Origin of the sequence: uncultured Lactobacillus sp. (assembly GCF_902491705.1) — a bacterium.
GTDB lineage: Bacteria > Bacillota > Bacilli > Lactobacillales > Lactobacillaceae > Lactobacillus.
In genome coordinates, this window is the sequence record NZ_CABUIW010000008.1 from 1 (window position 1) to 53,797 (window position 53,797).

General features: G+C 36.5%; 54 protein-coding genes and 1 riboswitch. Of the genes, 4 read left to right on the forward strand and 50 right to left on the reverse strand.

Features of this window, described 5'->3' with window-relative positions; genetic code table 11:
* Positions 1–490 precede the first annotated feature (490 nt).
* The 25 genes from RDN22_RS02765 to RDN22_RS02885 form a co-directional block, all read right to left on the reverse strand.
* Positions 491–1,495 (reverse strand): aldo/keto reductase, encoded by a 1,005-nt coding sequence (locus tag RDN22_RS02765; protein WP_308555682.1) that lies wholly within the window; start codon positions 1,493–1,495, stop codon positions 491–493.
* Positions 1,496–1,597: 102 nt separating this feature from the next.
* A complete protein-coding gene (locus tag RDN22_RS02770; RefSeq protein ID WP_308555684.1) occupies positions 1,598–2,389 on the reverse strand; it encodes an alpha/beta hydrolase-fold protein in 792 nt (263 codons plus the stop codon).
* Between the two features lie 82 nt (positions 2,390–2,471).
* On the reverse strand, positions 2,472–3,107 hold the full coding sequence (locus tag RDN22_RS02775) for an NAD(P)H-binding protein (RefSeq protein ID WP_308555686.1): 636 nt from the start codon (positions 3,105–3,107) through the stop codon (positions 2,472–2,474).
* A gap of 29 nt (positions 3,108–3,136) precedes the next feature.
* The gene (locus RDN22_RS02780) at positions 3,137–3,865 is read right to left on the reverse strand and encodes an SDR family oxidoreductase (RefSeq protein ID WP_308555688.1); all 729 of its coding nucleotides are present in this window, start codon (positions 3,863–3,865) and stop codon (positions 3,137–3,139) included.
* Between the two features lie 11 nt (positions 3,866–3,876).
* Entirely contained in the window at positions 3,877–4,875 is a 999-nt protein-coding gene (locus tag RDN22_RS02785) for an aldo/keto reductase (RefSeq protein WP_308555690.1), read from the reverse strand.
* A gap of 26 nt (positions 4,876–4,901) precedes the next feature.
* Entirely contained in the window at positions 4,902–5,228 is a 327-nt protein-coding gene (locus RDN22_RS02790; protein WP_308555692.1) for a putative quinol monooxygenase, read from the reverse strand.
* Positions 5,229–5,239: 11 nt separating this feature from the next.
* Complete coding sequence (locus RDN22_RS02795) at positions 5,240–5,893, reverse strand: nitroreductase (RefSeq protein ID WP_308555694.1); 654 nt, start codon at positions 5,891–5,893, stop codon at positions 5,240–5,242.
* A 23-nt stretch (positions 5,894–5,916) separates the two neighbouring features.
* Positions 5,917–6,714: an aldo/keto reductase gene (locus RDN22_RS02800; RefSeq protein WP_308555696.1), complete on the reverse strand. Its 798-nt coding sequence runs from the start codon at positions 6,712–6,714 to the stop codon at positions 5,917–5,919.
* A 17-nt stretch (positions 6,715–6,731) separates the two neighbouring features.
* Positions 6,732–7,103, reverse strand: a complete 372-nt coding sequence (locus RDN22_RS02805; protein ID WP_308555698.1) for a DUF2255 family protein — start codon at positions 7,101–7,103, stop codon at positions 6,732–6,734.
* Between the two features lie 12 nt (positions 7,104–7,115).
* Positions 7,116–7,523: a MerR family transcriptional regulator gene (locus RDN22_RS02810; RefSeq protein WP_308555700.1), complete on the reverse strand. Its 408-nt coding sequence runs from the start codon at positions 7,521–7,523 to the stop codon at positions 7,116–7,118.
* Positions 7,524–7,537: 14 nt separating this feature from the next.
* A complete protein-coding gene (locus tag RDN22_RS02815) occupies positions 7,538–8,473 on the reverse strand; it encodes an aldo/keto reductase (RefSeq protein ID WP_308555702.1) in 936 nt (311 codons plus the stop codon).
* Positions 8,474–8,632: 159 nt separating this feature from the next.
* Positions 8,633–9,496: an alpha/beta hydrolase gene (locus tag RDN22_RS02820; protein WP_308555704.1), complete on the reverse strand. Its 864-nt coding sequence runs from the start codon at positions 9,494–9,496 to the stop codon at positions 8,633–8,635.
* On the reverse strand, positions 9,483–10,745 hold the full coding sequence (locus RDN22_RS02825) for a PTS transporter subunit EIIC (protein WP_308555783.1): 1,263 nt from the start codon (positions 10,743–10,745) through the stop codon (positions 9,483–9,485). The genes RDN22_RS02820 and RDN22_RS02825 overlap by 14 nt, the downstream gene beginning before the upstream one ends.
* Positions 10,746–10,852: 107 nt before the next feature.
* On the reverse strand, positions 10,853–11,749 hold the full coding sequence (locus RDN22_RS02830; protein WP_308555706.1) for an aldose 1-epimerase family protein: 897 nt from the start codon (positions 11,747–11,749) through the stop codon (positions 10,853–10,855).
* Between the two features lie 141 nt (positions 11,750–11,890).
* Positions 11,891–13,288: an ATP-dependent protease ATPase subunit HslU gene (gene hslU, locus RDN22_RS02835; protein WP_308555708.1), complete on the reverse strand. Its 1,398-nt coding sequence runs from the start codon at positions 13,286–13,288 to the stop codon at positions 11,891–11,893.
* A gap of 11 nt (positions 13,289–13,299) precedes the next feature.
* Positions 13,300–13,824, reverse strand: coding sequence for an HslVU peptidase proteolytic subunit (gene hslV, locus RDN22_RS02840; RefSeq protein WP_308555710.1), 525 nt, complete (start codon positions 13,822–13,824; stop codon positions 13,300–13,302).
* Positions 13,825–13,833: 9 nt separating this feature from the next.
* Positions 13,834–14,742 carry a tyrosine recombinase XerC gene (gene xerC / locus RDN22_RS02845; protein WP_308555712.1) on the reverse strand — a complete coding sequence of 303 codons (909 nt, stop codon included), beginning with the start codon at positions 14,740–14,742 and terminating at the stop codon, positions 13,834–13,836.
* Positions 14,742–16,058: a methylenetetrahydrofolate--tRNA-(uracil(54)-C(5))-methyltransferase (FADH(2)-oxidizing) TrmFO gene (gene trmFO / locus RDN22_RS02850; protein ID WP_308555714.1), complete on the reverse strand. Its 1,317-nt coding sequence runs from the start codon at positions 16,056–16,058 to the stop codon at positions 14,742–14,744. Before trmFO ends, xerC begins: the two co-directional genes overlap by 1 nt.
* A 31-nt stretch (positions 16,059–16,089) precedes the next feature.
* A complete protein-coding gene (gene topA, locus RDN22_RS02855; protein WP_308555716.1) occupies positions 16,090–18,207 on the reverse strand; it encodes a type I DNA topoisomerase in 2,118 nt (705 codons plus the stop codon).
* Positions 18,208–18,277: 70 nt separating this feature from the next.
* On the reverse strand, positions 18,278–19,126 hold the full coding sequence (gene dprA / locus RDN22_RS02860) for a DNA-processing protein DprA (RefSeq protein ID WP_308555718.1): 849 nt from the start codon (positions 19,124–19,126) through the stop codon (positions 18,278–18,280).
* 52 nt (positions 19,127–19,178) lie between these two features.
* Complete coding sequence (locus RDN22_RS02865; RefSeq protein WP_308555720.1) at positions 19,179–19,937, reverse strand: ribonuclease HII; 759 nt, start codon at positions 19,935–19,937, stop codon at positions 19,179–19,181.
* Positions 19,934–20,773, reverse strand: a complete 840-nt coding sequence (gene ylqF, locus RDN22_RS02870; RefSeq protein WP_308555722.1) for a ribosome biogenesis GTPase YlqF — start codon at positions 20,771–20,773, stop codon at positions 19,934–19,936. Before ylqF ends, RDN22_RS02865 begins: the two co-directional genes overlap by 4 nt.
* Before the next feature lie 23 nt (positions 20,774–20,796).
* Complete coding sequence (locus RDN22_RS02875) at positions 20,797–22,395, reverse strand: sodium:proton antiporter (RefSeq protein WP_308555724.1); 1,599 nt, start codon at positions 22,393–22,395, stop codon at positions 20,797–20,799.
* A gap of 51 nt (positions 22,396–22,446) precedes the next feature.
* Positions 22,447–22,677: a YozE family protein gene (locus RDN22_RS02880; RefSeq protein ID WP_308555726.1), complete on the reverse strand. Its 231-nt coding sequence runs from the start codon at positions 22,675–22,677 to the stop codon at positions 22,447–22,449.
* A gap of 3 nt (positions 22,678–22,680) precedes the next feature.
* Positions 22,681–23,532: a DegV family protein gene (locus RDN22_RS02885; protein WP_308555728.1), complete on the reverse strand. Its 852-nt coding sequence runs from the start codon at positions 23,530–23,532 to the stop codon at positions 22,681–22,683.
* A 117-nt stretch (positions 23,533–23,649) separates the two neighbouring features.
* On the opposite strand from RDN22_RS02885, the gene RDN22_RS02890 reads away from it, so the two are divergent.
* Positions 23,650–24,315: a hemolysin III family protein gene (locus RDN22_RS02890; protein ID WP_308555730.1), complete on the forward strand. Its 666-nt coding sequence runs from the start codon at positions 23,650–23,652 to the stop codon at positions 24,313–24,315.
* A gap of 35 nt (positions 24,316–24,350) precedes the next feature.
* On the opposite strand, the gene RDN22_RS02895 is transcribed toward RDN22_RS02890, so the two are convergent.
* Entirely contained in the window at positions 24,351–25,550 is a 1,200-nt protein-coding gene (locus tag RDN22_RS02895; protein WP_308555732.1) for a CCA tRNA nucleotidyltransferase, read from the reverse strand.
* 79 nt (positions 25,551–25,629) lie between these two features.
* On the opposite strand from RDN22_RS02895, the gene RDN22_RS02900 reads away from it, so the two are divergent.
* A complete protein-coding gene (locus RDN22_RS02900) occupies positions 25,630–26,517 on the forward strand; it encodes a YitT family protein (protein WP_308555734.1) in 888 nt (295 codons plus the stop codon).
* Between the two features lie 29 nt (positions 26,518–26,546).
* Here the strand turns inward: RDN22_RS02900 and RDN22_RS02905 are convergent, their stop codons facing one another.
* From RDN22_RS02905 to RDN22_RS02980, 16 genes are all read right to left on the reverse strand, one after another.
* Positions 26,547–27,794 (reverse strand): tetratricopeptide repeat protein, encoded by a 1,248-nt coding sequence (locus RDN22_RS02905; RefSeq protein WP_308555736.1) that lies wholly within the window; start codon positions 27,792–27,794, stop codon positions 26,547–26,549.
* A gap of 87 nt (positions 27,795–27,881) precedes the next feature.
* The gene (locus RDN22_RS02910; protein ID WP_003547110.1) at positions 27,882–28,157 is read right to left on the reverse strand and encodes an HU family DNA-binding protein; all 276 of its coding nucleotides are present in this window, start codon (positions 28,155–28,157) and stop codon (positions 27,882–27,884) included.
* 168 nt (positions 28,158–28,325) lie between these two features.
* A complete protein-coding gene (gene der / locus RDN22_RS02915; RefSeq protein ID WP_308555739.1) occupies positions 28,326–29,633 on the reverse strand; it encodes a ribosome biogenesis GTPase Der in 1,308 nt (435 codons plus the stop codon).
* A 68-nt stretch (positions 29,634–29,701) separates the two neighbouring features.
* Positions 29,702–30,913: a 30S ribosomal protein S1 gene (gene rpsA, locus RDN22_RS02920; protein ID WP_308555741.1), complete on the reverse strand. Its 1,212-nt coding sequence runs from the start codon at positions 30,911–30,913 to the stop codon at positions 29,702–29,704.
* Positions 30,914–30,983: 70 nt separating this feature from the next.
* Positions 30,984–31,658 (reverse strand): (d)CMP kinase, encoded by a 675-nt coding sequence (gene cmk, locus RDN22_RS02925; RefSeq protein ID WP_308555743.1) that lies wholly within the window; start codon positions 31,656–31,658, stop codon positions 30,984–30,986.
* Positions 31,659–31,708: 50 nt separating this feature from the next.
* A complete protein-coding gene (locus RDN22_RS02930) occupies positions 31,709–32,176 on the reverse strand; it encodes an SAG1386/EF1546 family surface-associated protein (protein ID WP_308555745.1) in 468 nt (155 codons plus the stop codon).
* A gap of 103 nt (positions 32,177–32,279) precedes the next feature.
* Complete coding sequence (locus RDN22_RS02935) at positions 32,280–32,969, reverse strand: ECF transporter S component (RefSeq protein WP_308555746.1); 690 nt, start codon at positions 32,967–32,969, stop codon at positions 32,280–32,282.
* A 78-nt stretch (positions 32,970–33,047) separates the two neighbouring features.
* Positions 33,048–33,163, reverse strand: a riboswitch (FMN riboswitch).
* Positions 33,164–33,191: 28 nt separating this feature from the next.
* On the reverse strand, positions 33,192–33,908 hold the full coding sequence (locus RDN22_RS02940; protein ID WP_308555748.1) for a pseudouridine synthase: 717 nt from the start codon (positions 33,906–33,908) through the stop codon (positions 33,192–33,194).
* On the reverse strand, positions 33,908–34,498 hold the full coding sequence (gene scpB, locus RDN22_RS02945) for an SMC-Scp complex subunit ScpB (RefSeq protein ID WP_308555750.1): 591 nt from the start codon (positions 34,496–34,498) through the stop codon (positions 33,908–33,910). The genes RDN22_RS02940 and scpB overlap by 1 nt, the downstream gene beginning before the upstream one ends.
* Positions 34,488–35,228 carry a segregation/condensation protein A gene (locus tag RDN22_RS02950; RefSeq protein ID WP_308555752.1) on the reverse strand — a complete coding sequence of 247 codons (741 nt, stop codon included), beginning with the start codon at positions 35,226–35,228 and terminating at the stop codon, positions 34,488–34,490. Before RDN22_RS02950 ends, scpB begins: the two co-directional genes overlap by 11 nt.
* A complete protein-coding gene (locus tag RDN22_RS02955; protein ID WP_308555754.1) occupies positions 35,221–35,574 on the reverse strand; it encodes a reductase in 354 nt (117 codons plus the stop codon). Before RDN22_RS02955 ends, RDN22_RS02950 begins: the two co-directional genes overlap by 8 nt.
* Positions 35,575–35,582: 8 nt before the next feature.
* Positions 35,583–36,488, reverse strand: coding sequence for a site-specific tyrosine recombinase XerD (xerD, locus tag RDN22_RS02960; RefSeq protein ID WP_308555756.1), 906 nt, complete (start codon positions 36,486–36,488; stop codon positions 35,583–35,585).
* A complete protein-coding gene (locus RDN22_RS02965) occupies positions 36,478–37,368 on the reverse strand; it encodes a S1-like domain-containing RNA-binding protein (protein WP_308555758.1) in 891 nt (296 codons plus the stop codon). Before RDN22_RS02965 ends, xerD begins: the two co-directional genes overlap by 11 nt.
* Positions 37,369–37,499: 131 nt before the next feature.
* Positions 37,500–39,269: a pyruvate kinase gene (gene pyk, locus RDN22_RS02970; protein ID WP_308555760.1), complete on the reverse strand. Its 1,770-nt coding sequence runs from the start codon at positions 39,267–39,269 to the stop codon at positions 37,500–37,502.
* A gap of 33 nt (positions 39,270–39,302) precedes the next feature.
* The gene (gene pfkA / locus RDN22_RS02975; RefSeq protein ID WP_308555762.1) at positions 39,303–40,265 is read right to left on the reverse strand and encodes a 6-phosphofructokinase; all 963 of its coding nucleotides are present in this window, start codon (positions 40,263–40,265) and stop codon (positions 39,303–39,305) included.
* A gap of 166 nt (positions 40,266–40,431) precedes the next feature.
* Positions 40,432–43,539 carry a DNA polymerase III subunit alpha gene (locus RDN22_RS02980; protein WP_308555764.1) on the reverse strand — a complete coding sequence of 1,036 codons (3,108 nt, stop codon included), beginning with the start codon at positions 43,537–43,539 and terminating at the stop codon, positions 40,432–40,434.
* Positions 43,540–43,652: 113 nt separating this feature from the next.
* On the opposite strand from RDN22_RS02980, the gene RDN22_RS02985 reads away from it, so the two are divergent.
* Positions 43,653–43,871 (forward strand): YjzD family protein, encoded by a 219-nt coding sequence (locus RDN22_RS02985; RefSeq protein WP_308555765.1) that lies wholly within the window; start codon positions 43,653–43,655, stop codon positions 43,869–43,871.
* Between the two features lie 64 nt (positions 43,872–43,935).
* Here the strand turns inward: RDN22_RS02985 and RDN22_RS02990 are convergent, their stop codons facing one another.
* From RDN22_RS02990 to uvrC, 8 genes are all read right to left on the reverse strand, one after another.
* Positions 43,936–45,492, reverse strand: a complete 1,557-nt coding sequence (locus tag RDN22_RS02990; protein ID WP_308555766.1) for a bifunctional UDP-sugar hydrolase/5'-nucleotidase — start codon at positions 45,490–45,492, stop codon at positions 43,936–43,938.
* A 59-nt stretch (positions 45,493–45,551) separates the two neighbouring features.
* Positions 45,552–45,740 (reverse strand): 50S ribosomal protein L32, encoded by a 189-nt coding sequence (gene rpmF / locus RDN22_RS02995; RefSeq protein WP_003547064.1) that lies wholly within the window; start codon positions 45,738–45,740, stop codon positions 45,552–45,554.
* A gap of 102 nt (positions 45,741–45,842) precedes the next feature.
* Complete coding sequence (locus RDN22_RS03000; RefSeq protein WP_308555769.1) at positions 45,843–46,094, reverse strand: lipopolysaccharide assembly protein LapA domain-containing protein; 252 nt, start codon at positions 46,092–46,094, stop codon at positions 45,843–45,845.
* Positions 46,095–46,099: 5 nt separating this feature from the next.
* The gene (locus RDN22_RS03005; RefSeq protein ID WP_308555771.1) at positions 46,100–46,894 is read right to left on the reverse strand and encodes an SDR family oxidoreductase; all 795 of its coding nucleotides are present in this window, start codon (positions 46,892–46,894) and stop codon (positions 46,100–46,102) included.
* Positions 46,894–47,829, reverse strand: a complete 936-nt coding sequence (gene rnz / locus RDN22_RS03010; RefSeq protein WP_308555773.1) for a ribonuclease Z — start codon at positions 47,827–47,829, stop codon at positions 46,894–46,896. Before rnz ends, RDN22_RS03005 begins: the two co-directional genes overlap by 1 nt.
* Before the next feature lie 16 nt (positions 47,830–47,845).
* Positions 47,846–49,765, reverse strand: coding sequence for an acyltransferase family protein (locus RDN22_RS03015; protein ID WP_308555775.1), 1,920 nt, complete (start codon positions 49,763–49,765; stop codon positions 47,846–47,848).
* Between the two features lie 23 nt (positions 49,766–49,788).
* Positions 49,789–51,093 (reverse strand): GTPase ObgE, encoded by a 1,305-nt coding sequence (obgE, locus tag RDN22_RS03020; RefSeq protein ID WP_308555777.1) that lies wholly within the window; start codon positions 51,091–51,093, stop codon positions 49,789–49,791.
* 73 nt (positions 51,094–51,166) lie between these two features.
* A complete protein-coding gene (gene uvrC, locus RDN22_RS03025) occupies positions 51,167–52,969 on the reverse strand; it encodes an excinuclease ABC subunit UvrC (protein WP_308555779.1) in 1,803 nt (600 codons plus the stop codon).
* 138 nt (positions 52,970–53,107) lie between these two features.
* Here uvrC and RDN22_RS03030 point away from each other — a divergent pair, with 138 nt between their 5' ends.
* The gene (locus tag RDN22_RS03030; protein ID WP_308555781.1) at positions 53,108–53,722 is read left to right on the forward strand and encodes a DedA family protein; all 615 of its coding nucleotides are present in this window, start codon (positions 53,108–53,110) and stop codon (positions 53,720–53,722) included.
* Positions 53,723–53,797: the final 75 nt, after the last annotated feature.

Consider the following 53,797-nt stretch of genomic DNA (forward strand, 5'->3'; position numbering starts at 1 on the left):
TTGTTCTTTATTAAATTTAGTCATAATAAAAGACCCAAAAGTGTCTAACTTTTGGGTCTCACTTCAAATCTATTAATTTATTTGCATTACTTTATTTTATTTGGATTGAGTCTTATCACTGTATCCTTAAAATTTATCGGCGAAGCTACTGCAAATCATAACTTTGCTGTTTCATGCTTATATTTAGGCATCCTACTCTTTTATTTAGGAATCATTTTTGCCAGTCATTACAACAAGCTAAAAGTTCAGTTCTCTAAGCGACTCAATCTTTTAGTATTAGCCATTTCAATAGTTATTGCATACTTTATCTGTATTCAATCCACATCACTAATGGTAATTACATTAACAACTACAGTATTTTCATTCTTAAATACTGTAATGATGATCAGATTGTATTATAAATTTATGCGTGCAGAATAACAGAGACTAAAAAAGCTTGGTATCTTGGATTTGTAAATCCTTGATATCAAGCCTTTTTTAATATTTATAGCTATTTAGCACTCTTAGGTAGCATCCCTTCTGGGTTATTATCTAAAGCACCAACAACTTCATGAGCAGTATAAGGTTCATCTAAATATTTAACTTCATCCGGTGACAACTCTACGTCAACGGCTTTAGCAGCATCATCTAGATATCTCTCTTTAGTTGCGCCAACAATTGGAGCTGTGATACCTTTTGCCCATTGCCAAGCTAATGCAATTTGGGACATCTTAACATTATGCTTATCTGCAAGTTCAGCCACACGCTCAACAATTGGCATATCTTGCTCTTTAGCATGATCATATTTAGCACGCTCTGAAGTATCTGTCTCACTTCTCTTGGACTTTCCTTCCCAAGTTGGACGAGCCAAGTGACCACTAGCAAGTGGACTATATGGCATTAACATTACTCCATCTTGCTTGCAAATTGGGATCAGTTCTCGTTCATCTTCACGATAAAGAAGATTGTAGTGGTTTTCCATTGCTACGAATTGATGCCATCCATTCTTTTCTGCAACATGTTGCATATTCTGGAATTGATAGCCGTACATAGCTGAAGCACCAATTGCTCTCACTTTACCAACCTTAATTAATCCATCCAAAGCTTCCATTGTTTCTTCAATTGGATGATCATAGTCGAATCTATGAATGATGTACAAGTCTAGATAATCTGTTTCTAATCTCTCTAAACTTTTATCAATTTCACGATTGATTGCTTCTTTAGATAAGCGACCATCATTGAAGTAAATTTTGCTGGCAAGTACGACTTGATCACGAGGAATTTTATGTTTCTTTAGTGAATTACCAATATATTCTTCACTTGTTCCCATACCATAGACGTTAGCTGTATCAAAGAAATTGATCCCTAAACTTAAGGCATGTTGGACCATTTCATCGGTTTGATCTTCATCTAAAGTCCACCGGTAAGTTTTTATATCCGTCTTACCGAAACTCATACCGCCAACTGCTAACTTTGAAATTTTAATATCTGTTTGTGGAATTTTACTATATTTCATAACTTTCGCTCCTTTGATTTTATTATGGAGTATCAAGCTATCAATGTTAAATGCTTATATTAAATGTCTGGCTATTAGTTTTATGCATTGATATCTTATACTTTATTTAAAAAGTTGATCTGCATAATGTTCAAATACACGAGCGACAGTTGGAGCATCATGTCTTCCACTAACTGTGTAGTATTGCGTATTTTGTTTATCAAATTGTGGCAATCTTCTTAATGAGTCAATCTGCGATTCTATCAAATAAGTTGTTCCATCTCCTGAACCGCAACCAGCAAGGATCTTAAAACCCAAGTTAGGATTCTCTTCAACAGTCTTTGCCAAAATCCGTGCATTTTCTGCAGATGTACTAGTTCCAGCACCTCGTCCAGTAATCCAAGATTGACCAGCTATTGGGAGAAAGTATCTCATGTAAGGTAGATCATTTTGAAATGCATACCATGTCGTGATCCCACCCATTGAAAAACCACCAATAGCTCGGTGATCACGTGAATTTTTAATACCTTCATCAGTCGTATTATTAGCATATGTTGAATAATGACTTTCTACAGCTGGAATCAGATCTTTAATCAATTCATTTTTAGCAAAGTTCTCAGTTAATGGATCGTCATCATAAAAGCTAGGAGAAACAAAGTCGCTAGAAGGATAGTATGTTGGAAAAACAAAAATAGTATCTGTCAATATTCCACTTTTATTTAAACGATCAATAAGTTTTGGAAAATTGCCTTCTTCCATTAAGATGCTCATTCCATCCTTTACTTCAGAAGAGCCATGAACTAAATAAACGACATTGTATTTCTTTGAATCTGTATATCCTTCAGGCAAATATACTTTTGCTGTTTTCTTGTAATTTTTACCACGGTATGAAGTTTGATAACTGATTTCTTCCATCTTTTTTCTCCTCTTTTCTTTGAACGAAGAAAATACGAACTATGATTTTGACATAAGCAAAAACTATAGTCCGTATTTTTAATTATTCACTTTTTAATGCTGCATCTATTTCAGTGTCGCCACCAGTTACTTCAATAACTTTCTTAGCAGTATTTGGATATTTAATTACATCTGCCAAAACACGTGCAACATCAGGAATTGGAACTTCTCCAAAAGTAGTGTAATCCAAACTAATTTTGCCTGTTCCTTCAGTTTCCATCAATCTAGTAGGCTGAATAATTGTATAGTCCAACTTAGTTGAATTTAGCAAATAATTATCCGCAAAGAATTTAGCTGCAAGATAATCTTCCATCCCAGGAATGATATGAATATTATCTAAATCCAAACTATACATTGAACTTAACATCACATAGCGTTTAACACCTGCTTTTTCACTAGCAATCATTGTTTTGACTGCACCAAGAGCATCAGTTTGAATCAAGTCTTGGCCACGTGATCCAGCAGTAAAGTAGACAATATCACTGCCCTTTACTTGATTAAAGATCTCATCGACATTTGCATGTAAATCAAGTTTTTCAGGAGTTACATTAGCAAGCTTGATAACATTTTCAGGATGACGAGCTGCTGCAACAATACTATTACTATCATCAGCTGCTAAATCCTTAATCAGTTCAGTGGCAACTCTACCTGATCCACCAAATATGAAAATCTTACTCATAGATTACATCCCCTTTTTCAGAGATCTATTTACCAGTTTTGATTAACTGCACCGATTGTAAGATCACTAACAGAAGTATCTTCTGGTAAATCAATTACACGGTAAACTGCTTCCGCAACTTTTTCTGGTGACATGCTTGCAAAATTTGGACCTGCAGTAGTATTACCACTATTTTTATACAAACCTGTTGCTGTAGCGCCTGGATAAATAGTAGTAGTCCGAATATTTAATTTTTCTTGTGCAGATTCCATTCTTAAAGTGTCCATAACCGCACGAACACCAAATTTAGAAGCACTATAAGCAGCACATCCTGGGTACGCTTGAAGTCCTGCTACTGATGATGTTGCAATAACTTGACCGCCATGTTGAGCCTTAAATTCTGGCATAACAGCTGCAATTCCATAAAGGACACCTTTAAGGTTAATATCAATTGTTTGCATCCATCTATCAACCTCAAGAGCCGATAACGTGGTCACTGGCATAATTCCTGCATTTAAAAAGACAACATCAACTTTTCCAAAAGTATCTTTAGCTAACTTAATTAATGCTTCGTTATCTTCTTTTTTACTTACGTCAGTTACCCCAAATACGGCTTGACCGCCATTATCTTCAATTTCATCAGTAATTTTTTGGAGCTTATCGCGATTGCGAGCACCTAAAACTACTTTAGCTCCCTTAGAAGCTAATAATTTTGCTGTTGCTTCGCCAATTCCAGATGAAGCACCTGTAATAACAACAACTTTATCTTTAATTGCCATCTTAATTTCTCCTATTTACTTTGTTTAAGATTACTGATTATGGTGTTTTCTGAATTAGCTCCAACAATTGGATGTGGCACATATAATTCATCTAAGTATTTAACTTCATCATCAGTCAACTCAACGTCCAATGCCTTAACTGCTGAATCCAGATGACTAGCTTTAGTTGAGCCAACAATCGGCGCGGTTACACCTTTAGCCCATTCCCAAGCAAGTGCAATTTCTGACATCTGAACATTATGCTTTTCTGCAAGTTCATGTACGCGTTCAACAATAGGATAATCAAATTGCTCCATACGATCATATTTTCCAGCTGCTACAGCATCCGATTTACCTCGTTTAGTATTGGCATTCCAACCAAGGTGAGCTAAGTGACCGCTAGCTAACGGACTATACGGCATAAGGGAAACGTTGTATTGTTTACAAATTGGAATCATTTCTCGTTCATCTTCACGATAAAGCAAGTTATAGTGATTCTCCATTGTTTGGAACTGTGCTAGACCATTTTGGTTAGCGAATTCCTGCATATTGTGAAATTGATAACCGTACATTGCTGAAGCGCCGATTGCTCTAACTTTTCCTTGCTTAACAAGATCATTAAGAGCTTCCATTGTTTCTGAAATTGGAGTTTCATAATCAAAACGGTGAATGATATATAAATCCAAATAATCAGTACCCAAACGTTTAAGAGTCCCATCTATTTCACGATGAATTGCTTCGCTACTTAAATGTCCAGGGTTAAAGTAAACTTTAGACGCAATCACAACTTTATCACGTGAGATATTGTTCTTAAGTGCCTTACCAAGGTATTCTTCACTAGTGCCAAAGCCATAGGCATTGGCTGTATCAAAAAAGTTAAGTCCTAAATCAAGAGCATGTTGAACCATATCAGCAGTATCAGATTCATTTAGTGTCCAATTCAAATACTGATTAGGCTTACCAAAACTCATGCATCCCACTGCCAAAGGTGAAACTTCAATATCAGTGTTACCTAATTTAACTCTTTTCATATGCATATCCCCGATAAACAAGTATTTTACTTTCTCAAGAATCCTTTATCTTGATCAGGTAATTCTTCAGAAACATAACGTTCTGCCTTCATATGAAGGTCGTACTTATCTCTCAATTGAGCAAGTTCCTTCATCATTGGTGAATCATGATCAGCATCCAAGGCTGCTTGGTCTTTCCAAGTATCAATTAAAACAATTGATTCAGGATCATCTAATGGTTGAAAGTATTCATAACGTAAATTACCTGGTTGTTGACGAATACGATCAACAATACCACTACTTACCATTTCCTTAGCATACTTTTGTGCTGCGCCATTCTTACCAGTGTAAGTTAAAATCATTGTCAAACTCATTGTTCTTCTCCTTAATCTTCAAAAGTAACAAATTTTTCAAGCGGCATTCTCGTTGAAGTAATCTTATTCATTGGATCATTTTCATCTGCATAACCAAAGCCAATCCCAATAACGATTACTTCATCGTCTGGAATATTTAGCACTTTACGTAATATCTTAGGATACTTAATGAATTGATATGCAGTCATTGTTGCTAAACCTTTATCTGTAGCAGCAGTAACAAAGTTTTGACCAAAAGCACCTAAATCATATAATGACCAATCAGAATATCCTTTTGGTAAAGTCATAATTAATAAATTAGGTACGTTGTACAGAACGCTAGAATGGTCTCCCATTATCTCAGACCATTTTTCGCCTAATACTTTAGGTAAACTATTATTCCATTCTTTCATATTAGCCTGACCTTGCTCAGACCATTCAGTTCTTGGCATTACAGGAATATCAGGATTACCTTTTTCGCCGGCTTGGCTTGCCTCTTTATAAGCCTTTCTTAATTCAGCTAACTTTTCACCCGATACTGCATAAACATGTTCTGGTTGTGAATTGACCCATGATGGAGCCTGTTTTGCCAAATTTAATAATTCTTCAACTGTTTCTTTTGGAACTTCTTGGTCTAAAAATGCACGTGTAGATTTTCTTTTACTTATTGCGTCTTTTGTTTCCATCAATTATCATCCCCTAAAGTGATCTAATACCAACCAAATGCTGATTTTTCTTCATTCATTGCATCAATTGTTGCCATGTCTTCAGAATCTAATTCAAAATCAAAGACATCAATATTCTCAGCAATTCTTTCTTCATGAACACTCTTTGGAATCACAATAATTCCGCGTTGAATTAAGAAACGTAAGATCACTTGTGCAACAGTCTTACTATGTTTTTGGGCAATCTTTGATAAAGTTGCATTCTTAAAGATATTATTCTTACCTTCCGCAAATGGTGACCATGCTTCAAGTTCAGTTCCATGACTCTTTAGAACCTTTTGGAATTCTTTTTGCTGACGGAAGACGTGTGTTTCGTTTTGATCTACTGCAGGAATAACGTCACACTCATCAAGAATTTGTTGATAATCTGCCCCGTAAAAACTACTCAAACCAATTGAACGAACTTTACCAGCTTTTTGAGCATCTTCTAGTGCTCGATAAGTATCGACATTATTTCTACCAGGCCAGTGAATCAACATTAGGTCAATGTAATCAATATCTAATGCTGCTAATGATTCATCAATTCTTTTAGCTGCTTCTTCGTAACTTGCTTGCGGTGGCATTTTAGTAGTGACAAAAATTTCATCACGAGGGATGCCACTTTCTCTAACAGCTTGACCAACTTCTTTTTCATTGCGATAGTATTCTGCTGTATCAATTAAGCGATAGCCATCATTCAATGCAGTTGTTACAGCCTTAACAGTTTGGCTTGCTGGAATTAAGTACACGCCAAAACCAAGAATTGGCATCTTATGACCATCATTTAAAGTTACATATTCCATTTTTAGCCTTCTTACTATTATTTCTTAGTTAACTTAACAATTGCGCTTTCAGCCGTTTTCCCTGTCATCATGGTCAAAATTGAACCTGCTGGATATTTGCTAGTAAATGCCTCACTTACTGCTTTAATTTCAACTGGATCACTAACCACTTCATAATTTACTTCATAGTTTTTGCCATTAGTACCTACTTGGCCACCGTTTCTTGTACCAAAGTCAACCCATTTTGTATCCTTGCCTTTAGCACCACGTACATACAGATTGCCATTGTCAACTACAGTCCAAGTTGGAATATCTTGTTCAAAGTTTTTGCCATCATCTGCATATGGTCTGTTTTGCAAAGCTTCAACTGTTTCAAAATCTTTTAATTCATCTTTAGTCCATTCAGTCATAATAAAAGCCTCCTAGTCATCCATAATTTTATATTCTTCAAAGTATGATTTACCCTTTTTAATTTCACCGGTCTCATACAAAGAAATCTTGTGTTTTAAGCGATTGATTGATCTATCCAAATTATGCTTTTTTTCTTCGAGCATCTCTAGTTGCTCTTTAAGCAAATCTTCTCGAGCTTCTAAAGTTGAATCGCCTTCTTGAAGCATTTGAGCATAATCAATTAATGCTTCAACTGTTACACCTGAGTGACGCAAGCAAACGATCATTTCGATCCATCCTTGCATCCCTTCGTTATAGTAGCGATTGCCATTTTTCTTTCTTGGAACTTCGGGAATTAAACCAATTCGCTCATAATAACGAAGCGTATCTGGGGTAATATCATATTTTTTACTAATCTGTGTAATTGATAAATCTGGCATTTTTACCTCTATAATTATTCACGCATGTCTTGTTCCCAGCTACCAATAGTGTTAACGCCTGCTTTATCGGCTACTTTTTCTAAGCGTTCTACTTCAGCATTAGTTAAATGACTTGCACCAACCTTAGCAGCGTCATCAGCATGCTTAGCACTAGTAACACCAATAATTGGTAATACACCTTTAGTTACAGCCCAACTCATTGCAGTTTGAGCAACAGTTAAATCATGGGCTGCACCTACTTCTTTCAAAGTATTAATTAACTCAGTTAATTCTGGCAATTTTGAGTTATAAATTGCAGCACGAGCACTACCTTCTGGGAATGGATGATCAACATTGTACTTACCAGTTAAAGCACCTTGTTCCAAAATCATGTAAGCCCAAAATTCAATATTGTTTTCTTTACAGTAATCTAAAATACCAGCTTGTTCAGATGTACGATCCAATAAACTTAAGTGATTTTGAACAGCATCTAACTTAAATCCAGCTTCACCCAAGATTTCTTGAACACGTTTAATTTCACTTAAAGTGTGGTTAGAAACACCAACGTGCTTAATCTTACCTGATTTAAGCAATGGAATAATTTGTGGAGTCCACTTTTCAACATCTGCGTCATTATGAATCCAGTAGTAGTCTACATAATCTGTCTTCAAACGCTTTAAGCTTCCTTCAAGCATGTTTTCCATTGCATTAGCAGTACCATCTTCCATTTGAGGAGTGAATTTTGTAGAAATCACGATGTTCTCACGTGGAGTTTTTGCTGCTAAATCTCCTAAAATAGTTTCTGAAGCACCACCACCATATGCATATGCAGTGTCCCAAATGTTCAAGCCATCTTTAAGTGCTTCATCATAAACTGGTTTGAAGTGATCTTCATCAAAGTGGTTACCAAAGTAACTTCCGTTGTCACCCCAAGCCCAAGTTCCTAATACAATTTGTGATTTTTTAGCCATGTTCTTTACCTCTTATATGTTTCTATTTAATTCGTAATTCTTTTGACAAAAATAGAATACTACCTGGAGTTCACTCCAGGTCAAGAAAAATAAAAATAATTTTTATATCAAAAAAACGATTGCCTTTTAAGCAATCGTCCTTTTTAGTTTCTTCTTCTTTTAGTTTCTTCTTCTTGGACCTCTTCCAGCAGAAGTAGGATTATTATTCAATACATATTCTTCAATCAACTGCAAAACCTGATTATTTTGTGGCAACGCCGAGTGCTGCGCCAATCTTCCTGTTACAGTTATCTGCGTATAATGCTTAACTGCACCTTGATAAATGTATTTTCCGGCTTCTACGCTTGAAACAGGGACAATACCATCAGCCACATAATTCTTGGTCCCCGCAACTGAATACATTGTTAAATATTTAGGTAATTTCTTTCTATTTTTCACAAAATCTTTGAGCATTTGCGTAGGACGATTAGAAGTCTCTGCAAAGTTATATGGTGAACCAATTGTCATCAAAACTTTGATTCTAATCAATTTGTTACTGGTAGTATTGAAATAATTTTCTAAAAATGCTGTATAAATCAAACCACCATTTGAGTGCCCTACTGCCTTAAAGTTGTTAAAGTTATACCGTCTCTTTAACTCATTAAAGGCCATATTAAACCAGCGTGCCTGCTTTTTAATATTGCTATAGCCATCATGGTTATTTTGAAAGCCAACTACAATAAATGGCTCATTATCTTGCCGCCTAATTCGTCCAGTAAAGATCATTTGTCCGTTTTCTTTTACATAGACCTTAAGCAAACTATGATTTCGACGATCTCTTTGATTAATTTTTTGTACTAAAGTATCGAAACGATTTACTGAAGCAGAACTACCCGGAATCATAATTATTGGTGACATACGAGAGTCACGCCGCATCTGCAATTTATCAGCATTATTTCTAGCATAAATTGTCGCTGGAATTGCAATAATCAAAGTAGTTAGGAGAATTAATAAAGGTAGCCATAATTTTTTAAATAGTTTCATTTATTGCCATCCCCTCTACTTTTTCATTTACTTTATCATCCAGTCGTACAAAAGGCAGATAAATTAGTACATCAACAATTAAAATGAAAATTGTATAAATTAATGCCCAGATATCGCCACCTGTTCCCATCAAGGGCCCAAGCATTCCTGGAGTTCCATCTGGTACTGGATAGACCAAAGGTGGAAACATTCTTAAACCAATTGCAATAGTACCAAGTATCATATTTACAATTGGCGTTAATGCAAACGGAATTAAATAAATAGGATTCAAAATTGTTGGAATACCAGTAACTAATGAAAAGTTAATATTGAAGAATATTGGCAAACTACTGCTAATCGCAATCTTACGCTTCTGTTTTTGATGACTAACCAGAATAACTGCAATGATTAATGCTAAAGTTGCACCTACACCACCAATTCTACCGAAGCCGTTAAAAAGAGATTGCAATGTATATGGATATGGAATATTCCATGGTGTTTTGTGTGACAAAGCATAGCTCAAGTTAGCTACAGATTCATTACCAAAAATATTACTGTTAAAATTCAAATTTCCAGCATAACCTAACCACATAGTAATAGTCGTGATTAACGAAATTAAAATTGAAACACCATAAGTACTATGCTGGCTAGCCACAACCTGCACGCTTTGTGCAACAATACGATCCATCTGATATTGACGGTAAGTTGCGTATCCTAAGTGAATAACTAAAGCAATTCCCAAAACTATAAGAATTGGACGCATATTAACAAAAATATTGGTTAAAATTTCTTTATCTGTCTGCTCTTTTTTATTGCCAAATTTCACAAAAATTAAACCGACCAAGTAGCCTACAACAATGCCGAAAATAAACCACATGGCATTATAATAGTTCATCTCTATTCGCTGAGTATTGCGAATTGTATGAACAAACATCAAAATGTAGGCTGAAACGCTAGTTACTCCCACTAGACCAGAATTTTTGCCATAATGACGGACAGTTAGCTCTGAACTGATAAAAGCCGCATACAGGCTAAATACACCCGTTGTTGCAAGGCTAATATCGTTAACAATTGGTGCAAAAAAGGTATAAGCAGGAAACCACTTAGAAATATTAGTTAATTGTCCAAAAAAGCTATTATTTGTCAAAAAACTATTAGTAATTACCCAACAATACGACCCAATTAATGCAATTGGAAATAGTGCAATTAATGTTTGCTGAAATATTTTAATAAAGGTTAGTTGCTTATACTTAGCAAGTAAATCAATTATTTTTTCTCATTCATACTCCCACCCTTTTCCTTTTTTACAAATATACATTTTTAGGAGTTTTAGGACAAGAAAAAAAGCGTTTATTTTTTTAAACGCCTTATATTATGTTATTCAGGGTCTGAATCAGCGTGGTAAGTAATACTGAAGCCTGCTTGGAATTCTTTACCTGGTTCCAAATGATTCATTCCGTATTTGTCTTCTAGTTTTCCATCTGCATCGTCTCTATCTGCAATGCCCCACCATGGTTCAATGCAGACATAGTTAGCAGTCTTAGGATATTGTGACCAAATACCTACGAATGGAGCATTTCTAGTCCAAACATTGATGTGGAACTTACTTTTATCAGTTCTAAGTGAAACCTTATTGTCGTGTCCGTGCAATTCATAAATTAGTGCATCGTCCTTAAATAAGTCATCACTTAAAGTAATAAGACTGTCTGTTGAAGCAAGAGAACGATTATTCCAGTCAAGACTTGCATTCTTAAGTGGGATCTTAACACGTGCAACAGATGGGTGCATGTCGAAGTAGTAATCTTCCTTCTTAGCACCATCCTTAGTTGGCAAGTTGAAGCCTGGGTGTCCACCAACACCAAAGATCATAGTTTCATCTGATTTGTTAACAACACTAAAGTTTTCTTCAAGCAAGTTGTTCATTAAATTGTAGTTAACTCTGAATTCGAACTTAAATGGATAAATCTTACGTGTTTCTTCGTTATCCTTTAATAAGAAGGTGATACTTTCTTGAGTGTGGTTTTCCACTTCAAAGTCAGAATTTCTAGCAAAACCATGTTGACCCATATGATAAGTCTTGCCTTTATAAGTATATTCATCATTCTTTAAACGACCAACAATAGGGAAAAGAATAGGTGCATGTCTGCCCCAGATTTCTGGATCAGCTTGCCACATATATTCTTCACCAGAGTGAGCGCCTTTTACGCTCTGAATTTCAGCACCGTGATCTGAAATGACCACTTTTATCATATTATTTTCAATTGTATAATCCATAATCTATTTATCCTTTACTTATCAAACAACAAAAATCAGAATGTAATCGCTTTGATTACTTATATTCTAACATATTGCTATAATAAGTCAGCTCTAATTTTGAGCAGAAAAAAACAGCCCAATGGGCTGCTTTTCGACTTTTTATAAGATAAATTTGGTTAAATCCTTGTTCATAATAATATCGCCTAATTTATCTTCAACATAGGCTTCGGTAATGGTAATTTCTCCCATTTCCATATCTGGACCTTCGTAAAGAACATCTTCAAGCAACTTTTCAAGAATAGTTGAAAGACGTCTTGCACCAATATTATCAGTACCTTGGTTGACATCAAAGGCAATTTCAGCAATCTTATCAACTGCTTCTTGAGTAAAGACTAACTTAATTCCATCAGCCTTCATCAAAGCAACATATTGCTTAAGAAGTGAATTTTGTGGGTCCTTCAAGATCTTTACAAAGTCGTCTTTAGTCAAAGCATTCAATTCTACACGAATTGGAAAACGACCCTGAAGTTCTGGAATTAAGTCACTTGGCTTGCTTTCAGCAAAGGCACCTGCTGCAATAAACAAAATGTGATCAGTTGATACAGGACCATACTTAGTATTTACAGTTGAACCTTCAACAATTGGCAAGATATCTCTTTGCACACCTTCACGAGAAACTTCACCAGAATTACGCTTATTACCAGCGATAATCTTATCAATTTCGTCGATAAAGATAATACCGTTGTTTTGACTTCTTTCAATAGCACGTTGGTAAATAGTATCGTAGTCGACCAACTTGCGTGATTCTTCTTGAATCAAGACTTCACGTGCTTCTCTAACTGGCAAAGTACGCTTAACTTTCTTCTTAGGCATAATGTCATTAAGCATTGAGCCCATGTCCATGCCCATTTGACCCATCATGTCACTCATTGGGCTTGCCTTAGGAGCTTGTTCAACTTCAATAGTAACTTCACGATCTTCAAGAAGTCCCTTGTTTAATTTTTCAGCAACATCCATTCTTTGATTACGAACTTCATCAGTTACTTCTTCTTGATCATTGTTATTTTGGTTTGGTCCACCCATGAGCATTGACATCATATCTTGCATTTGTTGCATTTGGTTTTCGCGTTTTTCATGCTTGACACCAGGTGCAAGAAGACGTACTAATTGTTTGTTAGCTTCTTTAGTAGCTTGTGGCTTTACTCGATCAAATTGATCCTTTTCTTCCATGCGGACAGCTTCGCTAACCAAGTCACGGACCATTGATTCAACGTCACGACCAACATATCCAACTTCAGTAAACTTAGTAGCTTCAACCTTAACAAAAGGTGCTTCAACGATATCTGCCAAACGACGAGCAATTTCAGTTTTACCAACACCAGTAGGACCAGCCATTAGCAAGTTCTTAGGTGTGATTTCTTTTTGCATCTCTTTATTAAGTTGCATTCTACGGTAACGGTTATAAAGAGCAATCGCTACTGATTTCTTTGCTTCATCTTGACCAATAATATATTCATTTAAGATTCTAACTATTTCTTTTGGGGTCTTAATAGCCATTATTTTTTCTCCTAAATTTCATCAGTGATAATTTGATCATCAGTAAATACATCAATACCTGATGCAATCTTAACTGCTTCATGAGCAATTTCATCGGCCTTCATGTCTTTTGCATGACGAGTCATTGCGATTGCAGCAGCTTGAGCAAAGTTACCACCTGAACCAATTGCAACTACATTTTCATCTGGTTCAAGTACTTCACCATTACCTGAAATAAGTAAAAGATCCTTATCGTCAAAAGCAATAAGCATTGCGTTCAACTTTTGTAAAGTTGGATCTTTGCGCCATGCTTGAGCCATTTCAACAGCTGCACGACGTAAGTCACCACTGTAGCTTTCAAGCTTGCCTTCAAGCATATCTTGCAAGCTTACTGCATCAGCTACACCACCAGCAAAACCAATAATTACACGATCATGGTAAATTCTACGAATCTTTCTTGCAGTAGCCTTGGCAATTACTTTTTCACCTAAAGTAACTTGACCATCACCTGCAATAGCAGTCTTGCCGTTATATCTTACTGAACAAATTGTTGTCATTATTAAACCTCAACTTTCTTTATTCCGAGGAAAATATTTTTCATAATCTGATTTTAAATGAGCCGTCGTCACATGCGTATAAATTTGGGTGGCAGACAAACTGCTGTGGCCCAATAATTCTTGCACGCTACGCATATCCGCACCATTATTTAGCATTGCTGTCGCAAAAGTATGACGAAGCTCATGTGGATGTACTTTACCACTAATCCCTGCTTTATTAAAAGTCTTTTGCATTACATATTGGATGCCGCGATCACTGATCGCCTTTCCTTGATTGCTCAAGAAGACATGCTGTTCATCTTTATCTTTCAATAAAAGCGGACGAGCATTATTCAAATAATTAAGCAGGGATTTTTTAGTTTGATCATCAAAGGCAACGTAACGATCTTTGTTACCTTTTCCGTGAACTAAAATTGTCTGTAAATCTAAATCAATTTGCTTTATTGTTAAGCCGCTAACTTCGCTAACTCGCATCCCTGTAGCGTAAAATAATTCAAACAGTGCTAAGTTTCGAACAGTCAGTGGCTCATTTCCTTGCAAGGAATCAAACACTTGCTTTATCTCAGGCTGGTAGAAAAACTGCGGCAATTTTTTCTCGCCCCGTCTTAAGTTAATAGCCTGAGTAGGATCAATTTTTATAATCCTTCTCTTAGTTAAAAAACGATAAAACGAGTGCAAACTCGACATTTGTCTTGCTTGACTGCTGCGAGCTAGTTTTCTATCTGCTAAATGTTGCAAGTAGACCTGAATATCTCTTTCAGTTACTTTCGTCCAGCCATTAAAGCCGGCATTTTCTTGCCAAAATTTTTTAGCTTCATTCAAATCGCTATTATAAGACGAAACAGTTTTTTCGCTATAACGTCTTTCAAACTTCAAGTAAGAGATAAATTGATCTAGTTCATCCTTTTCGCTACTCATTAGTCTAAGACTTCCGCCTTAAATTTATCTAAGCTAGCCAAACCACGTTCACTAATTTTTTCGTGACGTTCACGCTTTTTACGGATCTTTTTACCTTCAAGGGCTGGCAAAAGCGCAAAACTAGCATTCATTGGTTGGAAATGCTTGGCACTAGTAGTGGTTACATAGTTAGCCATTGAGCCTAATGCAGTGTCTTTTGGAAAAGCAACAGTATTTTCATCTAAAGCTTCTCTTGCTGCATTAACACCAGCAACTAATCCGCTACCAGCACTTTCAACATAGCCTTCAACACCAGTCATTTGACCTGCAAAGAACAAACCTGGTCTGTTTTTAGCTTCATAGCTAGCTGTTAACACATCTGGAGAAGCCATGTAAGTATTTCTATGCATCTTGCCGTAGCGAACGAAACGAGCATTTTCAAGACCCGGAATCATAGAGAAGACACGCTTTTGTTCGCCAAACTTCAAGTGAGTTTGAAAACCAACAATGTTATACATTGAAGCAGCAGCATTATCTTGACGCAATTGAACTACAGCATATGGAGTTTCACCTGTATGAGGATCTTCCAAACCTACTGGCTTCAATGGGCCAAATAACATAGTTTTAGCACCACGAGCAGCCATTACTTCAATTGGCATGCATCCCTCAAATACGTCACTATTTTCAAAACCATGAAGCTGAGCAGTTTCTGCATTAATCAATTCATGAGCAAACTTTTCATATTGCTCTTTAGTCATTGGGCAGTTTAAATAAGCTGCTTCACCGCGATCATAACGTGACTTCTTGTAAACAATGTCCATGTCAATTGAATCTGCTGCAACAATTGGAGCAGCAGCATCAAAGAAGTGAAGACTATCAGTACCTGAAAATTCTTGAATTTGTTCAGCAAGTGCATCACTAGTCAAAGGACCAGTGGCAATAATTGTGATGCCTTCTTCTGGAATTTTAGTAATTTCTTCTTCATGAACAGTTACATTATCAAGGCCGCGAAGCGTATCAGTAACATATTTACTAAAACTATCACGGTCAACAGCCAAAGCGCCACCTGCTGGAACTTGGGTTTTATCAGCAGCCTTCATGATTAAAGAATCCATATGACGCATTTCTTCTTTTAAAAGGCCTACTGCATTAGACAACTGATTTGAACGCATTGAGTTTGTACAAACAAGCTCTGCAAATTCGCCAGTTTCGTGTGCAGGAGTTTCTTTCTTTGGACGCATTTCATAAAGATCAACATGGATTCCACGCTTAGCCAGTTGCCAAGTAGCTTCACTTCCGGCTAATCCTGCTCCAATTACAGTAACATTTTTTGGCATCAAATCACCTTTATTTCTTTATATTTAAATTTTACTTATCAGTTTCATCTTCTTGTGGATCTTCACGGTAATCGCCGTTTGGACAAAGAATAACTGGGCCCTTCTTTGAATGTTTTTCAACCAAGAAATGACCATCATTTGGACAATTTCTGCCAACTGGCTTATCCCAAGAAACGAAATCACATTCTGGATAGCGAGAACAACCATAGAATTTACGGTTTCTTCTAGACTTCTTTTCTACCACTTGACCCTTGCCACATTTTGGACACAAAACGCCAATTTCTTTAACTATCGGCTTAGTGTTGCGGCAGTCTGGGAAGCGTGAACAAGCATAGAACTTACCATATCGACCCATCTTAATTACCATTGGGGCACCACAGATATCACAGTTAAAGCCAGCTGGTTCATCTTTAATTTGAACCTTTTCGATTTCGCTATCGGCTTTATCTAATTCTTTTTTAAATGGTTGGTAATATTCATCAACAACGTTGACCCACTTCTTCTTGCCGTCTTCGACTTCATCAAGTTCATCTTCAAGATGAGCAGTGTAATCGACATTGGCAATATCTGGGAAGAATTGTTCAACTAATGTATCTACAATTTCACCCAATTCCGTTGGCACAATTGAACGACCTTCAAGCTTTACATAGTAACGACGTTGAATCGTATCAATTGTTGGTGCATAAGTAGATGGACGCCCTACGCCATTTTCTTCCAAAGCATGAACTAAGCTAGCTTCAGTATAGCGTGCTGGTGGTTGAGTAAAGTGTTGCTTGTTATCAGACTTAGTCATTTTGACTTTGTCGCCTTCTTCTAAGTCTGGCAAGTCAACATTCTTTTCTTGTTGGTTATCATAAACCTTAGTAAAACCAGCAAACTTCATCTTAGAACCAGTTGTTCTAAACATTACACCATTTTGTACAATATCAGCTCTAACTGTGTCATATACAGCTGGAGTCATTTCACTAGCCAAGAATCTTGACCAGATCAACTTGTACAAACGATATTGTTCAGTTGTTAAAACGCTCTTAAGTGATTCTGGAGTTCTATAAACGCTAGTAGGACGAATAGCTTCGTGGGCATCTTGAGCATCTTCTTGGTTTTGGAAGTGTCTTTGACTCTTAGCAGCAAATTCAGCACCATATTTTTCATGCAAGAACTTAGAAGCTTCTTGTTGAGCAACAGGAGAAGTACGCTTTGAGTCAGTTCTCATATAGGTAATTAAACCTACAGTGCCTTGCTTACCTAAACTAATTCCTTCATATAGTTGCTGAGCAATGCTCATTGTTCTACGAGTTCTGTAGCCTAAGCGTTTGTTAGCCTCTTGTTGCATTGTAGAAGTAGTAAATGGTGCAGCTGGTTGACGACGACGTTGTCTAGAAACGACTTTTTCAACTTCAAAGTCTTTCTTTTTATCAATTTTTGCCAAAACATCTTTGACAGCATCAATATTAGGCAATTCTTTCTTTTTACCATCAACACCATAAAATGCTGACTTAAAGCTTTCTTTGCCCTTCTTGAATTCTGCATCAATTGACCAGTATTCTTTTGGTTTAAATTCTTTAATTTCCTTTTCACGGTCAATTACAAGTTTTAAGGCAACAGATTGAACACGACCTGCACTCAAGCCTTTTTTAACTTTAGCCCAAAGAATTGGTGAAAGTGAATAACCTACTATTCTGTCCAAAACTCTACGAGCTTGTTGGGCATCAACTGTGTCCATATCGATAGTTCGAGGATGTTTAAAGCTTTCTTTAACAGCATCTTTAGTAACTTCGTTAAAAGTTACTCTGTTTTTAGCTTTTTCATCTAAATTAAGAGCATGAGCTACGTGCCAAGCAATGGCTTCTCCTTCACGATCGGGGTCGGATGCCAAATATACATCTTTAGCCTTTTTAGCTTCACTCTTCAATTCTTTAATGGTGTCACCTTTACCACGAATAGAAATATATTTTGGCTTATAGTCGTCTTCAAAGTCGATTCCCATTTGTGATTTAGGTAAATCACGAATATGTCCTTTTGAAGCGATTACATGATAATTTCTACCTAAATATTTTTCAATTGTCTTGGCTTTTGCAGGTGACTCCACAATTACCAAGGTTTTCTTACGTTTTTTAGTTTTTGATTTACTTTTTGCTTTAGTAGGCATTAAATGCCTCCTTATTGAAATATTATTTTTTTAATTACAGTCCACAGATTAAATAATACTTTATGAATTGTCAAATCTTTCCATTTTTAAATTTGAAATTTACTATCGGAATAGCTCCTGCTTCAATCAATTGATTTGGTCCAGCAGAAAGCTCGCTAGTTATTGCTCCCGGCACCGCATAAATATCACGATTTTCTTGCAAAGCTAAGTTTGCCGTAATTAATGAACCCGACTTTTCTTTAGCTTCAGTGACAATAACACTTTTACTTAAACCAGCAATAATTCGATTCCTTTCTGGGAATCTATAGGGTCTAGGCGGAGTATCAGGCAAATATTCACTAATTACCAAACCTTTTTGCCTAATTTGATTTTGCAACCAGGTATTTTGTTTAGGATAAGAATAATTCAATCCATTACCAATTACCGCAATTGTTCGCCCTTGATTATTCAAAGTAGTATGGTGTGCCAAAGCATCAACGCCTTGAGCTAAGCCACTTGCAATTACCATGTTCTGTTCAAGCAAGTTCGGTACCAATTTTTTCATTACTTCTTTACTGTAACTTGTTGGATGCCGCGATCCTACAATAGAAACAATTTCTTTTGAAAGAAGTGAAGTATCTCCTTGAGCAAACAAAATAAGGGGTGGTTGATAAATTTGGCGTAATTTTTCAGGATATTCTTTATCAAAAAAGCTGATTACATCACACTGACAATAAATTTGGCGTACTAGTCGATCAAGGTCTTTATCCTGAAAAGCTTTTAGACATGCCTTTAATAGTTGATCTGACAATTCCATCTCTTTAAGATCTTCAGCTTCAATTTCTTGCTCACTATTCATCTGTTTAGCAATTGTGAGCAATTTTACGTAACCAATTCCTTTTTGCAGTTTCAGTTTTAATAAAAATTCTGTCTTATTCATAAAAGCCTCCACTGTTTATTACGCAAAAAATCGCTGTTTTCTTTTTAGAGATTTAGTTTTTTTCAAAAAAATCGCTGACAGGTGCAAAAGTCTTTCTATGAATTGGAGTAGGACCATATTTTTTCAAAGCTGCAATATGTTCTTTAGTGCCATAGCCGGCATTATTCGGGAAACCGTATTGAGGATATATCTTATCATAATCGTCCATCAATTTGTCTCTGAACACCTTGGCTACAATTGAAGCTGCCGCAATTGAATTGGACTTTGCATCCCCCTTAATCAACTTTACCTGTGGCAAGTCAACGGGAACATCCATAGCATCAACTAAAAGTGCATCTGGTTTTACATCAAGTGCTCTTACAGCTTGTGCCATTGCTTGTCTATCTGCTTCATAAATATTAATTTGATCGATTACTTGCGGACTTTTGACGCCGATCCCTACACTTACGGCTTCTTCCAAAATCTTAGGGTAAAGCTTCAGACGTCTTTCAGGCGTCAATTTCTTTGAATCATTTACATCAATCAAATCAAAATCATGATCGATAATAACCGCAGCAGTAACTACGGGACCAGCTAATGGACCACGTCCAACTTCATCAACACCGGCTACTAACTGATTTTTAGCCCAAAATTCTTTTTCATAAGCAAAACGCTTTCCAAAGGCTTGTTTTTTCTCTAAGAGTTTTTCTTGTCTTTTACGATAGCTAACTAATAATTTTTGTACACCGCTACGAGGATCATTTTCTAATTCAGTGATCTGCTCTTCAGTAATGTCTTGTTTTAATAGCTCTTTTATTTCTTTAATTGTCATGGTCTATCAAGCGTAATCCTTCCAATTGCACCCTTACGTAAACGTTGCAACATAAATAAGGAGAAGCGATCATAGTCATCACGCATACCGTATTTTTCGGTCATTGCTAATAAGACATCCGCATCAGACAAGTTATTAATATCAGCTTCACTTAATTTAGAGAACTTAACTAAGTCTTTTAAATAATGCTCGCGCAAGTTTTCTAATACGTATAAAGCTACATCGTCAGCATGGAATACGCTATCTTTAATCGCACCAAAAGCAGCTAATTTATAGCCAACTTCTTGATCAGAAAACTTAGGCCATAAGATTCCTGGTGTATCTAACACTTGAATATTTGCGCTAGTTTTCAGCCATCTTTGACCTTTAGTAACGCCTGGCTTATTACCAACTTCAGCTACGTTTCTTCCCACAAGACGATTAATCACAGTTGATTTGCCGCAGTTAGGAATTCCGGCCAAAGCAATTCTGATAGTCGGATTTGACGCTCCACGAGCTTCTAACTTCTTAGTTTTTTCTGAAGCAGCTTTTTTAACTAGAGAAATCAATTTTTGCATATTTGTATTATGCAAAGAGTCTAAAGCTAAAACATATTTATCAGGACCATTAAGTTTCTTAGCCCATTCTTTAGTTAAAACAGGATCAGCTAAGTCAGCTTTATTCAAAATAATAATGTGTGGCTTATTACCAACTAATTCTTCAATCATGGGATTTCTAGATGATTCTGGAATTCTTGCATCTAGTACTTCCACCAAAACATCGATTAAGCCCATTTTATCTTCTAGTTGATTACGAGCTTTATTCATATGTCCTGGATACCATTGAATTGTTGCCATAATATCTCCTCTTTCTAAAACATTTAATTTTCTTCAGTATTCAAGAAAACAACTTCGGCCATTAATATTTCTTTATACAAAGTCAGAAAACCATGACGATATTCTTGTTCTCTTTGTACTATTCTGCCTAAGTAATTCCTTTCTTGTCTAAATGCATAACGATAAACAACTGCTCTAAATTCCTTTTGATCTTCAGGCAATTCTTTTTGCTTAGCAGTATGTTTAATTTCTTTAATAAAATCTTTGATTGAAGTTTGATTCATTTGAGCTTTTAAATCAAACTCCAATTGCTTACGAATTTTTACTGGCAAATAAATTTTATCTATCTGCTCTAAAGCATATTGCACCATTTCTACGCGAACTCGATCAACTTCTGCTCTTTGAGCATAATCCGGCTTGTCCTTGGGCAATATAAATCTAAATACAATTGTTGGTACAATCATGCTGAGAAGAATCAAAGTAATTTCACTAATCAAAATCAAATGAAAATCTGCTAAATTTACATTTAATTCACTCAAAGTATAAGCCAATGCAAAAGTTACGGCGCCATGAATTCCGCCTAAACTAAATATCCAAGCATCTTTATAGCTAATTTTTCCCTTTAATTCAGGTGCAAAACGGCAATATAAAAATCTAATTGCCAAATTAGCCAAATAAAGAATTATACCAATTAGAATTGCATCAATGGTTTGCACATTAAATATATCTTCACTCATTGAGCGAATAATAATTATACCAAGTAATAAGAAAACAATTCCATTAAGAATGTCTATGAGTAGCTCAGAAAATTGATTGCTATTATAAAAAATTGATGCATTAGTCAATCTGCTACGCTCTGATTCTACATTGTGTACTAGCCCGGCTGCCACAACAGCAATAATTCCTGACACATGAACTTCTTCTGCCAAAAAGTAAATAGCTAGTGGCGTTAAGAAAAATAGTATCTCTAGCGGCATGATAGTACTGCTTGCTAAATGATGTTTGGACCTTAAACTTACTTGACGCAAAAAGACTAATAAAATAGCAATTAAACTGCCAAAAACAATTCCGCCACCAGCAGAGTAGATAAAGTTTCCAATAGCTTCGCCAATACGCAATTGTTTATGAATATACCAATCAACTGCCATGTTAAGCAAAATAATGCCAGAAGCGTCGTTAAACAACGATTCATCTTTTAAATAAAATTCTATCTTCTTAGGCAATTTTAGTCCGTGGACCACCGATTCTGTTGCTGTAGCATCAGTAGGCGTTGAAATAGCCGCCAAAATAAAAGATAAAGGTAGTGAAACACCTAAACTCAAATAAATACCAAATGCTGCAGTTATTGTAGCCAGGATAATCATTACTACTGTTAAGCCTAATATGGCTCGCCAGCTGCGCAATACATTATATAGCCGCGTACGTTGCCCCTCAAAAAATAAAAGCGGTGCAACAATCAAACCCATAAAGATTTCCGAGCTAAATCCTTCAATCATTCGGTTAGTTTGAGGAATTAACGCAATCGCCATTCCCATTAGCATCGCAATATAATTAACAGATATTCTTCTAAAAAGATGCTGTTGAATTATATTAACTATTGCTACAGCAAACAAAAGGAAGCCTATAAAAATTATTACATTCATAGTTCCAAGTCTCAATTAATAAAAAAGCCCAGGCAATTCAGAGGCTTGGGCTTAGTACATCATTTTATCTTCGTACATCTTGTATGCACGATCAAAAATTGACATACTTGGTAAATAACTAGCATTAAGTTCTAAATAATCTGACAACTTCTCATAATTTTGTTCCTGCTTAGGAAAAGTCAGATCATTTTGTGCATTATTAGCAAATTGAGCTACCTCATCCGTTGAATCGGCATCCCTTTGCGTCATCAAATAACGATAAAAACTCTCTCGATAAGCCATACATTACTCCAAATAATATAAAATTGCGTAGGCACCATTACCAGCATGTGTAGCAATAATTGGACTTGTTTCAGCAACTAAAACATTAATATCAGGATTGATTTCTTTAATTTTATCTGCTAACTCATGCATTGGTTCAGGCGTATCAACATAAGAAATTCCTACTTCTTTGATATGGTCTTTATTTTCTGCAATTTCGTCTAAAACTCGTTTATCAAAGGCACGACTAAATTTCTTGCCTCGGCCCTTCTTAAAGACGTTTAATTCACCTTTTGGCATTTGCAATGCAATTCGAATGTTCAACATTGTAGCAATTCGACCAGAAAGTGCGCCAAGACGACCGCCTTTAATTAAGTTCTTTAAATTAACAACCATCATTTCCAACTTTTGGTTGTCTCTAATCTTTTCAACGTGACTAACGATCTCATCCATCGACTTTCCAGCTTGAGCATCTTTAGCAGCTGCCAAAACTTGAAAGCCTTCTGCTCTATCAGTTAATTCTGAATCGATAATTGTAACATTATCAGATTGCTCGGCAATTTCAGCAGCTTGACGTGCTGCAGAAATCGTTCCACTTAAAGATTTAGCTAAGAAAATACCAATTACTTTGCTTCCATCTTCGGTCAAATTTTTAATTACTTCAACAAAACGACCAATTGGTGGTTGACTAGTCTTAGGAAGGTTTTCTGCTTCATTCATCTTTTTGACAAAATCGCTTCTAGTTATATCGACTCCATCAACATACGATTTGCCATCAATAGTTATCGTCAACGGAACTACAGTAATATCATATTTTTCAATTTCTTCTTTTGTTAGTTGGACGGATGAATCCGTCATAACTTTGATCTTTGACAACGTATTCGCCTTCAATTCTAATTTATTTACCCATTTTATGATAAAATGTGTGCAACATATATTATGTATTGTATCAAAAAAATTACTTAAGAATAAACAATTGATTGGATGTATTTAATGAACATTAGTAAACCATGGCAAGAACCTAAACATAGATCTAAAAGATATTATCTTTTAGATAATATCTTCAGCGCAATTACTCATGGTATTGGTTTTGGCTTATCAATTGCAGGATTAGTAGTCTTAATTGTTAGAGCAGCCCATACCGGAAGTCCAATGCGCATTGTAACTTTCACTATTTATGGATCATGCTTAGTTTTACTCTATTTATTTTCAACGCTATATCACAGCCTGATATTTACCAGAGCCAAGCATGTCTTTCAAATTTTTGATCACTCTTCGATCTTTTTATTAATTGCTGGCTCTTATACCCCATATTCTTTAGTGGCTATTGGCGGTGCTTGGGGCTGGACGCTATTTGGCTTGATCTGGGCCTTAACTGTCTTCGGCATTATCTATTACATTTTTAACCGAGGAAAGCACGTCATCTTAGACACAATTTTATATGTGGGTATGGGCTGGTTAGTCATTCTATCAGGCCCATATTTATATGGTCGTTTAAGTCCAACTGGCTTTTGGCTATTAGTTGGCGGCGGTGTTGCTTACACAATCGGGGCAATCTTATTCAGCATGCGCAACGTACCTTTTATTCATACAATTTGGCATTTATTCGTAATGCTAGGATCAATCTTGATGTACTTTTCAGTTTTGTTTTATGTTTAAAAAATGCGGCAGAAATCTGCCGCATTTTTATTATGCTAATCTAAACTATCCAAATATTGTTCAATAGCTTCTTCACTATTTTCAATTTCGCCATCTACAACCAATTCTCTAATCTTGTTAAGAGTACGGCCAAGTTGTGCACCAGGACGCATCCCTCGCTCAATCAAGAAACTACCATCAATTGCTAACTCGCCTGACGTCTTAATTGGCAAAGCTGTGTAGCGGTCAACTAAGGCTTCTGATGCAACTGGCTGTCCTAAAATATGAGCAACATCAATTGTATTGATAATAATCTCTTCTCCAGCCTCAAAGAGCTCATAATCAGTTGGTTCATGATCTGCAATTAAATCGAACATCTTAATGATTCGCTCAACCTTATCAGTCATCGCGTTCGAATTCTTCCAGTCACGCATAAATTTACTGATTTGTTCATTTGGCACTTTAAGCAAAATGATAATGATCGCCCACAGGCTGCTTTCCATTGTAGGACTAAATTTTAATCGTGGATAAATTTGCAACAAGTCTTTCTTACCTGCAAAATCAGGTACATCTTCACTTAGCTGGGTATCTAAGAAAATCTGAAATGCTTGTCTAGAAAATGGTCCTAAGCCCATTTTGACAAATTCTTCACGAATACGTTCAACCGAAATTTTCTTTAATAATTCATGATTGTCTTTAATTGCCTGCTCAGTTTTAGCTTCCAGTTTAAATTCTAGCTGACTCATGAATCTAACTGCACGCATCATTCTCAATGCATCTTCATGAAATCTCTTTTCTGGATTACCAACAGCACGAATAACATGATTCTTCAGGTCTTCAATTCCGTTGAACAAATCAACAATTTCGCCGCGCATATTCATTGCTAAGGCATTAATAGTAAAGTCTCTTCTCTTCAAATCTTCATCAAGATTTTGGACAAAAGTTACATGATCTGGTCTTCTAAAGTCTTGGTAACCTGATTCTGTTCTAAAAGTAGTGATTTCATAGCTTTCACCGCCATATAAAACAGTAACGGTTCCGTGTTTAATACCTGTATCAATTGATTTATCAAAAAGTTCTTTAACTTCTTCTGGATAAGCACTAGTAGTGATGTCTACATCGTGAACGTGTCTATGCAGTAAAACATCTCTTACTGAGCCACCTACAAAATAAGCTTCAAATCCTGCATTTTCTAAGGTTTGCAGGACGGGCATGGCTTTAACAAATATTTCTGGTAAATTATCTATTTTGATCATTAATAAAATCTCAATTCTTATTCTTTTTAATTCTTTGTCTGTTAGAATGAAGGAAAAAGCATTGAAGGAGGTAAGCAAAATGAAAAGAATCAATAAAGAAACATTCATTGATCTTTTGATGATTGCACTTGGATGCGCCATCTACGGCATAAGCCTAGATATGATTTCCGTACCCAACAAACTAGCAGACGGGGGCTTAAGCGGTATCGCACTGATTCTGCGTCATTTCTGGGGTATCAATATGGGTCTTTCCACTCTTGTACTTAACATTCCCCTTATTTTAATTGGTTACCGCTTTATGGGAAAACGCCTTTTATCATACACAATTTGGGGAACGCTATCTCTTTCCTTTTTCCTTTGGTTTTGGCGCTCAGTTCCTATTATAAAACAATTGAATTTAGAACACGACCTCTTCCTTTCAGCAATTTCTGCTGGTGTACTTTCCGGGATAGGATTGGGACTAGTTTTCAGATATAACGGCACTTCCGGAGGAACTGATATTATTGCAAGAATTTGCCAACTTAAATTTGGTATTTCTTCTGGTAAAATGTTGCTCTTTTGCGACGCAGTAGTTTTATTTGCCTCTCTATCATATTTGGACATTAAGCATATGATGTATACGCTTCTTGCTTCATTTGTTTTGTCTCGCGTAATGGACACCGTTCAACAAGGTGCTTACAATGCACGTGCTTTGTTAATTATTTCAGATAAATACGAACAAATTGGTAAGATGATTGATTTAAAGCTTGATCGCGGCTTCACTTATTTAAAAGCCTTGGGCGGCTATAAACAAGATGACAAACGCGTAATCTATGTAGTAGTTTCACCACGTGAAATTCCCGCTATCAAGCAATTAATTAGAAAAGAAGATCCTGACGCCTTCTTCTCAATTCTTGAGGTACACGAAGCCGCTGGTGAAGGATTTACCTATAAGCAAAAACGTCATCACTTTTTCATCAGGAAATAAAATAAGCCGACATTAGTCGGTTTATTTTTTTATAGATTATTATATAAATCCTGCATTTCATCATCTTCAGGAACAAGCTTAAGATAACGTTCCAGCAATTGCTTAGTGATATCGTTATTATTTTGAGCATTGAAGAACATAATCATCTGATGCAAGAAGTCAGGATTCTCTTTAAAATCAGGATAAGCTAGCAAGAATTCGCTTTGTGCCTTTTCACTGTTATCTAGTCGTTCATAAGATAAAGCCATGTTCCAGTGAGCTTGAGGCTCAATATTCTCATTATCCATATCTTTGAACAAAGCAATATTGTCATTATCTTGATGCATGTGCAGATACAAGTTAGATAATTGCATACGCAAATCACTATTGTCTGGTGCAACTTTTAAGCCCTTTTCAAGTAATTCTTTGGCTGTATCCATTTGATTTAGGTTAGCTGCACTTCTAGCACCTAATGAATATAAAGTCTCATCTAGCTCGTTATAAGCCAATCCTGCTTGAGCTGTACGAAGTACTTGTTCATTATCGTGTTTATGTTCATAAGCTTGAGCTAATAATGGGTAAGCATTGACATAGTCTGGACTTTGCTCAATTACTTCGTCTAAGAACTTAATTGCCTTGTCATCATCGCCTACAGACAACATGACTAGACCTGCTTCATACTTGCTATCAATATCGAAAATGCTATCGCTGCGTTTTCTAATAATATCAGCTGCTTGTTCATAGTTGCCCATCTTAGCATTTGTCGCAAAGAGACGTTGATTTAAGTTAACTTCGCCGAATGTCTCTTGACGCTGAACTAAATCTTTATATAAAGCTAAAGCTTGTTCGTAGTCGCCGCTTAAGTAGTCTAATTCTGCTAAACCAAACTTAACTGCATCTTCTTCAGGAGCAATCTTCAATGCTTGCAATAATTTATCCTTTGCAGTCTCAATCAAGCCGCTTGTTTGGTAATAATCGGCTTGGACGAGCAGACTATCCAAATAGGCAGAAGAGTCCTTAGAGACGCTGTAAAGCAGCGACAAGCCATCGTCTTCATCGCCGTCATTAAGTAAAATTTCTGCTAGGTATACTTTAAATAGATCTTCTTTAGGGAATTTTGAGATTAAAGCACGATAAACTTCCTTGGCTAAGTCGGTGAAACCTAAGCCGGTTAAGTTTTCAGCAAGGGATGCCAAAATTTCAGGATCATCATTATCTAATGCTTCTTTTAAAAGGTGTTTGCTTTGTGAAAAATCGTGATCTTGAATTGAATCAAGCAATTGTTCAGAATAACTCATTATTTTTCCTCCAATCAGACTTTTATTGTACTAAAAAAAGACGCTGGAATAAAATCCAACGTCTTTTTATTGAAATTAAGTAATTGACTACTTAACTGCTTCCTTAAGAGCCTTACCTGGCTTAAATGCAGGTACTTCACTTGCTGGGATTTCGATTTCATCACCAGTTTGTGGGTTACGACCCTTACGTGCTGCACGGTGACGTACTTCAAAAGTACCAAAACCGATCAATTGTACCTTTTCACCCTTAGCAAGGTTGTCTTGAATTGAGCCAAAGATAGCATCAACAGCAGCAGCAACTTCTTTCTTAGTCAATTTAGTCTTTGAAGCAACTTCAGAAACTAATTCAGCTTTATTTGCCATAAATAATTCACCTCCTGAATTTGAACCCGAAGTCCAAAGTTTATACTTGTTTTTCGAAAAAAACAAGGAATAATGATCTTGCTTAATTAATCATTCTTTCCTAGAAACCAAAATATCACAAAACCCTTATTACAACAAGGTTTTTTAGTAAATTTGGCAACTTTTTTATTACTTTCTCTTTCTAGGAAGGATTTTTATAGGTGTTCCTGTAAAATCAAAGTTTTGACGCAATTGATTTATCAAAAATCTTTCATATGAAAAGTGCATTAATTCTGGATCGTTTACGAAAACAACAAAAGTTGGTGGATTTGTACTTACTTGCGTCATGTAGTAAACGCGAAGACGTTTACCCTTAACCATTGGGGTAGGAACAAGTTTACTTGCTTCAAGCAATAAATCGTTTAAGACGCTTGACTGAATACGTTGATTTTGGTTGTCATAAACTTCCTTAACCATTGATGGAATTTGGTCAAGACGTTGTCCAGTCTTGGCAGAAACAAACAAAATTGGAGCATAATCCAAGTATTGGAATTCGTCTCTAATTTCTCGTTCAAATTCTTTGGCACTTGTGCTGTTCTTTTTTGGCAAGTCCCATTTATTGACAACGATGATGATGCCACGTCCTGCTTCATGGGCATATCCGGCCACGTGCTTGTCTTGTTCTCTAATGCCTGTACTTGCATCAAGAACTAATAAAACCACGTCTGAGCGTTCAATAGCGCTCATAGCACGCAATACAGAATACTTCTCTGTCTTTTCGTAAACCTTACCACGTCTTCTAATTCCGGCAGTATCAACAACCTTGAATTTAACGCCATCTTTAGTAAAAGGTGTATCAACAGCATCTCTAGTCGTACCTTCTTCGTTGGCAACAATTACTCGATCTTCGCCTAATAATTTATTGACAATAGAAGATTTACCAACATTTGGTCGACCAATAACACTGAAAGAAATAACGTCTTCAGCTTGAGTATCTTTATCTTCAGGGAATTTTGACACAATTGCATCAAGCAAGTCACCAATACCAGTACCATGACTGCTTGAAACAGGAATTGGATCACCTAAACCTAAGCTGTAGAAATCATAGATATCGTTTCTTTGTTCAGGATTATCAGCCTTATTTACTGCCAAAATAACTGGCTTTTTAGTCCGATAAAGTAGATGAGCAACACGTTCATCAAGATCCGTCATATGATTTACTACGCTAGTAAGTATGACGATAACATCAGCTTCTTCAATAGCAATTTCGGCTTGGGCACGGATTTCTTCTTCGATCTTACCGCCTTCCCAGGTAATACCCCCAGTATCGATTAAATCGAATTTGTGTCCCATCCATTCGGCTTGAGCATAATTTCTGTCTCGAGTTACACCAGGCTTATCTTCAACAATTGCTAAGCGCTGATTAATTATACGGTTAAAGAGCGTTGATTTACCGACATTTGGTCGGCCAACAATCGCTACAACTGGTAAAGCCATTTTCAGCCTCCTTTACAAATTAGAAAATAAAAAAGCCGACATCGTGTCGGCTTTTTTAATAGAAATGACTACTTACGGTCCTTTAATTGGTCACCAATGATGTCACCTAATGCAAAGCCGTTGTCATTGTCACTCATGTACTTCTTGTTAACTGAGTTTTCGTTACGTGAACGACGTGGACGAGAACTGTTGTTGTCTGATGATGAAGCGTTTGAGTCAGCAGCCTTGATTGAAAGTGAAATTCTTCTGTCACTTGGGTCAATGTTCAAAACCTTAACCTTAACAGTTTGGCCAACCTTCAAAACATCGCTTGGCTTGTCAACGTGCTTGTTTGAGATTTCTGAAACGTGTACCAAACCTTGGATACCGTCAGCAACTTCAACAAATGCACCAAAGTTAGTCAATGACTTAACTTCACCTTCAAAAACATCGCCTTCGTTTAAGTCAGCAGTAGCTTGTTCAAATGGTGAAGGTTCAGTTTGCTTAATAGACAGGGAAATACGATGTCTGTCATTGTCAATACCAATGACTTTAACCTTAACATCTTGACCAACCTTCAAAACATCGCTTGGCTTGTCAACGTGCTTGTAAGAAATTTCTGAAATGTGAACTAAACCGTCAACACCACCAACATCGATGAATGCACCAAAGTTAGTCAAACGTGAAACCTTACCTTCGATAACGTCGCCAACAACTAATTGTGATGCAACCTTATCAAATGCTTCTTCACGTTCTTCTTCAACTAAGTCCTTGTGTGAAAGAATCAAACGGTTCTTGTTTGGATCAATTTCAGTAATCTTAAGCTTCATAGTCTTACCAATGTATGGCTTAAGATCTGAAACGTAACGGTTTGAAATTAATGAAGCTGGTAAGAAACCACGAGTACCAACATCAACAAGCAAACCACCACGTACTGATGAAGTTACAGTACCTTCGATAGCATTGCCTTCTTCGAAGTCCTTTTGTAACTTGTCGTATGCTTCTCTTTCCTTTAAGCGGGTAACTGAGAAGAAGAATTCACCGTTTTCCTTGTCGCCACCAGCTCTTCTTAATACTAAGGCCTTGAACTTGTCGCCAGGCTTAACTAAATCGCGTAAGTCTGCGTTACGATCTGAAGTGTATTCACGACGAGTGATAACACCTTCAACACCAGCGTTTTCAACGCCAACATCGATTTGGCCGTCTTCAACGTCTAATACTTCGACATCGACAATATCTCCGACCTCAACTCCTTGCATTTGCTTTAATGCGTCTAAAAATTGATTACTGTTTTCTGACATATGTACCTCCCAATATCATGTCCCATTTTAAATGAAAGTTAGATATTTTTCTACTATTTTGTGCCGTTTTTTAAAAATTTTTTTGACTTTTTTTGATTTGAGCTAAAATTGCCTCTACAACTTGGTCAATCGACATGTTTGTAGTGTCAATTTCAATTGCATCATCTGCCTTTTTTAATGGCGAAACTTTACGATGAGAATCTTTGTAATCTCTTGCTGCAATATCTTTTTCGATTTCATCAACAGTTTGATTAGATTCAATGCCACGTTCTTTAAAGTCTAAAAGGCGACGCTCAGCGCGAGATCTGGCAGAAGCCACCAAGAAGATCTTTACTTCTGCATTTGGCAATACTGTAGTACCGATATCACGCCCATCCATGATGACGTTGGTTTTGCCTGCCATTTGTCTTTGCAGACTAACCATTTTTTCACGAACTTTAGGTAAAGCTGATACTTGTGATACATTAGCTGAAATTTCTGGTGTTCTAATTTCCTTAGAAACATCTTTTCCAGCTACATAAACTTTTTGCTCGCCGTTTTCGGATCTTAATTCAATTCCATCTTCATCGATAGCTTTTAAGATTCCGGCTTCATCCCCATAATCCAACTTGTGATTACGGGCAATAACTGTACATGCACGGTACATTGCACCTGTGTCAATATATACAAATGACAATTTCTTAGCAATGATTTTAGCAACCGTGCTCTTTCCTGCTGATGCAGGACCATCTACTGCTACTTGCATTTCAACAAAAAGAGATCTTACAGTCGATCTCTTTTATCCTTTCTGAAAGATTATTTCAACTTAAGTGTCTGGCCAATATTGACATTTGAAGTGTCTTTAAGATTATTTAACTTGGCTAATTGATCAACTGTTAATCCATGCTTTTCTGCAATGCTAGTTAAAGTATCGCCTGTCTTAACCACGTAGGTCTTAGGCGTAGATTTTTCAGATGAACTAGAACTAGTTTTAGCAGAATCATCCTTTTTTGAAGAAGCTGAGGAAGCCGAGGATTTTTTCTTAGCTTGAGAGCTCTTGGAACTTGAAGAAGTCTTCTTGACTGTTTGAACTTCAGTAGCTTTTTCAGAAGAATGATTTGAGGCTAAGCGATAAACTGTTGGAACAAGTGCAATTAAGATCACTGCTAAAATTACAATGACTGCAACCCAGCGACCAGAGCCGCTAGACGGATGCTCCTTTGCACTTCTTTTCTCAGTAGGTCGCTCATAGTGTTTGTATGGACCCGTTGATTTTTTATCCATCTATAAATTCCTCCATTCACTTAACGGATTAATTCTAGCATACTTTACAAAGCTTTGAATATAAAAAAATCCATCAACCTTTAATCAGTTGATGGAATATTTTTTAGTTTAAATTAAATCTCTTACGTACAAATGGCTTAATCGTCTTAACTGTTGCCTCAAACAATAAGTAAACTACAACACTATTGATAACTCCCTTTAATAAATTAAACGGAACAATAATGCCGAAAATATATGCTCTCATTGATGGCAAATGAAGCAATTGTCCTAAATATACCTTTTCTGTAAAGTGGTAAAGCGCACCATAGCTATTAATTGCTGGCAAGTTAGGTACCGCAGTTACTGCATAAACTGGTGTCAAAACAAAGGCATTAGCTAAAGCCATGACACAAGTCATTGCCAAGATACCAATAATTAAGCCCACAACCGGCATTAAGCGCCCTCTCAAGGTCTTTCTGTTTTCAGGGGTTACACTCTTACTTAAGAAGTAAAATGGCAATGAGAACGACATAGATGCTAAAAAGGCAGCTATTTCACCGACTACGCTTGGAAGAGCAAAACCGCTAAAAATCAAACTTAAGATCATTCTGATTAATGCGATAATAACTCCAGGAACAGCTCCAAAAATGAACATCCCGATCGTAATAATTACATCTGAAAAGTCAAATTTCAAAAAGCCAATACCTGGCATAATTGGAAATTCAAATTTCATTACTACAAAGGCAATACAGCCGATCAATGCATAGGCAATAACATTAGTTAAATTACTGGATTTAGTTCTTACTTTATCCATACTTACTTTTCCTTTCCAAGAAAAAAGGTCTATTGCTTCAGCAACAGACCTCTAAAAGTAAAGTAAGATTTTTTATTGATCTGTCTTCTTCCATCTAGACTATAACTATCGGTATCATAAAAGATTCAGCCACAAAATGTGGGTCGCGGACTCTCACCGCCGGTCGGGACTTTCACCCTGCCCTGAAGACAATAACCTTAATATTCAATTTACACTTATAATTTAGTCCAAACGCATTAATCTGTCAACTTCATTTTTAGACAATTCACGATATTGACCTGAAGTAAGTGAATCCAGTGTCAAAAAGGCATACTTTTCACGTGAAAGCTTTTCAACTAAGTGACCAACAGCTTTAAACATTCTCTTTACTTGATGATAATGACCTTCGTGAATGGTTAATTGAACAATTTGTGTATCCTTGCGCTTATCTGTTTTAAGCACTTTTACCTTAGCTGGAGCGGCCTTAAAGCGATCAAGCTTAACACCATGAGTTAAAGTTTTAATTTCATCTGGTGTCAAAATACCCTTAATTTTAGCCACATAAACCTTTGAGACTTCGTTTCTTGGGTGCATTAACAAGTTAGCTAACTTACCATCATTAGTCATTAATAAAAGACCGGAAGTGTCATAATCTAAGCGACCTACAGGATATAAACGGTATGGGACATCTTCAAAATAATCTACGACTGTTTTTCTATCCTTATCATCACTAGCTGTAGAAACAACGCCACGAGGTTTATAGAAAAGATAAGTATGCAAACTTTCACGCTCAATTGGCTCATCGTCTACTGTGATATTGCTAAAAGTATCGACCTTAGTACCTAGTTTGGTAACTACTTTGCCATCAACTTTAACACGTCCAGCAGTAATCATTTTTTCTGCTTTTCTTCTTGATGCAATACCTGCTTCTGCTATAACTTTTTGCAGTCTTTCTGCCATTATTGTCCTTCTTTCTGATTATCTTGATCTAACTTTTTAGGATCAAATAAATTTATTTCTTCGCCTTCTGTATTATCTTCAAAGTCTTCAATCAGTGGAAGATCAGCTAAGCTTTGATAGTTGAAATATTGTAAAAAGTAATCTGTAGTCACATAAAGCTTAGGGTGTCCTGGAGCTTCCTTTTTACCATTAGTTTCAATTAAACCACGCCAAACTAATGTCTGCAGCGCTCCTGAAGAATTAACGCCACGAATATCATCAATTTCTACTCTAGTTATAGGCTGGCGATATGCAACAATTGCCAAAATTTCTAATGCAGATTGACTTAAATTCTTTGTTAAATCTTTTTGGAAATATTTTTCAATTATTTCTGCAGTTTGAGGACTAGTAGTCAACTTATAAGTATGAGACACATGAATTAACTGAATTCCAGAGTCTTGATCTGCTGCCAATTTTTGCTTTAATTTATCTGCAATTTGACCTAATTCTTCGCCATCTACTCCAAGAAGCGCAGTTAAATTCTGCTCTTCAATTCCACTATCTCCAGCTGCATACAGAAGTGCTTCTAAATTTGCTTCTTTACTTGCCATTTACATCTGTTCTTTCTAAATCCAAATCCCCAAATTCTCTTGCTTGCATAATATAAATTTCATGATTTTTACACAATTCAAGCATTGCTAAAAATAAGCCAATCACATCAGAAATTGACCGCATTCGATCTGTACAACTAAAAAAGCTGACTTTCTTCGTTTGCTTTAATCGCCCACGCAAAAAATCAATCATATCATTAATTGGGGTTTCTGCAACTTCAATTGCAGCAGTATTTGGCTTACGCAATTTTAAGCGCCGTAAAACCATACTAAAAGTAGTTGCCAATTCATCAGCCGTAATCTGACCTTTAGGCAAAGGCTGTACTTTAACAGACTTAGAAACACTAGCCTCTTTAGAAACTGTAATTGGCACTTCTTCATTTCGTTCTTTGAAATATGCCGAGATTTTTTTAAACACTGAGTACTGAATCAGTTGTTGAACTAATTCATCACGTGGATCATCATCTGGCTCCACTTCATCTACAAAGTCATTCTGCGGCAACAAATATTGTGATTTTATCCGCAACAAAGTTGAGGACATTACGAAATATTCACCAGCAATTTGCAAATTCAGTTTTTGCATTTGACCTAAATATTCGAGGTATTGACTAGTAATCTGGGCAATAGGAATATCATAAATATCGATTTTTTGTGATTGAATTAAGTGCAGCAATAAATCCAGTGGCCCTTCAAAATTAGGCAACTCTAATGTTAAATCCTTTTTATCCATTTATTTCAACTGCCTTTAATAGCTTAGTGTACTCAGGTACTGCTGTTATCCTCTTATTTGGATATTCATTCTTCAATTCCGCAAAAATATCCTTTTCATAACTAATTTCACGAAAGCCTGGAGCAAGTGACAAATAACGAATAACAATAAATTTATCCGTAATTTGAGTACCTAATACACCAACAATATTATTTTGCTTATTGCGATACAAAAACAATACGAAATCATTGTCTTCTTGATTTAAACTGATCTCTTCTTTTAAGTTTTCAATATTTTTGAAGTCTGGCAAATATGAGAGTAACCCCATAGCTGTCTTTTCATAATCTTTTTTATATTGTATTAGCATAATTTCACCTAAAGACGTGGATGAGTCTTTTGATACACTTGTAAAATATGTTTTTGCGATAAATTAGTATAAATCTGAGTAGTACTAATATCTGAGTGACCTAAAATCTCTTGAACAACTCTCAAGTCTGCACCATTTTCTAGTAAATGCGTCGCAAAAGTATGACGCAAAGTATGTGGTGTAACATCTTTAGTAATATTGGCCATTTGACAATATTTCTTGATCATTTGCCAGATAGCTTGTCTAGTTAATTTGCTTCCGCGATTGTTTAAAAAAAGATGTTCATCATTTTTTCCAGATTTAAGAATCAATGGATCACGAACTTGTTTTTGATATTTATCAATCCAATGTAAAGCAACAGGACTAATTGGAATTAGTCTTTCCTTTGAGCCTTTTCCTAAAACACGAATCAAGCCAAGGTCTTCATGAATATCCTGCAATTCTAGATTAATTAATTCACTTACCCGCATTCCTGTAGCATATAAAGTTTCAAGAATTGCACGGTCACGCAGACCTAATTTTTGTTCTACATCTGGCTGCTTTAATAAACGATTAACTTCTTCTCTACTTAAAGCAGTTGGAAAACGACGCTCTTTTTTAGGTAGATCGATTTCTAGCATCGGATTTAACTTTTGAATATTTTGCCGAGCAAGCCATTGATAAAACTTACGCATGCTAGAAATAAGCCGACTAATCGAACTAGTTGCTTTATTTAAATCACGCTCTCTAGCCAAAAAAGCATCAACGTCACTAGCTTCAGTAGGCCATGAAGTCATTCCTTCTTTTTTAATAAAAGAAAGAAATTCCTCCAAATCCTGTCGATACGCACTAATCGTGTTATCGCTTAGGCCTCTTTCAACTTGGCTAAAACGTAAATAATCATCAATTTGATCTTGCAACTCGTTATTCGCCATCGATATCCTCTTCTGGATCTTTAATTAAAGTTATAGTTCCTGCATCTTTATCTTCTTCAATTAAGCCAGCCTTGAGTAAGTAACCTACAGCACGCTTAAAAGCAGACTTTGAAATACCAAAGTATGATTTGATTTCTTGTGCATCAGACTTGTCATAGAAAGGTAAAGTCTTGGTTTCACGTCTACGCAAACTCATTAAAATCATTTGAGCGTCATCATCAATTTCTTCAAAGGCTCTAGGCAAAGCACTCAAATTCAGACGACCATATTGACTAACGCCAATTACTCTACCCTTAAATTGTTCGCCTAAACGCATTGGACGAGGCATTTGAGAAGCGTGAACAAATCCCAAGTAATAATCGTCAGTTAATACAAAGGCACCAATTTCACGGCTAGCATACACAGTACCGAAGACATTTTGGTTATTCATATTGTTAGGAAAGTTGGCAGCTAATTGTTCAAAAATATTTTCATCAGCTAACTTTGCCCAGATTCGATCCTTGTAATCTGTTTCTAGTCTTACTAATAAGCGATCATCGCGGCGAGGCCATCTTTCCTTTTCACGTGGTAAATCATCCATAGACAATACTACATCCTTATCAGGAAGACCTACATCAACGAATACACCCAATCCTGGTCTTACTTCAGTAACCTTGCCCCAGCCATATTGATCTGGTTGCGCAAATGGCAAAAATTGAGTCATTTCGCGATCATGATGTTTATTATCATAGATAAAACCTTCAATTTCATCACCGACTTTTGGAATATCGTCTTGGGTGATTTCATGCTTTTTTAGTTCATAAGTTATTCCATCAATTTGAACATAATAAGCATTTTCATTTTCATCAATGATTTTTCCTTTTTCAACAGTTCCAAGCATAATTAATTGAATCTCCTACTTTACATATTATTATATATAAGTATAAGAGAAATTTGGGCAAAATAAAATAGCCAGCTCGAAAGCTGACTATTTTTTGATTAGCTAATCTTATTTTTTATATCTTTTTTAAATTAAAGGTTTGAGATTTCGCCTTGGTAGATAGCACCACGACGAGCGTCAACAGTGATAGTTGAGCCATCAGAAATCTTTGAAGTTGCGTCAGTAGCACCAACAACAACTGGGATACCTAATGACAAACCGATAACTGCTGCGTGTGAAGTTAAACCTGAAGCTTCAACAACTAAACCAGAAGCCTTCTTAATAGCTGGGTTGTAGTCAGGGTCAGTAGTCTTAGCAACTAAGATGTCGCCTTCCTTAACCTTGCTGTTAGCTTCTTCTGCTGAGTTTGCTACAACGGCCTTGCCGATAACTGAACCGTTACCAACACCTAAACCTTGAACAAGCTTGTTACCGATGATTTGTAACTTCATCAAGTTAGTAGTACCTGAGTCACCAACTGGAACACCAGCAACGATGATTACAAGGTCGCCATCCTTAACAAAGCCCTTTTCCTTAGCTACCTTAGCAGCTACTTCAAACATGTCATCAGTTGACTTAGGCTTTTCAGTCAATAATGGTTGAACGCCCCAAACAATACCTAATGAGTGTTGGATCTTTTCGTCGAAGGTCAATGCAATGATGTCTGCGTTTGGACGGTACTTAGAAATCATACGTGCAGTGTAACCTGAGTTAGTTGCAGTAATGATAGTCTTAACACCTAATTCTTGAGCAGTACGTACAACTGATTCACCAATAGCTTCGGTTACGTTTGAACCCTTGTAAGCTTCGAATCTTTGAAGTGCTAAAGTGTTACGCTTAAGCATTTGCTTTTCAGTACGTTCGTCAATTTCAGCCATAGCCTTAACAGCCTTAACTGGGTAAAGACCGTTTGCTGATTCACCTGAAAGCATAGTTGCGTCAGTACCATCAAGAACAGCGTTAGCAACGTCTGAAACTTCGGCACGAGTTGGACGTGGGTTTTCTTGCATTGAGTCAAGCATTTGGGTAGCAGTGATAACTGGCTTACCAAGTGCGTTAGCCTTGCGGATTAAGCTCTTTTGTACGAATGGAACTTCCATGAATGGAATTTCAACACCCATGTCACCACGAGCAACCATCAAACCGTCTGATACTTGTAAGATTTCGTCAGCGTTGTCGATACCTTCTTGTGATTCAATCTTAGGGAAGATCTTAACGTAGTCTGCACCTGCTTCTTCACAAAGCTTACGGATGTCTAAGATATCTTGAGCCTTACGTGCAAATGAAGCAGTAATGAAGTTAATACCGTATTGTAAACCAAACTTGATGTCGTCAGTATCCTTTTCAGTGATACCTGGAAGGCGGATTTCAACACCAGGAGCGTTAACACCCTTCTTTGAACCAATAACACCAGTGTTTTGAGCTTCACAAACTAATTCTCTCTTTGAGTCGTCCTTTTCCTTGATCAAAAGGTCAACCAAACCATCATCGATTAATACGTGACCACCAACGTGAGTATCATCGTATAAACCATCGTAGGTAACGTGGATCATGTCCTTGTTACCCTTCTTGGTGTCATCCATTGATACACGGATCATGTCACCAGTGTTAATAGTAAACTTGCCACCTTCTTGTTCAGTGGTTCTGATTTCAGCACCCTTAGTGTCAAGGTCGATACCAAGAAGCAAACCAGTATCCTTTTCCACTTGACGAACCATCTTCATACGAGCAAGGTGTTCTGGGTGGTCACCGTGTGAGAAGTTGAAACGGAATACGTTTGCACCAGCTTTTGCTAAAGCAGTAATAGTTTCAATATCGTTTGAAGCTGGTCCTAAAGTACTAACAATCTTAGTTTTCTTCATTATTAAAAAAATCCTCTCCAAAAATCAACTAAATTAATATTTAGTCATTTCTTCATTTACATCCATAAGCGCATAATCGCCGTGATGTTTACCATCAAACAAATCAAGAATGTCGTGGGTTTCAAGTTTGCTATTCTCGATGCCGACAGCTAAACCGCCCTTCCCATCAAGAAGCAACTTAACAGCATAGTTACCCATCTTAGTAGCATTTACTCTATCTGTGACAGTAGGTGAGCCACCACGTTGCATATGTGCAAGGACATTAGCACGAGCATCAAAGTCGCCGTATTTAAGTAATTCATCCTTAAATTTATCAGCTGACATGACACCTTCTGCTAAGACAATGATACCATGATCTTTGCCATCTGCAAATCCGCGTTTAAGAGTTTCTGCAATTTCCTTAATGTCATAAGGACGTTCAGGAATTACAATAGCATCTGCGCCGCTTGCAACACCGACACGCATAGCAATATCACCACATTCACGACCCATTACGTTAACAATGAATACTCTGTGGTGACTACTTGCAGTGTCACGAATCTTATCAATTGCGTCCATAGCAGTACGACAAGCAGAATCAAAGCCAATTGTGTAGTCAGTGTAAGGAATATCGTTGTCGATAGTTCCTGGCAAACCAACTGAGTTTACGCCGTGGCGAGTTAAGGCCAAAGCACCGTGGTATGATCCGTCACCGCCAATAACGATAACTGCATCGATACCATGCTTCTTCAATTGCTCTACACCCTTTTGTTGCACTTCTTCTTGTGCAAATTCAGGGAAACGAGCACTGTACAAGAATGTACCGCCTTCACTAATCTTGTGGTCAACATTTTCCGTAGTAAGCGGAACAAAGTCACCTGCAACCAAACCAGCGAAACCATAACGAATTCCAAAGACTTCAAGGCCATGATGAATGGCAGTCTTTGTAACAGCTCTAATTGCCGCGTTCATACCAGGGGCGTCTCCACCACTAGTTAAAATACCAATCCGTTTCATGAATTCACCTCATCATGATTATTTTGTGTAATTTCTCACATCAAGTAAATATTAACATTTTTTGGCTTAAAAAGCTCATAAAAATTGGGCTAATTTAGGCTTTATTTTGATATGTCAAAATGTTAGCACTTACATTGCTAACATACCGTCTACGCTAGGGTAGCAATTAATCTTTAAAATTGACTTTTCTCAAATTGGTCAATAAATATTGCATTTTATTTTGATCATAACGATCACCCTGAGTACGCAATCCAAGCAAATAAATATCGCCAATTTTCAAAATATTGTTAAATTTTTCATAAGCTGCTGGGAAAATAATAATTTCTTGCTGGCTTGAAGAATCAGCAAAACTAGCAAAAGCCATTGTTTTATCATTCTTAGTTCGAATCTTCTTAAGCCCCATTAGTTTGCCTACACTAATTCCTGATTCATTAATTTGGAATCGATTTAAAGGTATAGCATTAAATTTTCTAGCATACTTTTGTACGGCAACTAGTGGTGTAGTAGTTGTCGCAAAGCCCAAAACCTTTTCTTCCATTTCAGCTTTTTCGGCATTAGTTGGCTTTTCGGCTGGCTTTAATGGTGCATCCCCCAAAATTTCAGACAAAGAAATATTCTGCCCCGTTAATTGAACATTAGCAATTATGTCCTTACAGTTAGCTAATAATTCATTTCTATTGTCTTCTATTTGATCAAATGTACCAGCCATAATCAGAGCTTCAATTGCATCAACTTGTAAAAACTTAGAATCAATTCTGCGCAAAAAATCATTAAGTGATTTATATGGCTTAGTATTAGCCACAATTTCTTTGGCAAAGTCCACTCTCAAGCCTTTAATAGCCTTTAAACCAACCAAAATATTATTATTTTGCAGCGTATATTCTAGCTGACTGTGGTTAATATCAGGCGTTAAAACTCGAATATTTGCTTCTTGGGCTTGCATTATATATTGCTGAGCTTTAGCAGAAGTAGATGAATTTAACATTGCCGTATAAAAAGCAGCTGGATAATGCACTTTAAGATAAGCAAGCCAAAAAGCAATCTTAGTATAAGCTACAGCGTGAGAACGATTGAAACCATAGTTGGCAAATTGCTCAATATAGTGATATACACGCTCTCCCACTTCCTTAGCGTGCCCATTTTTAACTACACCAGCAATAAATTTGCTCTTTTCTTGCTCAATTACGTCTTGCTTTTTCTTAGACATTGCCCGGCGCAGAATATCGGCTTCTCCTAGTGAAAAACCAGCTAAAATCTGTGCAGTTTGCATAACCTGTTCCTGATAAACCAGGATGCCGTAAGTTGGTTGCAAAATCTGCTTTAAGCTTGGATCTGGATAGCGTACAGGTTCTTTACCATTTTTACGTGCCACAAATGTATCAATATTTTGCATTGGACCCGGACGATACAAAGCATTCACAGCTACTAAGTCTTCGAAATTATCAGGATGAAGTTGACGCAAAACTCGTCTAATTCCTTCAGATTCAAATTGGAAAATCGCATCGGTTTTCCCTTGCTGGAACAACTCTAACGTTTTTGCATCATTTAGCGGAATTTGATTTGGATCAATCTTAACGCCTTGACTACGGACTAAGTCCAAAATATTGCCCAAAACGGTCAAATTACGTAATCCTAAGAAGTCAATTTTTAAAAGACCTAAGGATTCAACGTATCGTTTAGTCTGCTGAGTAACTGGAATGCCTAAAGGCCCTGCTTGCAAGCCAGAAATCCCAGCAATTGAATCATCACTAATTACCAAGCCGGCCGCATGGATTGAATAATGCCGTGGCAAACCTTCTAATGCCATTGCTGTTTTGAAGAGCAATTTATTTTCTGTAGTTGCATCAACTAATAAACGCAATTCTCGTGATTCTTCATAGGCTTGTTTTAAAGTGATTTTGCCTTTAGAAAATGGAATAGCACGTGCCCATTTATTAACTTCGACCATTGTTAAACCAAAAACGCGGCCAACATCACGTAAAGCTTGTTTAGCAGCTAGTGTACCAAAAGTAAGAATTTGAGCTGCATGATCCATTCCATATTTTTGATACATGTATTTAATTACAGTATCTCGATGAATATCAGGAATATCCAAATCGATATCTGGCATTTCGTGTCTAGCAGGATTCAAAAAACGCTCAAACAGCAAGTGATATTTTAATGGATCTACTTCTGTAATTCTTAATGCATATGAAACAAGCGAACCACAAGCTGATCCTCTTCCGGGACCAGTAGTAATCTTTACGCGGTGGCAATAGTTGATTACATCCCAAACAATTAAGAAATAATCATCAAAGCCCATTTGGTTAATAATTCGCAATTCATAATTAAGCCGTTTTTGATATTCTGCAGGAACTGAAGCTTGACCAAATCTCGCCTTTAAACCAGTTTGTGCTAAATAATGCAGATATTCTTCAGAAGTAGGGAATTTATTTTGATGATACTTAGGCAAAACTGGCTTTTGAAAAATTACTTCCGCATTGCATTTTTGTGCAATTTCATCGGTATTATTAATTGCATCGTCTAATTCAAAGCGATGATACCTTTCAAGCATTTGCTCTGCACTAGTCATATAGTGCGAACCATCTTGCTTGGCTAAAGGTACCGTATCCTGAATTTTTTGACCTGAACCAATAGCTCGCAAAGTCTTTTGTAAAAATTGATCGCGTGGTTTTAAATATTCGCAGTCTTCTACTGCAACTAGTGGCAGCTTAAACTGTTTACTCAAAGAACGAGCATAATCAATATAATCTTGTGCATTTTGTGCTGCATAGACGCCAATATAAAGATCAGGAACAAGCTTTTTTAAATCACGTAAATAATCGCTACCTAACTGCTGATTAGTCTCAAAAAGATATACTAATTCACTTTTAGTATTTGCAGGTATAACAACCAACAAATCAGTTAAGTACTTGGTCAACTCTTTTAAAGTCAATATCTTATTATTTTGACCATTTTCAGTTAATAAATTAATTGCACTAGAAAGTCGAAGCAAATTGTGATAACCCTCATTAGTCTTGGCAAAAACCAACAAGTCATATTTTTGCGTGCTATCAACTAAACCATTTAAACGAATTTGCATCCCTAAAAGTGGTTTAATGCCCGATTTTTTAGCTACTTCATAAAAGTTCACTAAACCATACGTCACGTTAATATCTGCTAAGCCTACGGCGCTATAGCCATTTTCTTTAGCCGTTTCAATCAAATCTGAAATTTTGGTTGGACTATCTAGTAATGTAAATGAACTTAAATTTTGTAGTGCAGCTATTTGCATAACTTAACCACCTTTCACGAATACTTATTATAATTAGTATATCAAATTGCCTTAATAGAGTTTGAAATTAGCTTTGGTTTTTGATAAAATTCTACACGAAAGAAGGAATCAATATGGGTCGATATATCGTTACAATCGTATGGAGCGTAATCTACATGTTTGTTGTAGGCTTTATTGCTGGTCCTTTAACCCAAAGTGCTTCATTCAACGCTGCTGACATGAAAACTTGTCTTATTGTCGGTGTAGTCTTTGGTATTCTTTTCTCAGCAATTATTGCAACCATTACTGCTCATTCACACAAGGATAATAGCAAGTACAGTAAGTTAAAGTAATTAATTTAATCATTAATAAAAAATACACGTGAGAATCATTTGTCTCACGTGTATTTTTTTCGTTTTAATAGAACTTATAATTCTTCTTAGTATCTACTTGAACATCGCCATGGGTTAAGTACTCACTAAACATTTGAACATAATCTTTATCCAGTGTTGTTTCAATCTTATCCATGCTGTATTCAGGATAGAAGCCACCACCCATTGCACGATAGTTATTTACTGCCAAATGATAGATCTTATCGTCTTCGATTGGCTTACCGTGCAAAGTCAACTTAGTTAATCTTTCACCTTCAGGCTTTGATAAATCAGCTTCGTATTCAACAGGATAAAAGACATCAAAATGATAAAGCATTGGCTTAGGCTTAATCCAGCGATCAATAAAGGTGATCTTGCCATCTTTATCCTTTTTCAAGAATCCAGCACTGTGTTCAATGATATGGCGCAATTCTTTACCTGTTAACTTCACTCTGCACAATTGATTTGCATAAGGATAGTTAAGCAAGATATCTCTCATTGTAACCGTCTTGTCGAATCCCTTAGCTGTTTCGCTCATTACAGCTGTAGCTGAAACATCAGCCTTAGTGAACCATAATTGCATTTGCTGAATCAAATTAATAAATGGTGCACCTTCAATTCTGCCCTTCATTGCATTTTCAATTCGAGCAGGCTTATTCAAATGAGCAATAGGTTGATCAAGCCAAGCTTGGGTTCTTTTATCTAGATCAGCCACTTTTTCTACTACAGCCGGATCAGGATCATAGTCTTTAGTGTCGATCAACTTAGTGGTCATATTAGTGATCTTCTTAGTTTGATCATCAATGTCTAATACAACTTCTGCAACAGCTTCACCGCGATAGCCTGGTTGAACAATTGCAGTGTCTTTAGTAACCACATTTAAGCGGCGGTGTTGGTGACCTGTTAAAAAGACATCGACTTCTGGAATTTCAGTCAAAATCTTGTAGCCTTCATTTTCACCACGATGAGGCTCAGTAGCTTCACCAGTCACTGGATCACTTTCAAAACCACCATGATACATTACTGCTAAAACATCAACTTGTGGGCGCAAAATTTTAGCATAATGCTTAATCTTTTCATACGCAGAAGCAAATTTTAAACCAGCTACGTTTTGAGCAGGCTCCCAATGTGGGATATATTGCGTTGTAATGCCCAAAATACCGATTTTAAGCCCATTTTTCTCTACAATTGTATATTCCTTGCCGAAAAATGGTACATCGGTCTCAGCGTCCAAAATATTGTCATTAATGATTGGAGCCTTATTATGATCAACGTAGTAGCTTAAATAATCCAAGCCAAAGTTAAAGTCATGATTTCCAAGACAACGTGCATCATACCCCACTGCATTATATGCTTCAGTAAACTTCAATAAGTCATTGTAGTCACCTGTTGAATGGGTGTAAGAAGCAAGTGGAGAACCTTGAAGGCAGTCACCAGCATCTGTTACCACAACGTGATCTGCACCATATTTTTCTTTTTCTGACTTAATAACAGAGCTTACTCGACTCAAGCTAATTGGTGCATCATAGTCTGTTTTATTATGATAATCTGTTGGCAATAAGAAGCCATGAGTATCGCTTGAATGCAAAAATACTAATTTCATTTTTCCAAATCCTTTTCTTAGGCATAAAAAAAGACACCATCATTACAGGTGTCTTTTAATTAGTTATTGCCGTTATCGTTGTTGTTAACAACTTGACGACCCTTGTAATAACCTTTTGGTGAAACACGGTGGCTTAAACGGTATTCACCAGTAGTTGCATCATAGTGCATTGCTGGAACACTCAACTTAATGTGACCACGACGTGAACGTTTCTTTTGTTTAGAAGTATGTCTTGCAGGAACTGCCATTTAATTTGATCTCCTTTATTGTAGTCTTAAGCTTCAGGATCAATGAACCCTGAATTACTCACGTGATTCAATCATACTATTCAATTGAGAATAAATCAAGATTTATTCAGTTTTCTTCTTGTTTTTATTTAAAAATGCAATCTTATTTTTGGCTTCATGTTCCTTTTGATCGCGTCCAAAGAACCAGGCAATAATCATACCGATAATTACCATTACTACTAAAACTACGATCAAAGGCAATTTAACCTTAAAAAAGCCGAAATTAATTGCAACAGGTGATGTATTAAGCACCACAAAAATTACGGCAATTAAAGCAACAATCGAGCCAATAATTAAGTTTCTTTGTTTTTCCATCTATACTACTTCCTAGAAGCAAATTTTAAAGAAAGCTTATCGCCAATAGTTGGGAACAAGTTGTAAAGCTTAGCCAATGCAGCCAAACTAAGTGGTAAATTAAGCTCGCGCTTGTCACTGCCAAAGAAGTGAACTACTTGCCAAGCAACATCATCTGGATCAAGCATGAATTCTTGAACATTTTCAACATAATGACCAGACTTATCAGCAATGTTAAAGAAGTTAGTATAAACAGGACCTGGGTTAACAGTCATAACTTTTACACCAAATGGCTTAAGCTCTAAGCGCAATACATTAGAGAATTGAATAACTGCAGCCTTAGATGCACTGTAAGCAGCTGATTTAACAGTAGGAACCTTACCAGCAATTGAACCGAAGTTAATGATTTGACCAGTCTTTTGTTCCATCATTACGCGGCCAACTAGTCTAGTAAAGTACATCAAGCCTAAGACGTTAACTTGGAACATATTAGTTACGTCTTGCATCTTTTGTTCCATAAATTCTTCAAACTTGCCAAAGCCTGCGCAGTTAACTAAAAAGTCAATATGCTTAACTTGCTTAGTAATTTCATCAAAAGTCTTTTCAATATCATCAGGCTTACCCATATCTGTTGGAAAGACATAAGCTTCAGCACCTGATAATTCCTTAGCTTCTGCAGCGATTTCTTCTAGACGTTCTTTTCTTCTAGCAATCAAAATGACAGTAGCACCGCGACCAGCACTTTCAAGGGCAATGGAGCGACCAATGCCACTAGAAGCACCTGTAATAATAACAACTTTATTTCTTAGTGAATCTTTCATTATTCTGCACCTTTCATCGGAATATCAATACGATCAAAGTCATTTACCAAGACTGTATTCGGAAATACCTTCTTAGCTTGATTTTCTAATTTTTTAGCCTTTGCACCCATATAACGAGCTGATATATGGTTTAAGCATAGTTTTTTAACATTTTCTTGACGAGCAATCTTAGCTGCTTGAACAGAAGTTGAATGGTAATAATTATGTGCCATTTTACTCTCGTCACCTGCAAAAGTTGATTCGTGAACCAAAACATCTGCATCTTTAGCCAAACGAGCTATGCTTGGCGTAGAGCGTGTATCGTAAATGATAGTTACAATTCTACCAGGCTTTTCTGGGCCCAAAAAGTCTTTGCCGTTAAGCGTAGTGCCATCGGCCAAAGTTACTTGTTCGCCACGTTTTAGCTTACCAAGAAGTGGGCCATTAGGAATATTATACTTTGCTAGTTTATCAATTAAAAGTTCACCTGGGTGAGTAGCTTCAACTACTCTAAAACCAAAACTTGGAATACGGTGATCTAGTCTATCCGTATAAACGCGGAAGCCTTTATCTTCACAAATTAAACCTGGTTCAGATAATTCTACAAACTTAATAGGATAAGAAACCTTAGTTCTTGAAACTTGTAAAGATGTACGAACGAATTGTTCAATTCCAGCTGGTCCATAAATTGTAATTGGGCCTACATCCCCTTGAAAAGAACGGGTTGAAAGCAGTCCTGGCAACCCAAAAATATGATCGCCATGGTTATGTGAAATAAAAATTTTAGTGATTTTACGTAATCTAATATTTGTTCTTAAAATTTGATGCTGAGTAGCTTCTCCTACATCAAACAGCCAAATTTCGTTAAGCTCATCTAATAATTTTAACGCTACACAAGAAACGTTACGCTGCTTAGACGGCTGCCCTGCACCTGTACCTAAAAATTGTAATTCCATGAAAATCCTATTCTACTTAAAATTTTGAATGCTTAACAATTGTTTTGGTGATATACGCACTGTAATACTTAGATCCTTCTATATTAGGGTGTGTATGATCATCATAGAACCAATTTGGATGATTCTTCGAATATGAATACCAATCAATTATTATAAGATTATGATACCGTTTTGCACCCTGTCTTAGCAAATCGTTAACTGGTTTTTGCCAATCTCTAGTTGGTACATGCACATTAATCCAGAAAACTTTTCTCTTAGGTCCGACTTCATGCATGACTTTATCTAAGTCACCCATAGAAAATGGACCATTTGTACCTAAGCCAATCAATACATTATCAGCCAAAACGCCTTGATTTTGATAACTATCTAATAAGCCAAATGCAACATTTAATTGTCTAGAAACTGCTGCATCAACTAGTGCCTTAGGCATTAACTTCTTTAAATCGTTACTTGCACCAGCCATTACGGAATCACCGATTGCTGTAACTTGAACTTTTTGTGCTAATTGCAAATCAAGCTGTGAAATACCATATTTAACATAAGATTTATTAACTGGATGTTTCTTAGCATTCTTTTCTGCTTGTCTAATAATCTTGGATTTAGCTTCTTTTTTCTGCTTTTGCTTTTTAAGCTTTTTAATCAGCTTAGCATTATCGCTCTTTTGATCTTTGGTATTTTTCTCAATTCTTTGAGCTAATTGACTTTTATTAAAATCTTCTGCTTTAGCTCTTGGAGAAACAGCAATTGCAATACTGCCTAAAATTAGTACAAAAGCCGCAAATACTGCTTGAGTCTTTTCAACGTAATCTTTTGTCCCTAAATCTAAAACTCGTGCAAAGTAAGCTTTAGTTTTATCCCAGCTGATTTTACCCATTGGTTTTTCAATTAAGCGATACGTAACTTCACTAATTAATAGAATCAAAACTATTTCTATTACGTGATATAGCATTGGATGTTCGCCGATATTCGTGAATTTATCTTCAAAAAAGATCATCACTGGGAATTGGTAAAGATAAATACCGTAACTTCTTGAACCAACCCAATCGAAAATGACATTAGTCATAACTTTATTCCAATGACTTGCAGGATGGGCTATAACTGCCGCAAATACGCAGACAATGAATGTAAATAAAAGCATCCCGCCGCAATATGCAAATGATTGTTGTGGATTCATTGCCTTTGAGAAATACATAACCAAAAGCAAAATAAAGGATACTAAGCCAGTTAAATCAAGTAGCCAACTAGTTTTCTTAGGTACATTAGGATTCAATTGCTCTATTGGCCAAATAATCGCTAAAGCTGCTCCTAAACCTAATGATAAGAATCTCGTATCAGTTCCATAATAAATACGGTTAATATCAGCTTTTAACAAATACAAAACAGCCATTTCAATAGCAGAAGCTAAAGAAAGACCTATTAAAATCCAGAAAATATTCTTTTTTTTCTTAACTAATTTTACAAGCAAGAAGATAACTATTGGCCATAAAATATAGAACTGCCCTTCTAGTGACATTGTCCATAAATTGGTAAACGGAGACTCATTAGCCGCAAAACGTTCAAAATAACTTTGACCATTATGAATTTGCCAAAAGTTATAGACGTTCAGTAAATTAGCCAATACAATCTGATTCAATTTAGCCAAAAGATTGCGTTGAAAAAGAAAAATGTACGCCGCACTTAACCACAAAACTGAAATTAATTGCGGATAAATTTTCTTAATTCTGCTCAAATAGAAATGCTTATTATCATAGCTTCCAGTTCTATCATATGAATTAAGCATATGATCCGTTACAAGGTAACCTGAGAGCACGAAAAAAATCGGTACACCCAGATACCCTCCCATAAACGAATTAGGATCAAGGTGATAAAGGATTACCCCAATCACCGCTAACGTTCTAAGTCCAGAATATCCTGTAATAAACCGATTTTTTCTCATAATCTATCTCTACTCATTATTTATTATTGTACAAATTCGAAGACAAACTTACCGATAGCAACATCGTCTCCGTTGACTGCACCCTTTTCACGTAAGGCATCATCAACACCTAAACGCTTAAGTCGTCTAGCTAAACGCATGATACCATCTTGGTGATCTAGATTGGTCATTTGAACCAATCTCTCCAATTGTTCACCCTTAACTACAAATTCATGCTCGCCAACTCTTTCAACTGTAAATTCGTTCTTTTGTGGTGCTTTGTACTTGTATTCCTTAGTCTTTTCAACTGCCTTAGGTTCTTCTTGTGCACGCTCTTTTTCAACTTCTTCAACCAAGTTAGCAGTGTCACTCATTAACTTTTGTACACCTTGGTGCGTTACACTAGAAATTTCATAAACTGGTTCATCATTGCCTTCTGCTTGCAATGCTTCTTTAAATTCCTTGAGCTTATCTTCAGCACCTGGAATATCCATTTGTGAAGCAACAATTAACTCACGCTTTTTAGATAAATCAGTTTCGTAATTTTGCAATTCTTTTCTGATTGTATGATAGTCATCGATGGCTTCGCGACCATTATTAGGATCCATTGATACTAAGTGCAAAATTACCTTAGTTCTTTCAACATGGCGCAAGAATTGAATTCCAAGTCCTACACCTTGGCTAGCACCTTCAATTAACCCTGGCAAGTCAGCCATTGAGAAATCACGTCCATCTGGCAAAATTACCATACCTAAGTTAGGAGTTAAAGTGGTAAATTGATATGCCGCAATCTTTGGCTTAGCCTTAGTAGTTACTGATAAAAGCGTAGATTTACCTACTGATGGGAATCCTACAAGTCCTACATCAGCCAATAATTTAAGCTCTAAGCGTAAAACACGGTCTTCACCCGGTTCACCATTTTCGGCAATTTCAGGTGCTGTATTAACACTGGTTGCAAAGTGAATGTTGCCGCGTCCGCCACGACCACCTTTGGCTACAACTAATTCTTGGCCTTTTTCTACTAAATCGCCAATTAATTCTCCAGTATTATAGTCATAAACTGTTGTCCCAACAGGCACCTTTAAATAAAGGTCTTTGGCTGCTCTACCATATTGAGACTTGATACGACCATTTTCGCCACTATCTGCCTTAAATTTACGACGATAACGAAAATCCATCAATGTACGCAAACCGCTGTCAGCAACAAAAATAATGCTGCCGCCGCGACCACCGTCGCCACCAGCTGGTCCGCCATTTGGAACGTACTTTTCATGGCGGAAAGCCACCATGCCATCGCCGCCTTTTCCGGCTTGTACTTCAATTTTAGTCTGATCAACAAATGTTGGCATGCTTATCTCTTCCTTCCGTCTTAATCTAACTTTTAATACTATACCACACAAACGCGCATTCTTGTACGTTTTCTTAAAGTGTCAATTTTATTGTTTGTGCTTGAGGTAAAGTTAATCCTGCAGCACGCAAATCATCAACTGAGGCTTCTTTAATCTTCTTTAATGAACCAAAAGTTCTAAGCAACTTATTTCTAGTCTTAGGACCAATTCCTTTAATTGAATCCAATCTGCTTGATAAAGCATTCTTTGCATGACGTCTTCTATGGAAAGTAATGGCAAAACGGTGAACTTCATCCTGAATTCTAGTCATTAAGTAAAAACCTTCTGACTTTGGATCAAGTGGAATTAGTTTTAAAGGAATACCGTTAATTGGATCGCCAAACAAAAGGTGGTTAGTTCTGTGCTTGTTGTCTTTGACCATACCAGCGACTGGAATATTAAGGTTTAACTCATTACGTAAAACATCTTCACAAGCATCAACTTGAATTTGACCACCATCCATCAAAATCAAGTCAGGCATTTTCTTATGCTCACGTAAAAGTTGACCGTAGCGTCTTCTAACTACTTCACGGGTATTACGTACTTCATCGCCACCATTTTGGTGTTCAACTTCACCTTTTAATTTATACTTTCTGTATGATGTCTTATCTGGTTCACCATCTTTAAAGACAACTAATGCTGAGACTGGATCTGCACCTTGAATGTGCGAGTGGTCAAAACTTTCAATAATATGGCCATATGGCAATCCCAATGCATCAAAAATTTCTTTTTGTGCACCCTTAGTCTTACGGTTACCTAATTCAAGCAGTCTAAATTTATCATCCAGCTTTAACTTGGCATTATCTTTAGCCATATCAAGCAAAGCTCGCTTCTGTCCTCTTTGAGGTGTTCTTACAGAAACTTTAAGCACTTCTGATAACGTATCATTATCAATTCCTTCAGGAACCAAAACTTCTTTAGGCAAAACGCGATTTCTTTGTCCATAAAATTGAACTATAAATGAAGAAAATGCATCTTCTGGATCAGTTGTATCTGTTAAAGGAAACATTCTTGTTTCTCGTCTAAGTAATTTTGCCTGACGCAAAAAGAAGATTTGAATTGAAATCCAAGATTTATCAACGTAGTAGTTAAAGATGTCACGTTGAGTATTGTCATTAGAAATGATCTTTTGTTTTTCAACTGTTTCTTCAATATATTTTAGTTGATCGCGAATTTCTGCTGCTCGCTCAAACTCTAATTGCTCAGAGGCTTTCTCCATCTTGGCAGTTAGATCTTGTTTTACACCAGCAATATCACCATTCAAAAAGCTCTTAATCTTCTTGATTTGTTCATCATATTCTTTTTGTGGCACCTTTTTAAAGCAAGCACCAAGGCATTGTCCCATATGATAATAAAGACAAGGTCTACCTTGATAACCATGACAGCGTCTTAGTGGATAAACTTTTTGAATAAACTTTAACGTTGCTTGTGCTGCATAAACGTTAGGATATGGTCCAAAATAATAGCCGCCATCTTTATGTACGATACTAGTTAAACGAGTTTGCGGATCATGCTCACGCGTAATTTCAATATAAGGATAACCAGTTCCTTGCTTTAATTGCACATTATAATATGGTTGATATTTTTTGATTAAAGTAATTTCTAATAAAAAGGCTTCCTTATCTGTAGAGACCGTAATAATGTCGTAGTCTCTAATTTCACGGACTAATTCAGCACGACGTCCAACTTGCTTGCTCTTAAAATAAGAACGCACTCTATTTTTTAAATTTTTAGATTTACCTACATAAATAACTGTGCCATTAATGTCTTTCATTAAGTAGCAACCAGGCTTTTCTGGTAAAAGCTTCAACTTATTCTCGATTAATTGTGTTGCCATTCAATTTCACCCCAATGAAAAATTCGCAATTAATAGTTTAACACAGCTTTTTTAAGAAGATATTAACTTTGCTTGTAAGCGATAGCTATCTAGACCAAAACTTGATATATTTAAAGAAAATGTCTAGGAGAAAAAATGATGACTAACATAGTTTTTGATTTAATTAACCAATTTGGCTACCTGGCCATCAGCTTTTTAATCGCAATTGAAAATATCTTTCCCCCTATTCCATCAGAAGTAATCCTTTCTTTTGCCGGATTTGCGACGCATCACTCACAAATGACTGTTCCTTTAGTTATAGTGGCTGCCACAGTCGGTGCTGTTTTAGGAGCAATCATTCTTTACTGGATCGGTACTCTTTTAAATGAAGAACGCCTTGAGAAAATTTTTAATCATAAAATGTTTAAAATGCTCGGCTTTAAAAAAGGCGACGTTCAAAAAGCAATTGCTTGGTTTGATAAATACGGCACAGGCGCAATCTTCTACGGTCGCTGCATCCCCGTTATCAGAAGTTTAATTTCTATTCCAGCCGGCACAGCTCGCGTTAAATTTTCTAAATTTTTAATTTACACCACTACTGGTAGCTTAATCTGGAATATCATCTTAGTTTCCTTAGGTTCATACATGGGCGAAAACTGGCAAGTAATCGTTACTATTTTTGAAGAATATTCATTGGTTATTACTGGCATAATCGTGATCGCGTTAGTATACGGATCATTTAAGTGGTACAAAAATAAAATAAAAGCTGACTAACTTAAAAGCTGAAGTGAGACCCAAAAGTTAGACACTTTTGGGTCTTTTATTATGACTAAATTTAATAAAGAACAA

What these genes read in the sequence shown, in the direction of transcription:
- RDN22_RS02765 (WP_308555682.1), bottom strand. Translation starts at nt 1,495, where the DNA reads ATGAAATATAGTAAAATTCCACAAACAGATATTAAAATTTCAAAGTTA.
- RDN22_RS02770 (WP_308555684.1), bottom strand. Translation starts at nt 2,389, where the DNA reads ATGGAAGAAATCAGTTATCAAACTTCATACCGTGGTAAAAATTACAAG.
- RDN22_RS02775 (WP_308555686.1), bottom strand. Translation starts at nt 3,107, where the DNA reads ATGAGTAAGATTTTCATATTTGGTGGATCAGGTAGAGTTGCCACTGAA.
- RDN22_RS02780 (WP_308555688.1), bottom strand. Translation starts at nt 3,865, where the DNA reads ATGGCAATTAAAGATAAAGTTGTTGTTATTACAGGTGCTTCATCTGGA.
- RDN22_RS02785 (WP_308555690.1), bottom strand. Translation starts at nt 4,875, where the DNA reads ATGAAAAGAGTTAAATTAGGTAACACTGATATTGAAGTTTCACCTTTG.
- RDN22_RS02790 (WP_308555692.1), bottom strand. Translation starts at nt 5,228, where the DNA reads ATGAGTTTGACAATGATTTTAACTTACACTGGTAAGAATGGCGCAGCA.
- RDN22_RS02795 (WP_308555694.1), bottom strand. Translation starts at nt 5,893, where the DNA reads ATGGAAACAAAAGACGCAATAAGTAAAAGAAAATCTACACGTGCATTT.
- RDN22_RS02800 (WP_308555696.1), bottom strand. Translation starts at nt 6,714, where the DNA reads ATGGAATATGTAACTTTAAATGATGGTCATAAGATGCCAATTCTTGGT.
- RDN22_RS02805 (WP_308555698.1), bottom strand. Translation starts at nt 7,103, where the DNA reads ATGACTGAATGGACTAAAGATGAATTAAAAGATTTTGAAACAGTTGAA.
- RDN22_RS02810 (WP_308555700.1), bottom strand. Translation starts at nt 7,523, where the DNA reads ATGCCAGATTTATCAATTACACAGATTAGTAAAAAATATGATATTACC.
- RDN22_RS02815 (WP_308555702.1), bottom strand. Translation starts at nt 8,473, where the DNA reads ATGGCTAAAAAATCACAAATTGTATTAGGAACTTGGGCTTGGGGTGAC.
- RDN22_RS02820 (WP_308555704.1), bottom strand. Translation starts at nt 9,496, where the DNA reads ATGAAACTATTTAAAAAATTATGGCTACCTTTATTAATTCTCCTAACT.
- RDN22_RS02830 (WP_308555706.1), bottom strand. Translation starts at nt 11,749, where the DNA reads ATGGATTATACAATTGAAAATAATATGATAAAAGTGGTCATTTCAGAT.
- hslU (WP_308555708.1), bottom strand. Translation starts at nt 13,288, where the DNA reads ATGGCTATTAAGACCCCAAAAGAAATAGTTAGAATCTTAAATGAATAT.
- hslV (WP_308555710.1), bottom strand. Translation starts at nt 13,824, where the DNA reads ATGACAACAATTTGTTCAGTAAGATATAACGGCAAGACTGCTATTGCA.
- xerC (WP_308555712.1), bottom strand. Translation starts at nt 14,742, where the DNA reads ATGAGTAGCGAAAAGGATGAACTAGATCAATTTATCTCTTACTTGAAG.
- trmFO (WP_308555714.1), bottom strand. Translation starts at nt 16,058, where the DNA reads ATGCCAAAAAATGTTACTGTAATTGGAGCAGGATTAGCCGGAAGTGAA.
- topA (WP_308555716.1), bottom strand. Translation starts at nt 18,207, where the DNA reads ATGCCTACTAAAGCAAAAAGTAAATCAAAAACTAAAAAACGTAAGAAA.
- dprA (WP_308555718.1), bottom strand. Translation starts at nt 19,126, where the DNA reads ATGAATAAGACAGAATTTTTATTAAAACTGAAACTGCAAAAAGGAATT.
- RDN22_RS02865 (WP_308555720.1), bottom strand. Translation starts at nt 19,937, where the DNA reads ATGACAATTAAAGAAATAAAAGAGCTATTAAAACAAGACATTACTGAA.
- ylqF (WP_308555722.1), bottom strand. Translation starts at nt 20,773, where the DNA reads ATGGCAACAATTCAATGGTATCCAGGACATATGAATAAAGCTCGTAAT.
- RDN22_RS02875 (WP_308555724.1), bottom strand. Translation starts at nt 22,395, where the DNA reads ATGAATGTAATAATTTTTATAGGCTTCCTTTTGTTTGCTGTAGCAATA.
- RDN22_RS02880 (WP_308555726.1), bottom strand. Translation starts at nt 22,677, where the DNA reads ATGGCTTATCGAGAGAGTTTTTATCGTTATTTGATGACGCAAAGGGAT.
- RDN22_RS02890 (WP_308555730.1), top strand. Translation starts at nt 23,650, where the DNA reads ATGAACATTAGTAAACCATGGCAAGAACCTAAACATAGATCTAAAAGA.
- RDN22_RS02895 (WP_308555732.1), bottom strand. Translation starts at nt 25,550, where the DNA reads ATGATCAAAATAGATAATTTACCAGAAATATTTGTTAAAGCCATGCCC.
- RDN22_RS02900 (WP_308555734.1), top strand. Translation starts at nt 25,630, where the DNA reads ATGAAAAGAATCAATAAAGAAACATTCATTGATCTTTTGATGATTGCA.
- RDN22_RS02905 (WP_308555736.1), bottom strand. Translation starts at nt 27,794, where the DNA reads ATGAGTTATTCTGAACAATTGCTTGATTCAATTCAAGATCACGATTTT.
- RDN22_RS02910 (WP_003547110.1), bottom strand. Translation starts at nt 28,157, where the DNA reads ATGGCAAATAAAGCTGAATTAGTTTCTGAAGTTGCTTCAAAGACTAAA.
- der (WP_308555739.1), bottom strand. Translation starts at nt 29,633, where the DNA reads ATGGCTTTACCAGTTGTAGCGATTGTTGGCCGACCAAATGTCGGTAAA.
- rpsA (WP_308555741.1), bottom strand. Translation starts at nt 30,913, where the DNA reads ATGTCAGAAAACAGTAATCAATTTTTAGACGCATTAAAGCAAATGCAA.
- cmk (WP_308555743.1), bottom strand. Translation starts at nt 31,658, where the DNA reads ATGCAAGTAGCAGTAGATGGTCCTGCATCAGCAGGAAAGAGCACGGTT.
- RDN22_RS02930 (WP_308555745.1), bottom strand. Translation starts at nt 32,176, where the DNA reads ATGGATAAAAAATCAACGGGTCCATACAAACACTATGAGCGACCTACT.
- RDN22_RS02935 (WP_308555746.1), bottom strand. Translation starts at nt 32,969, where the DNA reads ATGGATAAAGTAAGAACTAAATCCAGTAATTTAACTAATGTTATTGCC.
- RDN22_RS02940 (WP_308555748.1), bottom strand. Translation starts at nt 33,908, where the DNA reads ATGGCAGAAAGACTGCAAAAAGTTATAGCAGAAGCAGGTATTGCATCA.
- scpB (WP_308555750.1), bottom strand. Translation starts at nt 34,498, where the DNA reads ATGGCAAGTAAAGAAGCAAATTTAGAAGCACTTCTGTATGCAGCTGGA.
- RDN22_RS02950 (WP_308555752.1), bottom strand. Translation starts at nt 35,228, where the DNA reads ATGGATAAAAAGGATTTAACATTAGAGTTGCCTAATTTTGAAGGGCCA.
- RDN22_RS02955 (WP_308555754.1), bottom strand. Translation starts at nt 35,574, where the DNA reads ATGCTAATACAATATAAAAAAGATTATGAAAAGACAGCTATGGGGTTA.
- xerD (WP_308555756.1), bottom strand. Translation starts at nt 36,488, where the DNA reads ATGGCGAATAACGAGTTGCAAGATCAAATTGATGATTATTTACGTTTT.
- RDN22_RS02965 (WP_308555758.1), bottom strand. Translation starts at nt 37,368, where the DNA reads ATGCTTGGAACTGTTGAAAAAGGAAAAATCATTGATGAAAATGAAAAT.
- pyk (WP_308555760.1), bottom strand. Translation starts at nt 39,269, where the DNA reads ATGAAGAAAACTAAGATTGTTAGTACTTTAGGACCAGCTTCAAACGAT.
- pfkA (WP_308555762.1), bottom strand. Translation starts at nt 40,265, where the DNA reads ATGAAACGGATTGGTATTTTAACTAGTGGTGGAGACGCCCCTGGTATG.
- RDN22_RS02980 (WP_308555764.1), bottom strand. Translation starts at nt 43,539, where the DNA reads ATGCAAATAGCTGCACTACAAAATTTAAGTTCATTTACATTACTAGAT.
- RDN22_RS02985 (WP_308555765.1), top strand. Translation starts at nt 43,653, where the DNA reads ATGGGTCGATATATCGTTACAATCGTATGGAGCGTAATCTACATGTTT.
- RDN22_RS02990 (WP_308555766.1), bottom strand. Translation starts at nt 45,492, where the DNA reads ATGAAATTAGTATTTTTGCATTCAAGCGATACTCATGGCTTCTTATTG.
- rpmF (WP_003547064.1), bottom strand. Translation starts at nt 45,740, where the DNA reads ATGGCAGTTCCTGCAAGACATACTTCTAAACAAAAGAAACGTTCACGT.
- RDN22_RS03000 (WP_308555769.1), bottom strand. Translation starts at nt 46,094, where the DNA reads ATGGAAAAACAAAGAAACTTAATTATTGGCTCGATTGTTGCTTTAATT.
- RDN22_RS03005 (WP_308555771.1), bottom strand. Translation starts at nt 46,894, where the DNA reads ATGAAAGATTCACTAAGAAATAAAGTTGTTATTATTACAGGTGCTTCT.
- rnz (WP_308555773.1), bottom strand. Translation starts at nt 47,829, where the DNA reads ATGGAATTACAATTTTTAGGTACAGGTGCAGGGCAGCCGTCTAAGCAG.
- RDN22_RS03015 (WP_308555775.1), bottom strand. Translation starts at nt 49,765, where the DNA reads ATGAGAAAAAATCGGTTTATTACAGGATATTCTGGACTTAGAACGTTA.
- obgE (WP_308555777.1), bottom strand. Translation starts at nt 51,093, where the DNA reads ATGCCAACATTTGTTGATCAGACTAAAATTGAAGTACAAGCCGGAAAA.
- uvrC (WP_308555779.1), bottom strand. Translation starts at nt 52,969, where the DNA reads ATGGCAACACAATTAATCGAGAATAAGTTGAAGCTTTTACCAGAAAAG.
- RDN22_RS03030 (WP_308555781.1), top strand. Translation starts at nt 53,108, where the DNA reads ATGACTAACATAGTTTTTGATTTAATTAACCAATTTGGCTACCTGGCC.